Genomic DNA, 57671 nt, shown 5'->3' on the forward strand with positions numbered 1-57671 from the left:
AGATCATGCTCTAACGCTTGAGGTTTTGCCAAAGTCAATCATCATCGTGGGTGGGGGAGTCATTGGGATTGAATGGGCCTCGATGCTGAATGATTTTGGTGTTGAAGTCACGATTATTGAGTATAGTGAGCAGATTCTCCCGACGGAAGATACAGCAATTGCAAAAGAAGCGTCAAGAATTTTAATGAACAAGGGCATCAAGATTGTAACAGGTGCTAAAGTGCTACCTGAAACTTTGGAAAAAGGGCAAGGGGTAACCATTCAAGCCGAAATGAAGGGACAACTAGAAATGTATCACGCAGATCAATTGCTTCTTTCTGTAGGCCGAAGTGCGAATGTAGCTGATATAGGCCTAGAAAACACTGATATTCAGGTGGAAGACGGTTTGATTGTTGTGAATGAATTTAATCAAACGAAAGAATCGCACATGTATGCAATCGGAGATGTGATTGGTGGTTTGCAGCTAGCGCATGTTGCCTCACATGAAGGGATTGTTGCTGTCGATCATATTGCAGGTAAGAAGCCCAATCCGATCAACTATGACACGGTTGCAAAATGCATTTACAGCAATCCTGAAATGGCAAGTGTTGGATTAACAGAAAAGCAAGCAATAGACCAAGGCTTTCGAGTAAAAGTGGGCACATTTCCGTTTAAAGCGATAGGGAAAGCACTAGTATATGGTGAAACAGACGGTTTTGTTAAAGTGATAGCAAATGAAGACAATCAGGATGTACTAGGAGTTCACATGATCGGTCCGCATGTAACAGACTTGATTTCTGAAGCTGCTTTGGCCAAAGTTCTAGATGCTGCTCACTTTGAAGTCGCAGAGATGATTCACCCACATCCAACATTATCTGAAGTTATAGGTGAGGCAGCTCTTGCTGTAGATGGTCTAGCTATTCATTCATAATACTGAGGGAGGAAGAAAGATGACTGGAAATCGACATCATGCATTAGGTCTATCCGACGAAACGGTGCTTGAAATGTATAAAACGATGCTACTCGCTCGAAAGATTGATGAGCGTATGTGGCTCTTAAATCGTGCAGGGAAAATTCCTTTTGTTGTTTCGTGTCAAGGGCAAGAGGCGGCTCAAGTAGGGGCAGCATTTGCACTAGATACTAGTAAGGATTATATCTTGCCTTATTATCGGGACATGGGAGTGGTCTTAACATTTGGGATGACCGCACGTGATCTTATGTTATCTGGATTTGCAAAAGCAGAGGATCCAAACTCTGGAGGAAGGCAAATGCCAGGGCATTTCGGACAAAAGAAAAACCGAATTGTGACAGGATCATCACCTGTAACGACGCAAGTTCCGCATGCAGTCGGAATCGCATTGGGCGGCAGGATGGAAGGGAAGGACTTTGTTGCTTTCACAACTTTTGGAGAAGGTTCCTCAAACCAAGGGGATTTTCATGAAGGGGCGAATTTCGCTGGAGTTCATAAACTCCCGGTTATCTTCATGTGTGAAAATAATAAATATGCGATCTCTGTCCCTATTGAAAAGCAATTAGCGTGTAAAAATGTATCTGATCGAGCTATTGGATATGGGATGCCTGGAGTAACGGTTGATGGCAACGATCCTCTAGCAGTATATGAAGCAGTAAAAGCAGCGGCAGACCGTGCTAGAAAAGGTGAAGGACCATCTCTTATTGAAACGGTATCGTACCGTTTAACTCCTCATTCAAGTGATGACGATGATCGGGCTTATCGCTCGCGTGAGGAAGTAGAAGAGGCAAAGAAATTAGATGCAATTTTTACATTTGCAGACTATTTAAAAGGTTTAGGAATTTTAACAGATGACATTTCGTCAAGAATTGAAAAAGAGATGGCTAATATTATCGATGAAGCTACTGAATATGCAGAGCAAGCACCATATGCAGATCCAGAAAGTGCAATGTTATATACGTACGCAGAAGAATAGAAAGGGGGAAGTAAGATGGCTGTTATTTCATATATAGAAGCTGTAACACAGGCAATGAGAGAAGAGATGGAACGGGACGAAAAAGTATTTGTACTTGGTGAAGACGTTGGGGCAAGAGGCGGTGTTTTCCGAGCTACGAATGGTTTATATGAACAATTTGGTGAGCAGCGAGTTATTGATACGCCTCTAGCTGAATCGGCTATCGCTGGTGTCGGAATTGGGGCAGCAATGTATGGGATGAAGCCAATTGCGGAAATGCAATTTGCAGATTTTATCATGCCAGCGGTGAACCAAATTATTTCGGAAGCAGCAAAAATTCGTTACCGCTCTAACAATGATTGGAGCTGCCCAATTACGATACGAGCTCCATATGGCGGCGGAGTTCATGGGGCTCTCTATCATTCGCAATCAGTTGAAGCAATCTTTGCAAGTGTACCAGGATTAAAGATTGTGATGCCTTCCACGCCTTATGATGTAAAAGGCCTCCTCAAAGCAGCTATTCGCGATCCTGATCCGGTTCTATTCTTTGAGCATAAACGGGCATACCGATTGATAAAAGGTGAGGTACCTGACGAGGATTACACCTTGCCTATTGGTAAAGCTGATGTGAAACGTGAAGGTGATGATATTACTGTCATTACGTATGGTTTATCCGTTCATTTTGCTTTGCAAGCAGCTGATCGCCTGGAAAAAGAAGGGATCGGGGCACATATTCTCGATTTACGTACAGTGTATCCGTTAGATAAGGAAGCTATTATTGAGGCAGCGAGTAAAACTGGCAAAGTGCTACTCGTAACCGAGGATAACAAAGAAGGCAGCATTATGGGAGAAGTGGCAGCAATCATTGCTGAGCATTGTTTATTTGATCTAGATGCACCGATTAAACGATTGGCTGGACCAGATGTACCAGCGATGCCTTATGCACCGACAATGGAAAAGTACTTTATGATTAACCCAGAGAAGGTTGAAAAAGCGATGCGCGAGCTAGCTGAATTTTAATCGCTAGGAGGGAATCGAATGGCGACAGAAATGACGATGCCCCAATTAGGGGAGAGTGTCACAGAAGGTACAATTAGCAAATGGCTTGTAGAACCAGGTCAATATGTTAATAAATACGAACCAATTGCAGAAGTAATGACAGATAAAGTAAATGCTGAAGTGCCATCTTCCTATTCAGGTACAATTAAAGAGCTGTGCGTACAAGAAGATGAGACAGTCGAAGTAGGGGTCGTTATATGTACGATTGAAGCTGAAGGAGAAAGTAATGGTGAGGCTGAATCGGCTAAGAAAGAAGATAGAGCTCCGAGCCCACCTATTGAAGTGCAATCCGATCAGTCGCAAAAACGTCGTTACTCCCCAGCTGTACTGCGTATGTCTCAAGAACATAATATTGACCTTGAACAAGTCACTGGTTCAGGTAAGGGTGGTCGAATAACACGCAAGGATATTCAACTTATTATTGATGGTGGTATAGAGCAAAAAGCGAAAACTATTGCTGAACCTGTTACCTCAGTTGCTAATAAGCCAAAAAATAAACCTGCAACGCCACAAGAGTCTACCGCTGTCATTACATCATATGGAGACCTAGAAATTCCTGTGTCAGGTGTGCGAAAAGCAATTGCTGCAAATATGGTGAAAAGTAAGCATGAAGCACCGCATGCATGGATGACGGTTGAAGTTGATGTGACCAAACTTGTGCAATATCGAAATCAAGTCAAAGAAGGCTTTAAAGAAAAAGAAGGCTTTAACTTAACCTTCCTGCCATTCTTTATTAAAGCGACTGTTGAAGCGTTAAAGGAATTTCCACAGTTAAATTCAATGTGGGCAGAGGAAAAGATTATCCAGAAGAAAGATATCAATATCTCGCTTGCGGTTGCAACAGACGATGCTTTATTTGTCCCTGTTATTAAACATGCAGATGAGAAAACGATCAAAGGACTTGGCCGAGAAGTTCATGAGTTAGCTGGGAAAGTACGTTCAGGAAAACTTAGTGGGGCGGATATGCAAGGTGGTACTTTCACAGTAAACAACACTGGTTCTTTTGGTTCGATCCTCTCGACACCGATCATTAATCATCCGCAAGCCGCAATCCTTTCGATCGAATCAATTGTGAAGCGACCAGTTGTCATTGAAAGCGATGCAGGGGATATGATTGCCATCCGTAGTATGGTTAATCTCTGTCTTTCTCTTGACCATCGTGTGTTAGATGGACTTGTTTGTGGACGTTTCTTAGCAAGAGTAAAAGAAATACTTGAAAATATGACTGCTGAGACAACATCTATTTATTAAAGAGCAAGCTCAAAAAGACGCTTTTCCTTTTTGAGCTTGCTCGAAGCGATGAGCGGAGCCGCCGTAATGTTTTAAGGGATTGTCTCAAAGGTCTGTTTTTGACCTTTGAGACAACCCCGAAGCAATGAGTGGAGTCGCTACATCTTTTAAAAGCCTTGAGAGGAGTGGGTTTCTCCTCTCAAGACGCGTAGCGAACGGAGCCATTGCCTCCTCTGTTCCGGACTTTTGGGACAGCCCCACACGGCAAGATAAGCCATCGCCACATGCTACATCAAAGCTGTTAAGAGAAGTTTTTCTTAACAGCTTTTTATTGTTTACATGAAATAGGGGAACCTGGTTATTCTAAAAGTAACAGAAAGGAAAGGGTGACCAATTCATGAAACGTTTTCACCAGTTGTTTATTCTTGCGCAAATTGTCTTGCTAGCATCTATTGCTGTTACATCATTGGCACCTGTTAAAGCAGAAGTACCAAATGAAGAGCCAGAGCAGGAATGCTGCGGGCATGAACAACAAGAAATTAATAAGGAGTTAAAAGTTCATCTCGATTTTTACTATGAGTTGCTAGCTGAAAAATACGCTCCAGACGAAATAGAAAAGTGGAAAGAAATCCGCTCAGAACGAGATTTACTTCAGAAAAAATTAAAAGAAGCTAAGCAAAAAGGTGAATTGGAGAATGGCGGGGCCATTGATAATGAATGGATTGAACAGCATAAAGAAATTACAACTGCTTTTAATGCAGCAATCGAGAAGCGAGATGAAGAACAACTTCGTAAGTTACTTCCACAACTTTTTGACCATTATAAAAAATTAAATGATGTATATAAGAAACGTTTAGATGTAGTTAACAGAACATAACGTTTAAAGGCTTATCTTCAACATAGATTTGGTTGAAAATAAGCCTTTTTGTTTAGGAATTTATATTTACAAATCGTAAAGCTTACGATATAATCTGTAACTGTGATTAAACGTAATCGTTACGAAAGGGGATTGTTATGAAGAAACTATCAAGCTTGTTTGCATCTGTCCTTATTGCTTCTTCATTTCTAGCGGCATGTGGCGGCGGAAACGAACAAGCAGAAGAGCAAGAGCAACCAACAACTGAAGAACCAATTGAAGAAGTAGAGGCATTGGAATTATTTACTACTATTTTTCCACTCGAAGATTTTGCTACTAAAATCGGAGGAGAATTTGTAAATGTGACAAATGTCGTTCCTGTCGGTGCAGATGCACACACATTTGAGCCAACAGCTCGTGAGATGATCAGTGTAGCTGAGGGAGATGCATTCATTTACAATGGTGCAGGTTTAGAAGGATTTGTTGATGCTTTGATTGAAACTCTCGAAGGTGAAGAGGTTGCGATCGTAAAAGCTTCGGAAGGAATAGACTTCATCGACTATGATCACGATCATGACCACGGTCATGAAGATGACCACGATCACGCACATGATGATCACGGCCATGAAGATGACCATGACCACGATCACGCACACGATGATCATGCACATGAAGAGGAAGATGATCACGGCCATGAACATGATGACCATGCACATGAAGAGGATGACCACGATCATGCACATGATGATCACGCACACGATCATGACGAGGATCCGCATGTATGGTTAGATCCAATTTTATCTATTACGCTTGCGGAAAACATTAAAAATGCACTTGTTGAATTAATGCCTGAACAAGAAGAAGTATTTAATGCAAACTTTGAAGAAGTAAAGGCTGAGCTAGAAGCAATTGATGCAGAGTTCCAAGCTATGGTTGAAGCTGCAGATAAAGATACGTTCCTAGTTTCACATGCTGGATATGGATATTGGGAAGAACGTTATGGCGTTAAACAAATTGGGATTTCTGGTATTTCACCAACAAATGAACCATCACAACGTCAATTACAAGATATTATCGAATTGGCAAATGAGTACGGGTTACAGTATGTATTATTTGAGCAAAATATTCCAACAAAAGTAGCCGAAGTTGTGAAAGATGAAGTAGGAGCAGAGGCTCTATACCTTCATAACTTAGAAGCGCTTATTGAAGAAGACGTTGAAAATGATGAAGACTATTTCAGTCTTATGAGAAGAAATATTGAAGTTTTAGAAACAGCGCTTCAATAAAAGCAACGAGGAAGATCAGGTAATATGCTGATCTTTCTCTTTTTTACGTGCAAAAGAATTGGTTTTATTAATCGAAAGGGTTACAATAAAAGTAACATATGTTTAAGAGGTGAAGAGTACAATGCAATTTAATTTCTATATGAATGATGTCGTGAAAATTGCTCGCCAAGAAATGGTTGAAGCAGGTTATGAGCAATTACAAACACCGGAAGAAGTCGATGAAGTATTAAAGAAAGAAGGAACAACTCTCGTAATGATTAATTCTGTTTGCGGATGTGCTGGTGGAATCGCTCGTCCAGCTGCAGCTTACATGAAAAATTACGAAACAAAGCCAGACCGCTTCGTTACAGTATTTGCTGGACAAGACAAAGAAGCGACAGCAAAAGCAAGAGAATATTTCACTGGCTACGCTCCATCATCCCCTTCATTTGCATTATTAAAAGACGGGGAAATCAAAACAATGGTAGAGCGCTTTGAAATTGAGGGACACGAACCAATTCAAGTCGTTCAAAAGCTTGAAAAAGCATTCGACGACTATTGTAAGGAATAAAAATCACTTACCTTGGAAAGAGCTTACAGGTAGAGTCCTTTAAGCTCTTTTCTTTATGGATGATGATTTATAAGAAACGAAAAATAATTTATGCTATAATGACTTATAAGTTAAATAAGGAGAGTGCAATAAATGCAAGCTTTGTATGATCAAATTCAAGTGTACTTAAATATGGACGAAGAAATCTCTTTTAAAGAGTTCAGCGGATTTTACCGTAAAGTTCTAGCAGAATTAGGTGAAGTTCATGAAACTTTAGATGAAGAAATGGTTTGGAAAAGCTTATTCATCGTTGAGAACGTCATGTCTAACGCAGAAGGCCGTGCTAAGCAAGGGAAAGGCTCTGAATCAAAAAAATATGCGAAAATGGCTCAACGTCTAGAATTATGGGCAAAAAACCTTGCTGCACGTTTAGGCGAGGCTGGCTATACAGAAGAAGACATTAGCGAACGTTTCAACAAAATGCTTGAAGAAGGTACACCTACGGAAGCAAAATAAGCAATAACTCAAGAGAGAGTTTATCTTGACAATAAGTCTCTCTTGGGTTATATTAGAATATGTCGCTTGTGATATGTGCGCCTATGGTGAAAGGGATATCATTCAAGATTCCGGTTCTTGCGTTGTAGGTTCGAGTCCTACTAGGCGCGCCAAAATAGTATTGACAACTTCCTAGTAATTAAGTATATTAATAGATGTCGATATAATTTACTTGATCCGTTAGCTCAGCTGGGAGAGCGCCACCTTGACAGGGTGGAGGTCACTGGTTCGAACCCAGTACGGGTCATTTACTTAAAAGTCAGCAATGACGCGTGTTCTCAGAATCTGAGGGGCGCGTTTTTTTGTGTTTGAAGAAGAGAGAAGTGGCTTTTGATAACATCTACGGAGAGGCTGTATTTAAAATCAGCTTAAAAACATTCAGAACTTCAAACTAGAAACTCCATAAGATATTTAAGCTTCAAATTATTAAATACTGATCTATTTATTAGGTGAGGTAGGAAGAATTTAATAAACAACTACATCATAATTACGAACACCAATTATCAATTGCATAGTTCGCCATTCAATATAGGATTATATATTATTGAAAGTTTTTTTGTTAAGCCTCTTTTTAAGACCTGAGTTGTTAGCATATTAGCATAAACGAAAGTCCCTCAAAAGACAAAAGTAGTTGCCCTTCAGCGAATAAAAATAATAAAGATTGCCATGTATATTAAGCTGGCAATCTTTTTTGTGTTTACCCAACCATTAAAATTTATACATTACCTTGTCTGGTTATTATCTTGTTTTAATAATAACTTGGCTGATACGTTTTTTGGATTGTGTTAAAGAAGGATAAACTAAAAAATGTATTGACTCAATTATGAGATGAGTCTATACTAAACACAAGGACAAATGATCACCACTTGCTCAAATGAGCAAATGCTTAAAAGATATTAATCGTTAGAATGGGGGATGAAGTTGTCTAACTGGGAAGAAAAACGTTTACTTGTCAAAGTTGCACAAATGTATTATGAAGCAGATATGACTCAAAATGAAATAGCAAAAGACCTTGGGATATATCGTACGACAATTGGAAGAATGTTAAAAAAAGCAAGAAAAGAAGGTATAGTACAAATTCATATAGATAGCACTTCTTATGAAACATTCGAGTTAGAGACTAAACTACAACAAGCTTTTCAACTAAAAGATGTTATAGTTGTTCCATCTAATAATGAGGACACAGAGGAAAAAAGGCTTGCGAACTTGGGGCTTGCTACATTGGATTTGTTAAATCGAATAATTAAGGACGACGATACAATTGGTTTTGCGTGGGGAAGAACCATGGGAAGTATGATTGATCAACCAGTGGAATACAAGGCGAGAAGGGCTGATTTTGTACCTTTAGTTGGAGGGCCAGGAACATTAGATAGTAAATATCATGTTAACACAATTGTTTATAACGTCGCTAAAACGTTCGGTGGCTCATCTCATTTTATCGATGCTGCTGCTGTTGTAGAAAAGAAAGAAACAAAAAAAGATATTGTTAATTCCAATTATTTTAGGAAGATTTTAGACATGTGGAATAATATTTCTATTGCAGTCGTTGGTATTGGTGCTCCGTTAGCGTCATCGAACATGATTTGGACTGGATTTTATGGAGATACAGAAATAGAGGAGCTTAATAATCTGAATGTAGTAGGAGATATTTGTTCTAGATTTTATGATATTAATGGTCAAGTTATTGAGTCCGAGGTTGCTGAAAGAACTGTAGCGATTGAGTTAGATAGATTGGCAGAACTTGAATACTCAATTGGAGTTGCTGAATCAGAAAATAAAATCCCATCCATTTTAGGAGCTTTAAGAGGAAAATACATTAATGTCCTTATTACAAATGAAAGTACAGCAGAACAGCTTTTAAAGCAAGATTAGTTTTTTTAGGAACTTAATGAAAACGCAACCATTAAAGGGGATATTTACCATTATATGTAGCTTGTTGAAGGAGGCTAAATTAATATGTTTATTTATTTAATTATATTAGTGGCTGCAGCTTGGCTTGTTCAGAGCTTTTTAGGCTTTTTTCAAATTAAAAATTTCAATAAACATTACGCTTTGTTAAGACAAAAAGGGAGAGTAGCAATTGGAAGAAGAAGAGGGTTCTTCAAAGCAGGTACAGTATTACTGATTGCTATTAATAAGGGAAATAAGATTTTAGAAGTAAGAAAAATGCAAGGGGTTACAGTATTTTCGCGGGTGAAACCGATGAAAGGTTTAGATGGCAAAGACTTGCTGAAACTTACAAAGCAAGACTTGCACATATATGACAAACTAACAGTTGCTGCAATTCAGGATGCTGTTGCTAATGTCAAGATTATTTCTAAAGGAGGTGAGATTCCAATTCAAAAAAGCTTGTTTGAACGTCTAGTACAAAAACTAACATTAAAAAAAGAGGTGAATTAATATGGAATACATCACTATGATAGCTGATGGATTTATGAATTTGTTTGAAAGAGGTGGCGAGGTATTTGTCGATCTTGTCACAGGCATTGTTCCTTTATTAATTTGTTTACTAGTTGCGATGAATGCAGTTGTTCGCTTAGTAGGAACTGATAGAGTAGAACGATTAGCTTCAAAGTCGGGAAAAAATGTATTTGCTAGATATCTCATTTTACCAGTATTCGGTACATTTTTCTTTGCGAATCCTATGACACTTTCATTAGGACGATTTTTACCAGAGAAACACAAACCAGGTTATTACTCAGCTGCATCGTTTTCTTGTCACACACACAATGGATTATTTCCACATGTAAACCCAGGAGAGCTATTTGTCTTTTTAGGAATTGCGGCAGGGATTACTACGTTAGGACTTCCAATTGGTGAGTTAGCTGTGATGTACTTTTTAGTAGGTGTAGTTACCAACTTTATGCGTGGTGTAGTAACAGACTGGACAGTGGCGTACGTATCAAAACAACAAAAAGTTCAACTGAAGAGCACAGTTGATTTATAGGGGTGAGCAGAATGTCAAATTACAATTCAGCAATTGTTCATGCAGGTCCTGGTGGTTTCGGTGGACCATTAAATATTATTGTAAATGAAAAGAAAAACAAAGTTGTCTATATTACTGGTGGAAATCAACCAGATATTGCGAAAAAGCTTGCAGATTTAACAGGAGCAGAACTAGTTGATGGCTTTAAAACGAAGGTGCCAGATGAAGAAATGGCTTGTGTGATTATTGATTGTGGTGGGACATTACGTTGTGGCATTTATCCACAAAAAAGAATTCCAACCATCAATATTATGCCAACTGGTCAAAGTGGACCGTTAGCTAAATTTATAACAGAAGATATCTATGTTTCAGGAGTTAAGGTTAACAATATTGAAGCAGCAAATGAAGAAGTAGCAGCTAGTGCAGAAAAAAAGAGCGCTTCTGTCGGCGAAACAGAAACGCAAGAAAATAAAAATAAACAATTCAAGTATAGCACAGACAAAAAAATTAGTGAACAGCAGAAGCCGAAAGGCCTTATGGTTAAGGTAGGAATGGGAATAGGTAACTTTACTAGTACACTATTCCAAGCGGGGCGTGACACGATTGATACCGTATTAAAAACGATCCTCCCATTTATGGCGTTTGTGGCCATGCTTATCGGGGTAATCTTAGAATCTGGTATTGGGGATGTATTTGCAAATTTCCTATCACCATATGCGGGTTCGTTACCGGGGTTACTACTAATTTCATTAGTTTGTTCATTTCCCCTTTTATCACCGTTTTTAGGGCCAGGAGCAGTTATTGCGCAGGTGGTCGGTGTGTTAATTGGTACGGAAATTGGACAAGGGAATATCCCGCCACAACTTGCTTTACCAGCGTTATTTGCGATCAACTCACAAGCAGCAGCTGATTTTATTCCTGTAGGTTTAGGGTTAGCGGAAGCGGAACCAGAGACGGTTGAAGTAGGGGTGCCAGCTGTATTATATTCGAGGTTTTTGACCGGAGCACCAACTGTTTTTGTAGCATGGCTGGCTAGTTTTGCAATCTATACGGATTTTTAAAAACAATAAGTGCATATTACTAAAAGAGAAATATATCTAATAAGCAGGTGGATGAAATGAGTAAAGTTTATTTTACAAATGTAACAAGCATTGGGCCTATGGCAGCAACTTTTTATGAAGATAAGATGATCATTTTATTTAAAAATGATGCACCAGATGAACTAAAAGAGTTTTGTATTGTCCATGAGAAAAATGAATTAAATGGAGAAATAATGGTTGGAGATATCTTTAAAATCGGTGAAACAGAATACGAAGTGACTGCTGTTGGTAGTGCAGTTAATCAAAATCTAGCTAATCTTGGACATATTACTATTAGGTTTAACGGAAGTTCAGAAGCGGATTTACCAGGGACCCTTTGCCTAGAAGATAAAGAGATTAAAGAAATTACTGAGGGAGAAACATTAGAGATCATTCGATAAAAGATATAGGAGTGGAGAAACCATGAGCGGATTACAAAAAGTAGCAATCGTAGCAGGCGGTGGACAAAACTTAGGGGAAGCACTGTCACATCGATTGGCTGAGGACGGTTATAATGTTGTGGTAGCTGACCTAAATGAAGAGAACGCCAAAAGTGTAGCGTCGAAAATAGCATTAGAGTATCATATTAAGGCGATTGGTATTAAAACCGATTTAACAAATGAAGCAGAAGTAGCAGCTATGGTCGAAGAAACTGTTTCTAACTTCGGACAAGTTGATTTACTAGTTTACAATGCAGGTTATGCGAAAAGTTCAAAGATAACTGAATTTGACTTAAGTGCATGGGAAACATCTATGGCTGTCAACTTAACAGGGTATTTCTTATGTGCTCGTGAAGCATCAAAGGTGATGATCGATCAAGGATACGGAAACATCATTCAAATCAACTCAAAGTCAGGTAAAGTAGGCAGTAAGCATAATTCGGGGTATTCTGCCTCTAAATTTGGAGGAGTAGGTTTAACTCAAAGTCTAGCATTAGATCTTGCAGAACATAACATTCGTGTGAATTCTATTATGCCAGGGAATCTATTAAACTCACCTATGTTCCAAAGTTTAATTCCTCAATACGCGAAAAAGCTTGGAGTTTCAGAGAGTGAAGTCAAACAAATCTATATTGATAAAGTACCGCTAAAACGCGGTTGTGAGTATGATGACATTGCCAATGCTGTCCTGTTCTATGCTTCAGATAAAGCAGCTTATTGTACTGGGCAATCAATTAACGTTACTGGTGGGCAAGTAATGTTTTAATAATTTGAAAGTCATTATGTGTAAAACATAATGACTTTCTTCCATATCTATTAATTCAAAGAGAGGTGTTTAGAATGAGAGTACTAATTGATTCGGCAAATATTAATGATATCAAGAAATTAATAGACTGCTACCAAATTGAGGGGGTTACTACTAATCCGACAATTTTAGCAGTGGAGGATGCAGATTATTGGGACCAACTAAAAAAAATACGTAATTTACTTGGTCGTGAAAAAATGTTTTTTATTCAAACACTTGCAGAAGACGCAGAAGGAATAGTAGAGGAAGCATTAAAAATCACTTCGGAAATTGATGAAGATGTTTATATTAAAGTACCTGTCATAGACGAAGGCTATAAAGCATTAAAGGAGTTAAATCGTTTAGGAGTAAAAACATTAGCTACAGCTATTTTTACATCACAACAAGCTTTAATGGCTGCAAAATGTGGTGCAGATTTTGTTGCTCCCTATGTGAACCGTATTGATAATATTTCAGGCGACGGGATCAATGTTGTTTCTGAGATTTTAAGATTATTTACTGTCTATCAATTACAAACTGAGGTGATTGCAGCAAGCTTTAAAAATGTTAATCAAGTACACAAGTGCAGTTTGGAAGGAGCTCATGCAATTACGGCTAGTCCAGATATAATTATTAATTTACATTCTCACCCATCTACCCAAATTAGTGTAAAGAAATTTACCAATGATTGGTATGGAAAGTTTGCGACAAGTAATATATAAGTAATATCAAGAAGATGAGTAGGTATAAGAATTATCTCTTTTCTTGGTGGACAAAATTTAATATTTAGACCTGCTGATAAAAGGACCGTATATTTTTTCAGCGTACACGTCTTTATTTTGTAAGGCGTGTTTTTTCTATTTGGAAATAAAGTAGCTGTGGTCTTAGTTACACTATCCTATATTTATTCTGTTTTTAAGAAGTTGAAATGAATCTTCATTTAGGAATTCGGAATGATGTAACGACTTGTTTCCACATGTTTTCGAAAGTCTTCTCTTAAATTAGATAGTGTTTCTTAGGAAGGTTACTAAGAATAATCTCAATTTTTTTAAGTGCAAATGCAAATTGGGTCCTTGTATGATTCTTTAGGTAGGCTTTCTGAAATTTACTCAGGTAGAAAAGAATTTTATTTTTTTTTTGTTTGATAATAAGGGTAACTTATTTATTAAAGGGTGTACTAGAATGTTTCATAAATTGAGAAAACAAAAAAAACTCTTTAAATTAATTAGCGAGAAAAGTAAAGCTAACGATGAAAGTTACTCGGAACCAATTCAGGTTAATTTAGAATCTAATTTAAATTATCTTAATCAAGTGTTAGGAGACAGTGAGGATTTTGTAACTAGGGAGTTTGAGACATATATAAATAAACCAATAAAAGTATTTATATGTTTTATAAGTGACCTTATAGATACTAATCAAGTTAATCAATATATTACTAAACCATTAATGGAACCAAATTTCTTAAACAATTATGAAGACTGTTCAATTCAAAGTGCTCCTGAAATAATTAAAAGTAAAATTTTAACTGTCAATAGTTTGCATGAGTTAAGCTCGATGGATGCAGTACTGGAGGCTATTCTATCAGGTCAAACAGCTTTGTTTATTGATGGATATGACACCGTTTTCTCTATCGATACACAAGGTTTTGCATCAAGGGCTGTAGACGAACCTCAAACGGAAACAGTTGTAAGAGGCCCTAGAGAGGGGTTTACTGAAGATATAGAAGTAAATACAGCATTAATAAGAAAAAAAATTATTAACCCTAAGCTTACCTTTGAAAAAATAAAGCTAGGTCAAAAAACAAATACAGCTGTTAAAATTGCTTATATAAAAGGAATTGTTAATCAAGAAATAATTAAAGAAGTGAAGCAAAGACTTAATGAAATAAAAATAGATGCAATCTTGGAGTCGGGATATATAGAGCAATTAATTGAAGATAGGCCTTTTTCAATTTTTCCTTTAGTTGGAAATACTGAAAAACCAGATATTGTTGCAGCTAAACTATTTGAAGGTAGAGTTGCTATATTATGTAATGGTACGCCCTTTGTTTTAACTGTACCATTATTATTTTTAGAAAGCCTTCAAGCTAGTGAGGATTACTATTCTAGACCTTATTTGTCATCATTCATAAGAGTTTATAGATTATTATCTTTATTACTAACTGTTGCTTTACCAGGAGTATATGTAGCACTTTCAAGCTATCATCAGGAAATGGTTCCAACGGTATTGCTGACGTCTATTGCGGCCTCAGAAGAACAAGTTCCATTTTCTACATTCGTTGAGGCACTACTAATGATAATCATTTTTACAGTGCTAAGGGAAACAGGAACAAGGATGCCAAAGGCTGTAGGTGGAGCAGTAACGATTGTAGGGGGATTAATATTGGGAGAAGCTGCTGTACAAGCTGGACTTGTGAGCTATCCTATGATTATTGTTGTAGCAGTTACAGGAATTACAGGTTTTTTAGTGTCAGCTTTAACAGATCCAATTCATATTGCCCGTTTAGGGCTGCTTGTTATGGCAGGTGTAATGGGACTATATGGGGTTGTACTTGGAGGTCTTCTCTTGCTTATTCATATGTGCTCACTGCGTTCTTTTGGCACGCCTTATTTAGAACCTTTTGCACCAACAATAATGAATGAACTAAAAGACTCTCTCATTCGCGTACCATTCTCGTTTATGAAAAGAAGGCCAGCTCCCATCAGCAAGCGTAAGTCAATTAGACAACAATTACCAGCACCTATTTTAAATCCTAGCAAAGATGGTGATGAAAGTTGAAGAATTATTTTTATGTGTTTCTACTTTCTATTTTGTCATTATCAGGGTGCTGGGATAGCAAAGAGTTAAATGAGATAGGAATTGTTACAGGAATTGCGATTGATAGAGACCAAAAGACTGAGGAAATTATTTTAACACAGCAAACTTTAAATCCTGCTACATTAAATATTGCAATAGGAGCTCCAGGACCTAATGTGAAAAATCATGAGTCGAGAGGAAATACAATTTTTGAAGCCGTTAGAGATGGGACACAAGATTTTGATCGGAAGAAGTTTTTTAATCATAATAAAATAATCATCATAAATGAAAAAGTAGCAAGAGAAGGGGTTTTATCAATATTAGATGTTTTTATTAGAGATCATGAAGGACGCGGCCTTACGTTACTTAGTATAGCAAGAGGAGTAGAGGCGAGAGAACTTTTAGCTGAAGAGCCTCAAGGAATTGGAAGATATCAAGCAATTCATCTAGAAGAAATGATGGAGAATTATCGATATAATCAAAAGTCAAGCAAAGTAAATATAATCAATTTTTTTGAAAAAGAGTTAGAAGAAGGAATTAATCCTGTAATGGGTGTTTTAGAAAAGGAAGAAACGAACGCAAAACTAACAGGAATCGCAATCTTTAAAAAAGATAAATTGATTGGGTATTTAGATGAAATAGAAACAAGAGGATATAATTGGGTAATTGGGGAAATTCACAATGCCGCGATAACAATGCCATCGTTAAAAAATGAAAACGAATTAGTACTTTTAGAAACACTTGGGGGTGACTCAAGAATAATCCCCAATATAGCAGGGAACGAAATATCATTTACAATTGAAAGTCGTATAGAAGTATCATTAGCTGAACAGCAAAGTAAGGAAGAATATGACCCTTATGAAAATCTAGAATATTTAAAGCAGGTAGAAAACAAAACGAAAAAGGTAATCGAAAAAGAGATGAAAATGGCAATTGAAAAAGTACAAAAGGAATATCAAGCTGATATTTTTGGTTTTGGCAGACAATTATTCAAAGAAAATCCAAGCAAATGGAAAGAAGTAAAAGAGAATTGGGATGAAATCTTTTCGAATGCAGCATATACAATAAAAATTGATGTAGATATCAAGCATACTGGTTTAATTCAAGGATCATTTAGTTCAGAGGAATGATGAATAAGGCTTTAACCTAGCAGGATTTCGTTTATGTAAAGGGATAGGTCTTATGATCGATTATAATTATAAAAATAGTACGCCTTAAATAAGGACACTTTTTCTTGTGTCCCTTTCTTTAAATTAACTCTAAATTTTTTAATGGGTGGTCTTACTGATTTTTATAACGCAGCCAGGTAATGGCCGACAATAATAAGCTTAAAAGTAAAAAAAGTGTTGGCAAAGCATAAGGATATTCAATATTAGTTTGTGATTCCCAAGAAAATAATAAATTCTTCACTTTCTAAAACTCCTCCTTTTTGAAAGTGTCTTTTGATAATAGTTTCCTTATTATTGAGGCTATTAATATAATACTCGGAAAGACCAATAGTAAAGGTATCCATAAATTATAAGGGAAAATATTTGTTCCTACATATATATGTTCTGATGCATTAGTAGCCATATTTAACCCTAAATATACTCCAATTAATGCCACTGCCATAATAACAAAATGGTTATTACGTAAAAATAATAATTTTTGAATAGCATAAACAGCAACAAATGAATGGATGTATAGCTTTAAAATGGATGTAGTTGTAAACTGAAGAACACTTATTGCGTGTAGATTTTCAATGAATTGGCCGATGTTGATCTGCTGAATTAATACATACATTGGATACATGCTTTGTTGATACACGCCTTCTCCGAGCGTACTAATGGCTAATATGTTAAATGACATAATTAAGAACCCTGTTAAGAATGTAGCAATTAGGGTTGGCTTTATAATCATTCTTTCATTTCTAGTAAGTGTCCAAATCATTGCTAACTCCAGCGATTGGGCAAAAGATTGAGTAATGCCAAGTGGCCATACTTCTCCCCAAACCCTTCCCCAGCCGTTAGATAAAATAGGTCTTAAATTATCTATAGATAAAACGCCTGAACTAATGAGTAATATAACTTCTATTACAAAAAGGAACAAAATAACAGGTAATAACAATTCTGCGATTCGTCCTAAGATCTCAATTCCATAAAATAAACCTATAATAATAACAAACATCGTAAATCCAAGAAAAAATAAAGGAGGAGTATTTGGCAAGATTGTTGACGAGATAGCAAACTTTAAATCAGACAAAATTCGTCCGACATCGTAAATAGCTAAAAGAGGATAGAGCCATGCTATTGGAATCCCAATCCACGGACCTAAATGTGCTGGGAACCACTCAACAAGAGTTAATCCAGGATTCAGACGCATTATGACTGTATATAGGGCAATGATAATGGCCCCTAAAAATGTTGAAAGTAAAGTAACAAGCCAAGCATCTCTCCCGGCTCCAGCTACAAAACCAAAAACAATAGTTGTTCCAATTTGGTAAAAAGCCGTAATACAGAATAATTGATATAGAGAAATTTTCCCCATTTGAAATCTCCTAACATGAACTTTGAATAATTAGCTAGCAACGTTTTATGTGTTAAATCCGTTCATTACTTAGTATTCACCAAAAAAGTAATTTAAATGTTAGTTTATTTAGATTTTCGAGTATAGCAGGTAAATAATGAAGTCTAGATATTAAATAGAAATAATATAAAAACGAGCGATATCCCATTTTTAAAAAAATTTGCTGATTTTGTTTTTGAATTAATATAATCAACTAATTTAAGGAATTCTTATAAAAAGGGTTAAAATGTGTTGACTCAATTATCAGATGAGTCTATACTAAACTAAAGCTCATATGATAACGGTTTGCTCATTTGAGCAGATGGATTCAAGTCTCATAATAGTAAAAGGTTAAACTGGAGGTTTCATGATGCCTAACTGGGAGGAAAGAAGGTTACTTGTCAAAGTTGCACAAATGTATTACGAAGATGACATGACTCAAAATGAAATTGCTAAGGAAGTAGGGATTTATCGAACAACAATTGGAAGAATGCTTAAAAAAGCAAGAAAAGAAGGTATTGTTCAAATTCATATAGATAGCACATCTTATGAAACGTTTGAGTTAGAGACAACACTCCAAAAAACTTTTCTGCTTAAGGATGTAATTGTTGTTCCTGACATGGATAATGAATCAGATGAAAAAAGAAGATCAGATTTAGGTCTTGCTACATTAGAACTATTAAATCGAATTATTAAAGAAGACGACACGATTGGTTTTACGTGGGGTCGAACTATGGGAAGTATGATTGATAGACCTGTGGATTATAAGCCTAGAAAGGCAGATTTTGTACCGCTAGTTGGGGGACCAGGTACTTTAGACAGTAAATATCATGTAAATACGATTATATATAACGTTGCAAAAGCTTTTGGTGCTACATCTCATTTTATTGATGCTGCTGCTGTGGTAGAAAAGAAAGAAACCAAAAAAGATATCATTAACTCTAATTATTTTAAAAAAATATTGGATATGTGGAACAACATTAATATCGCAGTATTAGGGATTGGTGCGCCACTTGCTTCATCAAATATGATTTGGACAGGGTTTTACGGAGATAAAGAAATCGATGAACTCAATAATTTAAATGCTGTTGGAGATATATGTTCAAGATTTTATGATATTAATGGAGTTCTTGTAGAGTCTGATGTGACTGAAAGAACTGTAGCTATTGAATTAGAACGATTAAAGGAGATTGAATATTCAATTGGAGTTGCTGAATCCGAAAATAAGGTGCCGTCTATTCTAGGAGCTTTAAGAGGTAAATATATCAATGTTCTTATTACAAATGAAAGTACTGCAAAGAGACTAATTGAGCAAATCTGATTCTTTTTTGCAAGATTAGAGAACGAATTGAATATTGAAAGCGACTTTTATTAAACAATTGATACAATCTGGAGTCTGTAGCGTGCTACTGTAAAGTTTATTCCAAGAGGAGGTGATGAACTAGTCGGAAAAATATTATGAACATTTAGTTCAATAAATATGATTTTAGAAAGGGGTGAATTAGCTAGTATGGAGTTTATCACTATGATAGCTGATGGATTTATGAATTTGTTTGAAAGAGGTGGCGAGGTATTTGTCGATCTTGTCACAGGCATTGTTCCTTTATTAATTTGTTTACTAGTTGCGATGAATGCAGTTGTTCGATTAGTAGGAACTGATAGAGTAGAACGATTAGCTTCAAAGTCGGGAAAAAATGTATTTGCTAGATATCTCATTTTACCAGTATTCGGTACATTTTTCTTTGCAAATCCTATGACACTTTCATTAGGACGATTTTTACCAGAGAAACACAAACCAGGTTATTATTCAGCTGCATCGTTTTCTACACATACACACAATGGCTTATTTCCACACGTGAACCCAGGAGAGTTATTTGTCTTTTTAGGAATTGCTCAAGGAATTACAACATTAGGTCTTCCAATTGGGGAGTTAGCTGTGATGTACTTTTTAGTAGGTATCGTTACTAACTTTATGCGTGGTGTAGTAACTGACTGGACAGTGGCGTATGTATCAAAACAACAAAAAGTTAAACTGAAGAGTACAGTTGATCTGTAAGGGGGGTGAGAATAATGTCAAACTACAAATCAGCAGTTGTTCATGCAGGTCCTGGTGGTTTCGGTGGGCCATTAAACATTATTGTAAATGAAAAGAAAAACAAAGTTGTCTATATTACTGGTGGAAATCAACCAGATATTGCGAAAAAGCTTGCAGAATTAACCGGAGCACAACTAATTGATGGATTTAAAACGAAGGTACCTGATGAAGAAATGGCCTGCGTGATTATAGATTGTGGTGGAACGTTACGTTGTGGCATTTATCCACAAAAAAGAATTCCAACGATTAATATCATGCCAACTGGTCAAAGTGGACCGTTAGCAAAATTCATAACAGAAGATATCTATGTTTCAGGGGTTAAAATTAATAACATTGAAACAGCTAATGCAGAAATAAATAGTGTCGAAGAAAAAGAGAACGCTTCTGTCGGCGAAACAGAAGCGCAAGAAAATAAAAATAAACAATTCAAGTATAGCACAGACAAAAAAATTAGTGAACAACAGAAGCCAAAAGGCCTAATGGTTAAAGTAGGGATGGGAATAGGTAACTTTACAAGTACGCTGTTCCAAGCGGGGCGTGACACAATTGATACCGTTTTAAAAACAATCCTTCCTTTTATGGCATTTGTGGCTATGCTTATCGGGGTAATCTTAGAATCTGGTATTGGGGATGTATTTGCAAATTTCCTTTCACCATATGCAGGTTCGTTACCAGGGTTACTACTAATTTCACTAGTTTGTTCATTCCCACTTTTATCACCATTTTTGGGACCAGGAGCGGTCATTGCACAGGTAGTCGGAGTGTTAATCGGTACGGAGATTGGACAAGGAAATATCCCTCCACAACTTGCTTTACCGGCATTGTTTGCGATCAATTCACAAGCTGCAACTGATTTTATTCCTGTGGGATTAGGGTTAGCAGAAGCGGAACCAGAGACAGTTGAAGTAGGGGTACCCGCTGTATTATACTCGAGATTTTTGACTGGGGCACCAACCGTATTTGTAGCGTGGCTGGCGAGTTTCGCAATTTACACAGATTTTTAATAAAAAAATTATATTACAAGTAGAAATAAAAAAAATAGCAGGTGGAATTTATGAGTGGAATCTATTATACAAATGTAACAAGTATTGGACCTATGGCAGCTACTTTCTATGCAGATAAGATGATCATTCTTTTTAAAAGTGACGCACCAGAAGAATTAAAAGAGTTCTGTATTATTCATGAGAAGAATGAGTTAAATGGAGAAATAGTAGTTGGAGATACTTTTAAAATCGGTGAAACAGAATACAGAGTGACTGCTGTTGGTAGTGCAGTTAATCAAAATCTAGGTAATCTTGGACATATTACTATTAGGTTTAACGGAAGTTCAGAAGCAGATTTACCGGGAACCCTTTGTTTAGAAGATAAAGTGATTAAAGAAATTACCGAGGGCGAAACATTAGAAATAGTTCGAAAATAAAGATAAATAGGAGTGGAGAAAACATGACTGTACAAAAAGTAGCAATTGTAGCCGGTGGAGGTCAAAATCTAGGAGAGGCACTTTCTTATCGTTTGGCAGAGGACGGATATAATGTTGTGGTTGCAGATCTTAATGGAGAAAATGCCAATACTGTTGCAGCTGAGATTGAATCAAAATTTAATAAAGAAGCAATTGGTATTAAAGCCGATTTAACAAATGAAGCCGAAGTGGCAGCTATGGTGGAAAAAACCGTTTCTAAATTCGGACAAATTGATTTACTCGTTTATAATGCGGGTTATGCAAAGAGTTCAAAGATAACTAATTTTGATTTAACTGCATGGGAAACGTCTATGGCTGTCAACTTAACAGGTTATTTCTTATGTGCTCGTGAAGTATCAAAGGTGATGATCGAACAAGGGTACGGAAACATCATTCAAATCAACTCAAAGTCGGGTAAAGTAGGAAGTAAGCATAATTCTGGTTATTCTGCCTCTAAATTCGGAGGAGTAGGTTTAACTCAAAGTCTAGCGTTAGATCTGGCAGAGCATAACATTCGTGTAAATTCAATTATGCCAGGAAATCTATTAAGCTCTCCTATGTTCCAGAGTTTACTCCCGCAATATGCAAAAAAACTCGGAATTCCTGAGAGTGAAGTAGAACAAGTTTATATTGATAAGGTACCATTAAAACGTGGATGTGAGTATGATGATATTGCCAATGCTGTCCTTTTCTATGCTTCAGATAAAGCAGCTTATTGTACTGGACAGTCGATAAACGTTACTGGTGGGCAAGTAATGTTTTAATAACTAAAAGCAATTTAAAGAGTCTCCCACTTAACTAGTATAAGAAGAGACTCTTTAGATTGAGTTATAAGAGAACGTTTCGTCTGAATAAATAAAATTGTTATCAGAATCTCAGGTGAAAAATTTAAAGTTCAGTATTTTGAAAATCGTGGGGGAAATAAATAAGTGTTTAAGGGGAAAAGACATTATAAATTTCAACTGCTTTTCGCTGTCACTCTTCTAAGTTTATTAATATATAGTGTAAGTTCCTTAAATAATGACAAACCAAGGGTGGTTGTTGTTTTAAAAGCTTTAGAAACAGAATCAGAATATTGGAAGATATTAAGTCAAGGAGCTAAAAAAGCCTTTAAAGATTTTAACGTTGAAGGTCAAATATTAGGTACTGCCAATTTACAAGTCACAGAACAAATAGAAATCTTAGCAGATGTTTTGGAACAGAAACCTGACGCATTAATTGTTGCTCCTATACAACCTACTCCGACTATATCCGTTTTAAAAAAATATCAAAATAAAAATATTCCTGTACTACTTGTTGATACTGAACTAGATTGGTATGGTCAGACAATGTATATAGGTACAGATAACCATAGTTTAGGTGTAAGATCGGGTCAATTATTAGGATCTATGCTACAACCTGGCAATCAAGTAGCGCTTATACATTCAACTAACGTTAATCCGGATATGGTGAAAAGGTTGAAAGGCAGTAGAGAATCATTAGAAGCGATTGGAATTAAGGTTGTAATGGAAAGCGCTGCCGATAGTGAATCGGGAGAAGTAGAGAGAGCAATTGATGAAATTATTAGGTTGTATCCTAACATTGATGGTGTATTTGCTGCTAATGATACAATTGCAATTAATTCCTTGAATCTGTTGGAGGAAAAAGGATATAACATTCCAGTTGTTGGTACAGACGGTACAATGAAAATGCTAGAGATAGTTGAAGAGGGAAGGATTAATGCTAGTATCGCTCAAAATCCATATGATATGGGATATTTAAGTGTCGTGTATGCAATTAGATCCATTGAAGGAGAGCTCGGTACTAAAAGAGTTAATACTGGGATAGATATTATTACAAAAGAGAATTCGGTAACTAAAATAAATTTCTTCTCTAAAGATGTCTTGAAATGACTGAATAATTAAAATGATTATTATGAAAATATGTGGGGAAGTACACGTTTTTTACTGATGTATTTCTATTAGTAGCACTTTGAGATATTTACATTATTGGGGTATCTTTAAAATTTTTTAAAGGGTGGAAGAGAAAATGGTAGAAAAAACATTTACAGTTATTGATAAAACAGGTATCCATGCTCGACCTGCAACAATGTTGGTTAAAGCAGCAGGTCAATTTGGTAGTGAAGTCAACCTTGAATATAAAGGAAAAAGTGTAAACTTAAAATCAATTATGGGTATTATGGCTCTAGGGATCCCTTCAGGAGCTGAAATAAAGGTAGTAACAAAAGGTACAGATGAAAATGAAGCACTAGAATCTATCACTGAGACATTAGTAAAACAAGGGTTAGCCAGATGAGGATCGAGAATATTAATGGTATTGGGGCGTCAGCAGGGATAGCAATCGCAAAAGCTTATTGCTTAGAAGAACCAGAGTTTAAAATAGAAAAAAAATTAATAGAAGATGCTGAAAGTGAACTTAAACGCTTCGAGGGTGCGGTAAACCAATCCAAAACAGAACTTCAAAAAATAAAGGAACATGCAAATCGAGAGTTAGGTACTGATAAAGCTGATATATTTGAAGCGCACTTACTAGTGCTAAGTGATCCAGAATTATTAAACTCAGTAAAAGAAAAAATTGAAAACGAAGGGCTTAATGCTGAAGTAGCAATGAAAGAAGTCGCTGATATGTTTGTTTCTATGTTCGAATCAATGGAAAATGAGTATATGAAAGAACGTGCAGCAGATATTCGAGATGTAACAAAACGAGTTATCGCTCACTTGTTATGTGTTCAAGTCCCAAATTTAAGTTTGGTTTCTGAAGAAGTCGTAATCGTTGCGGAGGATCTTACGCCTTCGGACACGGCTCAATTAAATCGTAAATATGTCAAAGGTTTTACGACCAATATTGGTGGGAGGACTTCTCACTCAGCGATTATGGCACGGTCCATGGAAATTCCTGCTGTTGTAGGAGCAAAAGTAGTAACAACAGAAATTGAAAATGGTGCATTAGTAATTGTTGATGGTATAGACGGAACCGTGATTGCGAATCCTTCCTCAGAAGTATTAAAGAAATATGAAGAGAAAAAGACTCTGTTCGAAGCGCGAAAAGCAGAGTGGGCGAAGCTTAAAAATGAGAGAACGGTTTCATCAGATGGCTACCATGTAGAGCTAGCTGCTAATATTGGTACTCCTGAGGATGTTAAAGCAGTCCTTGGAAACGGTGGGGAAGGTGTTGGACTATACCGTACAGAGTTCCTTTATATGGGTCGAGATCAACTACCAACAGAAGAAGAACAATTTGAAGCGTATAGAACGGTACTAGAATCTATGGAGGGAAAACCTGTTGTTGTACGCACACTTGATATTGGTGGAGATAAAGAGCTTCCTTATTTAGATCTTCCGAAAGAAATGAATCCTTTTTTAGGGTTTCGTGCCCTACGTCTTTGTCTAGAAATGCCAGACTTATTCCGTACTCAGCTTCGGGCTTTACTAAGAGCGAGCGTTTATGGAAACTTGAAAATTATGTTTCCTATGGTTGCAACATTAGATGAGTTTCGTGAAGCCAAAAATATCTTGTTAGAAGTGAAAGAGCAAATCAAGGGTACTGGTAGTGCTGTATCCGATGATATTGAAATAGGTATAATGGTCGAAATTCCTTCTACCGCTGTAGCTGCAGATTTATTTGCGAAGGAAGTTGACTTCTTTAGTATCGGAACCAATGATTTAATTCAATACACAATGGCTGCAGACCGTATGAATGAACGAGTTTCATATCTTTACCAGCCATATAATCCAGCTATTCTTCGATTAGTAAAAATGGTTATTGATGCTGCGCACAAAGAAGGAAAATGGGTAGGAATGTGTGGAGAAATGGCAGGAGATGAAGTGGCTATCCCGATTTTACTTGGACTTGGGTTGGATGAGTTTAGCATGAGCGCGACTACTATATTACAGGCAAGAAGTCAAATTAGTAAACTATCAAGAGTCGAAATGAGCAATGTATTAGAACAAATTCTAAATATGAAATCAGCTCAAGAAGTGGAAGAGTTGATTAAAAGAAAGTTTTTTGACTTGATAAGCTATTGATAATGGAAGCAAACGAATCATCTTAAGCTTATAAGAGATTAGATCATGAAAATGAAAATCTCAAAAATATAAATCGGAGCAAAGGAGACTGAAAAACAATGCCTGTTTCTTTTAACTATTCAAACGCATTACCATTTATGAAAAAATCTGAGGTGGAGAACCTACGAGATTATGTTTCAGTAGCCCATTCTCATTTACATGAAAAAAAAGGTGCAGGTTCTGATTATCTTGGATGGATTGACCTTCCTAATAACTACGATAAAGACGAATTTTCAAGGATCAAACTAGCTGCTGAAAGAATCCGTGCTAATTCTGAAGCGCTTATTGTGATAGGAATTGGAGGATCTTATTTAGGTTCACGTGCCGCTATTGAGTCATTATCGCATACGTTCCACAATCAATTGAACGGTACAACACAAGTGTATTTTGCTGGGCAAAATATTAGCTCTACTTATGTATCTCATTTGTTAGAGTTGTTGGAAGGTAAAGATATTTCAATTAACGTCATATCTAAATCTGGCACAACTACTGAACCTGCTATTGCTTTCCGTATTTTCCGTGACTATCTTGAACAAAAATACGGCAAAGAAGAAGCGAAAAACCGTATTTATGTTACGACAGACCAAGAAAAAGGAGCGTTGAAGCAACTAGCGACCGAAGAAGGTTATGAGACTTTTGTTATTCCAGATGACGTAGGTGGAAGATTTTCCGTTCTGACTGCAGTTGGCCTTTTACCAATTGCTGCTGCTGGCCTCAATATTGATCAAATGATGGATGGAGCCGCGGCTGCTGCTCGTAAATATAATAATCCTGATTTATTAACAAATGAATGTTACCAGTATGCGGCTGTAAGAAATGCGCTTTACTCAAAAGGAAAGTCCATTGAGCTATTGGTAAACTATGAGCCATCTCTTCATTATGTATCAGAGTGGTGGAAACAACTCTTTGGGGAGAGTGAAGGAAAAGATCATAAAGGCTTGTTTCCTGCTTCTGTTGATTTCTCAACAGATTTACACTCCTTGGGACAATATGTTCAAGAGGGTCAACGTAATATGATTGAAACAGTAATACAGGTTAAGAAACCAAAGGCTGAAATAACCATTCAAGAAGACCCAGCTAATACCGATGGTTTGAACTTTTTAGTTGGAAAAACTATGGATGAAGTAAATAAAAAAGCGTTTCAAGGTACAGTGTTGGCCCATGTGGATGGCGGAGTACCAAATATGGTTATAGAGTTGGATGAAGTAAACGAATTCACATTTGGTGAAATGGTTTACTTCTTTGAAAAAGCTTGTGGAATTAGTGGATATTTGTTAGGTGTAAATCCCTTTGATCAACCAGGAGTTGAAGCGTATAAAAAGAATATGTTTGCTTTACTGGGTAAACCAGGGTTTGAGGTTGAGAAAGAAAATTTAATGAAGCGTTTATCTGAGGGGCGGCATGATGTAATAAGCGCCCGAATCCCTTGAGCCACAAGGATTTTCATAAACAAAAAGCAAAATGCTAACTTTTTTGCTAACATAAATAGCCTTAGCGTAGGCTTCCTATGAGTTGACCAAACTTTTGGGAAGCCTTTTTCTTCAATTAATCATATCAACAAGATAGAAGATATAAATCGGGAAATTGATACGTTTGAAGTTTATCAGACCGAGGGTAATATGAATCCCGAATCCGTATCAGCAGAGCTTGAAAAATTTAGAGTGATAGGATATAACTTAAATGTGCAAACACTATATATGGCTGGAATTTTGATTGTTCTTAGTATATTTATTGCACTAATACTGTCTCAAATCATTGTTGTTCCTATTAAAAAATTACTTGGTTCTATTGAGAAAGTAGCATCCGGTGACCTTACAGAAGAGACTGTTTATGAAGTGGCCAAAGATGAAGTCGGAAAGCTTACTCTCGTATTTTTTGAGATAAGAAAAAACTTGCGAGCTTTCTTCGAACGGACAACAGCGACGACAAACGAAGTTACTAAAATTTCCAAACAGTTATCGAATACTTCAGAGAATAAAATTGGGCTACAACATCCGGTATTGCATCAACGATTCGAAATGTATGTAATACATCAGAAGGCACGTTCAATCGTATGGAAGAAAGTATAGATGCAGCAAAACATGTGTATAGTAGTGTAGAAAATATCACCTTCGCAACGGCCTACGCTAGCGAAAGAGCGGAAGAAGCCGCTAAAAAAGCTGAAAATGGTGAAAAGTATATAAAACGAGCGATTGCACAAATTGAAACAATAGATGAAACGGTAAAACAGTCAGCAAATATTATTCAACAATTAGGCGAACGTTCACAAGAAATTAGTCACATTCTCAACATAATTACTTCAATTTCTGAACAAACAACTTTGCTTGCGTTAAACGCAGCGATCGAAGCTGCACGAGCCGGTGAACACGAAAAGGATTTGCAGTTGTTGCAGGTAAAGTTCGTAAATTAGCAGAAGAATCAAGAGCATCAGCGGGTGAAATTTCGGATATGGTTGATGCTATTCAAATGGATACGAAAAGAGCCATTGACGAAATGAATCGCGGTGCGGAGGAAGTAGAAGTTGGTACAAAAGTCGTTCAAGAAATGAGAGATTCTTTTAATAGCATCCCAAAATCAATTGAACAAGTAACGACAGAGATGCTTAATGTCTCAAAATCTACTCAAATAATTGCTATGAATACAGTTCAGTTAAGCGAAGTACTAACAGAAATGGAAAAATCCACACTTGAAAATGCTGAATATTCGCAAAGTATAACGGTTGATACTGATAGACTAATCACAGAAAGCAATGAAATAAAAACATTTGCCCAGAAGATGAATTATCTTGTAAGTGAGCTAAAGCAGGGGATGAGTAAATATACAATAAAGCATTAGTAACACTATCTCAAGAATATGTGAAGGGGCACAAATTTCTAATGGTTCACTTTATAAGTATTTTAAAAACAAGGAAGATTTATTCTTAGTAGTATTAGAGCGTTGTTTAGCTAACCTCTGAACAGTTTGAAGGTATTTCAAAGGCTTTAAAAGAGATGAAAAATTATTATGAAAGTGAAATGAAAAGAAGAGAAAACGGGTCGCCATGGAGAAAGTTACCGACTTTCTAACGCCCTGTAAAAAAGAAGGTAACTTTCTAAGGTGGCAAACCTCTGCATATTTGTTGCAATTCTCTGCACTTATCTTTTGCAAAATACACTAATTATCTGCTTCTAATATGTTATCAATCTTCAATTTTAAAGCATTTAACCCTTCTTCTGAACTTTGATATTCGCCTAACACTATTTTTTGCAAAGTCAGGGACCACTCGTTACTCATTTCAAAAAAATTTGGATGAGGAGTAAAAAGTTCATTTGCATTCTCTAGTGTTTCATTTAAAGTCTTAGTATAACCTTCCGATTCTTGAAGTAAGTTTACAAACTTGGGGTCTTTCAGAACAGAGTTTCTAGCAGGATTAACTAAATTTAATTCAAGAGCACCTTTTTTGATAAATTCCTTTGATGTAAAATATTGAACAAATAGCCAGGATGCTTTTTTCTGTGTAGAATATTCATTAATACCCAATCCCCATGTCCAGATGTTTGACTGAAAGTTATTACCTTCATTTGCTAAGGGGGCTAATGTCCATGCAATATTTCCAGCTTCCGTTGAGTTACCTTTTTGATTTTGATAGTAAGCATTATTATCTGCGTCAAATAACATACCAGTTCTTCCGGCGCCTAAGTCTCCTCCAGCTTCGTACCAAGGATAACTTGCCCATTCAGGTGGTACACACTTTTTTATAAGTTCAGCCCATTGGTCAGTAAATTCAATCGCTTCTTGTGAATTAACTGTAGAAATCAATTTTCCATTCACAATTTTAAAACCTTTGGCTCCATTATTAACAAATGATGTAATATAGCCAGTGGTAAGGCCTGTCCATTTATTTGTTCCTCTTAAACCAAGTGCATATGTGTCGTCATCTTTGTAATCATTTAACATACTACACTGTTGTTTTAACTCAGAAAGAGTTTTTGGTGGACTTATATTCAATTCTGAAAACCATTGTTTATTATAAGCCAAGGAAATAATTTCAAAGCCAATAGGCAACGCCCATGTTTTACCTGTACCTACAGGGTTTCCAGGGACTAAATCCCACTTTAAAGTATTTAATACCGTAGGGTGAAAGTCTTCGGTTGCTAAATCTGGGTTTGTTATTAAATGATTACTCATTAATTCATCAAGGTCTTGCATTAGCCCATTGGAGGCATGACTCCATATATAATATGAACCTGTCATAAAAACATCGGGATTACCTGTTTTTGTATGTAACATGTATGTTATTCTATCAGCATAGTATTCTTCTGGGGAAATAGTGTAGCTTACTTCTATACCTGTTTTTTCTTGAAATCGAGGAAGTTCTTTAAGAATTGCATAGGCATAAGGATGTTGATTAAGTGCTATTTTTATTGTTTCACCTTCCGCAACTTTCCAATTAAAATCAGGAACCTTACTAGGGGCTACTTTACATCCAGTACAAACAATTATTAAGATAACTATCGTACGTAGAGTTTTAATAAATAAATAATGATTTCTCATTTCTCCCTCCCCCTTCTTTTTAGATGGATACATTATCGCAGTTGCTATAAATAGTAGTTGTAGAACAGGTATTAGTACTTATGATATATTCAATTATACAAGAGATAGCTTATATTTGAAAGGGTATTCAAGTTATGGAGATAGATTTGAAGTTGACTTATAACAAAGGGGTTTGCGAATGAAAAGGGTATTAATTGTTGATGATGAGCTTCTTGTTCGAGTCGGATTAAAAACTACAATTCCATGGGAGGATCACGGATATAAATTAGTAGGTGATGCCAAAAATGGAAAAGAAGCTATTGATTTGATTAATGAAAAAAAACCAGACATTATTTTAACCGATATTTCTATGCCGTTTATGGATGGTTTAGAGCTAATAAGGCTAATTAGAAAAAATTATGCTCAAATGAAATTTATTATTTTATCCCATCATGATGATTTCAAATTTGCCCAACAAGCAATAAGTTTAGGAGTTATACAATATATTTTAAAACACGAACTGACAGCGGAGAACTTATTAACAGCCCTTAACAACGCATCTAATGATATGCCCGTTGAACAGTCCTTACTAGCAGATAATAACAAATTATTAGAAGTTTCAGTTGAAAATGAGACTAATAGCAATGCAGAAATGGAAAAGGTTTTACTGAATAATCAATTTTATTTAAACAATGATTTTTATATTATTGTATCTGTTCATATAAATGAAGAGTTTGTAGAAAATAAAAAGATAACATTACAATTTATTAACAATTTGGCATTAGAGTTTTTATCAGATTTGCCCTTCAAATCGTTTATTAATTTTAACGAAAAAGAGATTATTTTTTTACTAAACTTAAAGAAACAAACTACTATCCAGACTATTAAGAAAATAATGCAATCTGTAAATGAAAATGTTAAGAAAATACTAGATATGAACTTGTTAATTGGTATTAGTGAGGTAGGTAATAAAAAAGAGGAGTTCAAGGAGTTATACATTCAGTCTCAACGTGCAAAAGAGCAAAGTTATTTCTCTCGAACAAATGTAATGGTTTACCAAAAAGAATCAGACTATGGCTACGATGAAAAAATCCTGTTTGATAACGATTTATTAGAAAGTTTAGTCGTGAGTGGATGTATAAGGAAAGTTGAAAAATTACTAACTGAACTTTTTCAACATATTGAATTAAGTAAAAATTTCAATAAGTTAGAGTATGTTTATAGTGAACTTCTAAGGTTATTCAATAAGCTATCATCAAAAAAAATTGAACAAGAAATTGGAAATTTCAGTGCTTTTGTAGAGGTTCAACGATTTATTTTAGAACAATATATTAGTTTGTCTAACAAATATATTGGTGGAACAGAAAAATATTCTATTCATATTCAAAAGAGTCTTTCTTATATTAATAAATACTACTCAACAGATTTATCTTTAGCTATGCTTGCTAACTTCTTAGAGATAAATAAAAGTTATCTAAGTTCGCTGTTTAAACAAGAATTAGGAATTAACTTTACTAGTTATTTAACTAAAGTCCGTATAGAAAAGGCAAAAGAACTACTTACACAAACTGATTTTAAAATGTATGAAATAGCAGACCAAATTGGTTTTGATAATCCTTATTATTTCAGTAAAGTTTTTAGAGATTTAACAGGTGTAAATTGTAAGGAATACCGAAAAAGTCATTATAAAAAGGAGTAAGAAAAAGGGGTTAAATGAGAAACTTAAGCATACAAAAACGACTTTTTTTATTAATTACATCATTTATTGTTCTCACATTAGCGATACTAAGTATTGTGGTCTATATCTATTTCTTTCAGAATATGAAAGAAAGGGAACTTGAGTTTGCTACTCGTCTATCAAATGAGACAAAACAAAGTATAGAAATTATCCTTCAAATTGTTACCAATGCATCGATTTCTTTATCTAGGGATGAAAATATCCTCAATGCATTGGAAAAAAGTGTTGATGATACTATACAAGAAGGGAAAGAGGATAAACACCAAATTAACATGATGCTTCAAAACATGGTTCATACTAATGAGTATTTGAGTGGAATGTATATTATTGGAAATAATAATATGTTTTTTTCTAGTGATTGGGGGGTAAACCAACAAAAACTTAGAGAAGTCTATAATATCGACCTACAGGGTGAATTAGTGAAAAATAGCTATTTTACTAGTACACGTAATGAAAATTATCATTTCTTTTCTGATATGGAAGTCATTTCTCTAATGATTCCTGTATTCTCAGATAAAGGAGAAAAAATAGGGTTAATAATAAATGATTTAAATTCAATGTATATTGAAGAAATTCTTGCGACCTCTTCAGCTTCACGTAATGAAAGAGTTCTCGTTGTAAATTCAGAAAATGACCTATTATATACAGTCCCAAATAATGTGAATTTAAGTTATATTGTTTCAGAAATTCCTAATATTTCAACTTTAGAAAAAACTACAATCAATAAAAAAGTGTTTGGTGAAAATAGTATTATTGTTTTAGATTCAATTGACTATACAGATTGGACCATCATTCATATTATTAGTACTGAAGGTATCTATGAAGCTATAAATAAACTAGGATTTATATTTCTAGCTATTTTATTAACATTGATTTTACTTTCTTTTATTACTACATATAGGTTATCAGTCTCATTTACAAAACCTATTGTTCTCTTAAATGAAAAGATTAAACAAGTTGAGAAAGGGAATATGGATGCTTTTATAAATGTGACAAGAACAGATGAATTAGGTCAACTAAGTAGAGCTTTTAATAATATGGTAAAAAAGTTAGAACTTTTAATTAAAAATACTGTTGTAGAAGAAAAGAAAAAAATGGAAATAGAGTTTCAACTCCTTCAATCTCAAATTAATCCCCACTTTTTATATAATACGTTGGACTCTATTAAATGGTTAGCTGTTATGCAAAATGTAACCAATATAAGTGAAATGATAACTTCACTTATTCATCTATTAAGATATAATGTTTCAAGCTCGAAATTTATTGTTACACTAGAAGATGAAATTAAGACTGTAAAAAATTATGTGAATATACAAAAATATCGATATGGTGATACATTCTCTGTGTCTTATAATATAAGTAATGAAGCATATTCATGTTGTGTGTTAAAATTTCTACTGCAACCACTAATAGAAAATGCAATTTATCATGGCATGGAGGCAAATGAAGAAAATGGGGAAATTATTATCCGTGCAAAGGTAGAAGAAGAGTACCTTATAATAGAAGTAGAAGATAATGGTCCAGGAATGGAAGAACAAGTAGAAGACCGTGTTGTATCATACGATAAAAAAAAGATGCACAGTGGTATAGGTCTTCAAAACATCAGGGAGAGAATTCATTTATATTTTGGTTCAACATATGGACTAGTCATAGATAGTGAAAAAGGGAAGGGTACTACTATAATCTTATATCTACCATATAAAATTCAAGATAAGATTTAAATTTTTAGTGAACCTTTTAAATAATCTCTCTGATTATTTAAAAGGTTCTTTTATTTGGTCTTTGTGAAAATTTATAGGTGTTAATGCTACCTATTTAATAAATATTTATAAGAAAGTTAAAAATATTATAAAAAAAGAAAAAATATTGTATTTTTTTATGTGATCACTTCAATTTTATAAAAAGAAACTGTATTAAAACAAAAACGAGTTCATTTTTAAAAACAGATAAGCCACCTATAATTAAATTAATAACTGAGGTAAAATTTCTTTTGAAAGCGCTTCAGTTTCAAGGCGGAGAATAAGGAGGAAAGATGAAGTATTTGGTTGGAATTGATTTAGGGACATCTAGTGTAAAAACAATATTAATGAATACAGAGGGGGAAATAATAGGAAAAGAACAAGAAGGTTTTGAAATTAACATTCCTAAAAAAGGTTATGCAGAACAATCACCAGAAAATTGGTGGAATGCAACAGCAAAGGCACTCCGGAAGATGGTAAAAAAAGCGAATTTAAATCCGTCATTGATATCCGGAATCGGGCTGTCAGGACAAATGCATGGGCTTGTAATGCTTGACAAGAAAGGGGATTTAGTACGTCCGGCAATTATTTGGTCAGATCAACGTTCGAAAGAACAAGCGTCAAGGATTAATGATTTGATACAAAAAGAAAAAGTCACAGATAGTATGTTTAATTCTGTATCGACTGGATTCGCCATCTCGTCCTTATTATGGGTAAAAGAGAATGAACCAGCAAACTATAACTTAACTGATAAAGTTCTTCTTCCAAAAGATTATATTCGCTTCAAATTAACTGGAAAAATAGCAGTTGAAGCCACAGATGCATCTAGTACCCTTGCATTTAATATAAGAGAAAGAAAGTGGGCTTTTTTTCTAACAAAGAAGTTGGACATAAGAGATGAATTATTCCCGAAATGCTATGAGCCATGTGAAATCGCTGGCGAAGTAACAAGAGAAGCTGCAAATCAAACTTACTTAACAGAACAAACTCCCGTTGTATTTGGTGGTGGAGACCAATTTATGCAAGCTATAGGTAATGGAGTAGTTACTCCAGGAGTTATATCGTCAAATATAGGTACAGGTGGACAGATAGCCGTGATGGTTAATAAGCCTCTTTATGATGTTGAATTAAGGACGAATACCTTTTGCCATATTGCACCAAACTCATGGAATATACAAGGGTCGAGTTTAAACAGTGGACTTTCTCTTAGGTGGTTAAAAGAGAAGATTTTGCAAAAAGAAGATAGCTTTAAAACACTTACTACACGAACTGAAAAAATCAAACCAGGAAGTGATGGACTGATTTTTTTACCTTATTTAACAGGAGAGCGCACACCTCATCTAGATCCGAACGCCAAAGGTATATTTTTTGGATTAACTCTTGAACATAGCACAGATCATTTTGTCCGCGCAGTAATGGAAGGGGTAATCTATTCGCTCAGGGATTCTCTTGAAATCATAAAATCTCTAGGAATTCAAAGCGATAAAATTATTGCTTCGGGTGGTGGAGCTAAAAGTAAAGTGTGGCTTCAAATACAGGCTGATATTTTCAATAAACCAGTTTATACAACTAATTCAATTGAAGAAGCAAGTATAGGGGCTGCCATTATTGCTGGAGTTGGTATAGGGATTTATTCTTCTTTAGAGCAAGCTTGTAATAAAATCATTTCTTACGATTCAGAAGTAATGTATCCGAATGAAGAAAATGTATTAATTTATGACAACTATTATAACTTGTTTAAGGAGCTATATAAAAGAAATAAAGAACTTTTTCTAGTATGAAACTTTCGCCTTAAAAATTTAAATCTAAAGGAGAAAACTTATGAAAAAAACTAGTTTGTTAAATTCACTACTACTTTTACTATTTTGTATTATGCTTGTAGCTTGTAGCTCTAATGAAACACAAGAGGAAGTCACTGGGGAAACAGAAGTAAATTCTAATTCTGAAGACGTTACTTTGACAATTGCAGTAGGAAATAACCCTCAAATGCCTGCACTTGAAAAGCTTAGTAAAGAATATACGGAAGAAACAGGTGTAAAAGTGGATTTTGCATTAATTCCTGAGAATGATTTGAGACAAACACTGACAAATCATGCAACTATTGGTGGTGGACAATATGATATTGTTCAAATTGGTTCATATGAAATGGCTTTCTGGGCTGATAATGGATGGTTAGAGGATCTTGAACCTTATTTTGAAAAGATGTCTGATGAAGAGTTAGCTGAATATGACAGAGAGGATTTGTTGCCACCGGTTAAGCAGTCTTTAACAGTTGGTGAAAAGCAATATGGTTTGCCTTTTTACGCGGAGGCTTCAATGATGTATTACAATACTGAAATCTTTGAAAAAGCTGGGATTGAAATACCAACAAATCCTACATGGGATGAAATCTATGAAATTGCTACGCAACTACATGATCCTGCTAATAACCAATATGGTATTACAATGAGAGGTCAGCCTGGATGGGGAATGAATGGAGCAGTATTTGGTTCGATGATTCATGCCTTTGGTTCACGCTGGGTTGATGAAAACTGGGACGCCCAATTTACGAAAGATCCTAATATGGCTAGAGCGTTCGAAATGTATAAAAAATTATTAGTTGATGCAGGTCAACCAAATATTGTGTCAACTGGTTATGCTGAAGCTTCTCAGTTATTTATGGAAGGTAATGCAGCAATGTTTTATGATGCCACTTCTCTTGCGGAAGGGTTCAATAATTCAGAATCGAAAGTTTATGGGAAGTTTGAAATGGGTCTAGCCCCGACAGATGTTAAAAAAGATAATACTGGTTGGATATGGGTATGGGCACTTGGTATTGACCCAAATTCTAAACATAAGCAAGAAGCATTTGATTTCATAACTTGGGCTACAAGTAAAGAATATATTGAAAGAGTTGCTGAAGATTCAGGATGGGGGACAGTTCCTCCAGGAACGCGTCAGTCAACATACGAAAATAAAGATTATATGGCAGAAACTCCATATGCAAGTGATGTCCTTAATTCACTCAATACAATTAAATATGATGAACCATCTGTTGACCCCGTTCCTTATGTAGGTATTCAGTATGTTGGTATTCCAGAGTTTGCTGAATTTGGAACGCAAGTAAGTGAGTATCTTGCCGAATATGTTTCAGGAGCAACTACTCTGGAAGAAGCATTAGAAAAATCTCAAAATGCTGTGGAGACAGCGATTGCCAACGGCGGATATAAATAATTAACTTAATTTTAATAAGATGGGTTAGGAGAAAGTCTAACTCATCTTAATTAATAACTCTTAAAAGGGGGGAACATCTATGGTGAATAAAGGAGTTGTATCCAAAGATAAAACAAAGCTACTTCTGTTGCCAGGAATTATCGTGGTTGTTGTGACGACTCAAATACCGTTCTTGATGACTATTATCTACTCATTTCTTAACTATAATCTTATACGCCCTGATTTAGGGGTTTCGTTTGCTGGATTAAAGAACTATTCCAGAATTTTAACTGATAGTGAATTTTATTCAGTTATAGTAAATACTTTTTATCTTACTGGAGTCTCTCTATTGTTATGTACGATAGTCGGAATAGCAGTTGCCTTGTTACTAGATGGTGAAATTCCAGGAATCAATTTTGTAAGAACACTTATTTTGGCTCCTTTTTTTGTTATGACAACAGTTACTGGTATGATGTGGAAAACATTAATTTTAGACGGTACTTTTGGTTGGTCTGGTCATATTTCAAATGTTTTAGGAGTTAATCTACCTGATTTTTTTTCTCAGTATCCATTAACTTCAATTATGTTATTAATAGTTTGGCAATGGGCGCCATTCTTTGTTCTTGTCATTTTGGCAGGGTTGCAAAACATTCCTGAAGAAATTATAGAAAGCTCAAAAATAGATGGTGCAAGTTGGTTCTCAACAGTAGTGAAAATAAAAATACCTATGCTAACAATGCATATTCAAGTAGCAGTTATGCTAGGTTTGATTTTTATTATCAAGGAGTTCGGACTAATCCATACGACCACTGCTGGTGGACCAGGTGTTCTGTCAAACAACTTAACATACTACGTATTTAAAGTTGTTTCCTTAGGATCTGATGTTGGGCGAGGCGCTGCAATTGCGGTCGTCACAGTTATTTTATCAGTGACAGTTATTACATTACTGTTTAATGCAATTCAGAAACAAAAGGATGGTCAAAAATTATGAATAATACATCTCTTTCTAAGCAGCTATTACCCAAAATAGTTAAACCTATTAATAAGAAAAATATTTCTTATAAAAGCTTAAAAATGTTGTTTGTTTATGCTTTTGCATTACTCTACTCTTTTCCAATCATTTATATGATTCTAACAGCCTTTAAGTCGGAATATGAAGTATCACCACCTTCTTTAATATTTAAACCGACTTTAGAAACCTTCCGAGAAATTTTTCTGAATGCAAGTATTTGGTCAGCACTTAGTAATTCAATGATTATTGTTTCTGCATCAGCAGGTTTAGCACTTTTGTTAGGAGTTCCAGCAGCCTATGCTCTTGTCTTTGCTAAGTTTAAAAAAGCAACTACGTCAAACAGTCTCTATTTATGGTTTATCACGACCATAATATTACCGCCAGTAGCTGTTATTATTCCTATTACTAGTGCCTTTAAAGCTGTTGGGTTATTAGGCTCTCATTCGGGATTAATTCTTATGTATACAGGGTTCCATATACCGCTTGTAATTTGGATGGTCTATTCCTACTTTGCTGAATTACCAAAAGAGTTAATTGAAGCAGCAGAGTTGGATGGGGCTTCAAAAATATCTGTATTTATTAAAATTATGTTACCACTTTGTAAGACAGGTATCATATCAGCTGGTTTACTAGTTACAATCTTTATATGGAATGAATTCTTCATTGCATTGAATTTAGCGGGGAATTCAGCTATTACACTCCCTGTATATATGTCACGTTTCGGCTCTCAGATGGGTTTATTCTATGCAAAACTAGCAGCTTCATCAACACTAGTTATTGTACCAGTTCTCGTTTTAGGATTCCTTTCACAAAAATCACTAGTTAAAGGATTATCAATGGGGGCTGTAAAAGGATAAAAGGTTTCCAGAGTAAAAGATAAAATAAATAATTGTGGGAAATTTAGTTAAAAAAGATGAGTAATGGTAGTTTAAATGTGAGATTTGTTAGAACTTAATTTTAGTAAAGCAAATAATCTAACAAGAACAAGGAGCGTGTTTATTTAATGAAACAATCAATTGAGATTCCAGAAAAAATGAAAGCAGCGTTTATGACCAATCCTATGGAAATCGAGTTAAAGGAAATTGATGTACCGCAGGTCTATGGTGATGAAGTTTTAGTGAAGGTAATGGCTGTAGGGATTTGTGGGTCTGATGTCCACTATTATGAAAATGGTAGGATCGGTACTCATGTGGTAGAAAAACCAATGATATTAGGGCACGAATGTGCAGGTATAGTCGTATCTGTGGGTGAAAGTGTAACAACAGTAAATGTTGGCGATCGGGTTGCAATTGAACCGGGTATTACATGTGGACGCTGTGAAAACTGCAAATCCGGAAAGTATAACTTATGTCCAAAAGTAGAATTTATGGCTACTCCACCATTTAATGGTTCCTTTGTTCAATACGTTAAGCATAGAGAAGATTTTTTATTCCCAATACCTGATCACTTACCATTTGAAGCAGCTGCTCTTATTGAACCATTCTCAGTAGGTATTCACGGTGCAAAACGAGTCAATCTTCAACCGGGTTCAACGGTTGCAATTATGGGAATGGGTCCAGTCGGTTTATTAGCAGTAGTAGCAGTAAAAATCTTTGGTGCTTCTAATATTATAGTGACAGATTTAGAGGAAAAGAGATTAGAAGTCGCCATGGAGTTAGGTGCTACTCACGCCATAAATATTAGGAAAGAAAATGCTAATGAAGTAATTACTACGTTAACAAACCAAAGAGGGGTGGATGTTGCATTTGAAACTGCGGGGAATCCTCTTGCTTTAAAATCAGCATTAAAATCCCTAAAAAAAGGAGGTAAACTCGCTATTATTGGGCTTCCGGCAAAAGATGAAGTAGAGTTAAATATACCTTTCATTTCAGATAATGAAGTAGATATATATGGAGTTTTTCGATATGCCAACACTTATCCCTCAGGTATAGAATTCATGGCATCAAATCCATCGATTGTAAATAAATTAATAACGAATCAATACCCATTAGAAAATACAAAAGAGGCAATGGATCAAGCTCTATATAATAAAAAAGAATCTATAAAAGTTTTTGTTTATCCTAATGGATAACCTCCAACGAATATGTAAAGGAAAATTATAGTTATACTTTAATGCAATAGATGAAAGAATGTGCTATCAAAAAGAGGATTTTCCTCTTTTTGATAGAATGCCTGTGAATCAATTTAATTACAATTTTAAATAATTAAAGTTTCCACGTTGTTAATTTTCACCTCAAAAGGACGAATTGTTAAGAAAGGCATTATAAATTGCCCACTCTCTGATCTTATATCCTATATGTAGGAGTATTTTTAAATTTATTTCACAAGTGTATTTCTTGAATACACTTGTGAAATAACTATGGTCACTAGAAAAGTATTGAGTTTATACGTTTTTAGAGTATAATATTGTTCGAAATATTTTCTTTTGAACTGAAACATGTATGGAGGAGAGATCGGAAAACTATTTTATTTAATAGTATATAAAAGAAAAAAGTAAATATATACACTGTATTGTATTAAAGATAAGAGTAGACTTTGAAGCTAACCTTCATAAGATAACATGTTATTTTATAAATAAAAAGAAAGTCTGTGATACTAATTTGATCCCAGACTTAAATAAATTATGTTTTTAAAAGTGAACTTGAGTTTTTTCACATTTTTAAAAACCGCACTACAATAGGCTTTACGCACACCATTCACCTTACGGAAACAAGTGCCTCGACATTGACAGGGTGGAGGTCACTGGTTCGAACCCAGTACGGGTCATTTCTTTATTTACCAACGTTTGATACTTCAACGTTTAAAACAAAAAGTGAGAAGTTCTTCACTCAAGTTTTGAGCGAAACACTCCGTATTCTGATTACAGAATAGGGGGTTTTTTTATGTCCATTAATTACTTTAATGAGAAAGAGAAAGTCAAGAAACGTCAGCCACACAAACGTAAAGCGGAGAAGGTAATCAAAAAGGAAACTGTGCAGATTATCTTTGAGAAATACCTTGAATTTAAACACAAACAAAATTTACGTCCAGCCACATTAAACAAATTGATAACCAATTTCAAAGGCGTTGAAAAATTTCATTCCTCAAGAACCGAACAACCATTTTATATCACTGACATTACAACCGATTTTATTACTGATTGGGTATATTGGATGAAAAATGAAGCCGTTCGATTTTAAAAACCTCTCCATTTCCTTACCCTTTTCAAAAGCTACTTTCTCAGCCTCAAATGCTTTCATTACATCGTTATCGAATTCTGGAGCTAAAAAAACATTTGAAAAAGATGTGTACCTACTACCCACTTTTCATTAGCTGGCAAAGCAAAAACAGCATCAAGCCCAAGGGCATTTTTTTGTTCATCTAATACCTTTACAGTATTCTCCAAATCGTCTTGAGTTTTAATATCTTCTGCATTAATACCAGCTGCTTCAAAAATTGCTTTATTGTAAATTAAACCATATCCTTCTTGGTTAAACGGTAGTCCTAGAACACTTCCTTCTTTTGTAACACCATCAAATGTACCTTCGACAGCTGCCTCGGCTGCAGCTGTATCAGATACATCCGCTAAATATTGTCTATATTCCTGAATGTCTGTTACTCCACCAAAATTAAAGATATCGGGAGCATTTCCTGATCCAAAGCTTGCCTTTAAAGAGCTCATATAGTCCGTTCCACTACCAACTGTGGTTACATTGATATTGACATTTGGATTCAGTTCCTCATATTCATTGAGTATTCAATATTATCTGATATTCCCTTCTATTGATTTCTTCTGAAGTTAGAAGGGGAAAGGTTTGTATTTTGCTTAAATACTTTTGAAAATTGTTGAGGGTCTTCATACCCAACAGACTGAGCGATCGTATTTATAGGAAAGTCAGTATTTGTTAGTAGTTCTTTAGCTTTGTTAATCCTCACATCTATTAAATACTCTTTAGGACTCATATTTAACTCCTTTTTAAAAAGTCGGTGGAGATAAGTACGGTCAATAGCTAAAGTATCTGCAAGTTCGGATATTTTTATATCTGATTCATAATTATTTCGAATAAATTGCCAAGCTTTTACGAATATTATATTTTTCTTACTTAGTTTATTATCTTTTTCTTCAGTAGGAAAAAGAACGCTTAAATGATATAGAATTTCCAATAATTTCGCATTTAATAATAAATCATTGTCTTCTTTTATAAATGAAAGCTCGACAATTTCACTCATTCTATCTTTAATTGGAGCTCCCTTATCAATATTAAAGATGGGATTAAGTCTAGAAACGCAAGTTCTTTTTAGATATTCTGTAGCGAGTTGCCCACGAAAACCAATCCAATAAAATGCCCATGGATTTACTGAATCTGCTTCATATTTAATAATTCTATCTGGTTCTAAAAAGAAAAAATCGCCTTCTTGAAGTTGGAACTCTGTTCCTTCGCAAGTGAAAATTCCCTTTCCAGAATGAATATAATGCAACATATATCCACTTCTTACTGTCGGGCCATAAGTATGCCCTTTAACTGTTGGATCATACCCTCCAGAATAAAGATATATCTGGTTGTTCTCGTAATGATTATTAAAAAAGTAATGCATAATTCGCTCCCTGTATGGCTACATTTAAATGGGTTTTGTCTACATTTCTCCATTTAATGATAACCCAAAACAAAGTAATATGAAACTACACATGAAAGAGTTTACACAAAAAGGAGGAGTTATCTTATGGGAAAGAATTATGAGGATATTTCAAAAGATATAGAAAAATACGTTGGCGGAAAAGGAAATATTCATAGTGTAACACATTGTGCTACGAGGTTGCGTTTAGTATTAAAAGATAAAGGCAAGGCGGATATAAGCAAAATTGAAAATATTCGACTAGCGAAAGGTGCTTTTATTGCCGGGGACCAACTTCAAATAATCTTCGGAGCAGGTTTAGTAAATGGTGTATGTAAAGAGCTTATGGATTATTTAGGTTTTAATCAAAATCAAGAGGTAACAAAAAATGATCCTGTTCAGAAAATGAATCCGCTTCAACGATTTGTAAAGTCCATATCAGATGTTTTTATTGAAATCATGCCATGTATTTTAGCAGCTGCGTTACTAATGGGTTTAACTTCATTGCTATCAACAGAAGGGATATTTGGTGCTCAATCTATTGTTGAACGCTTTCCGGCTATAGAAGGCATAAATAGAATTATTTCTATAGCTTCATCTGGTATTTTTGCTCTCTTACCAATGATTGTTGCTTATTCAGCTACAAAACGATATGGTGGCAGACCTGCCCTAGGTCTAGCGATTGGTGCGATTATGGTTCATCCTAGTTTAGCAGACGCTTTTGCTGCTGCACAAGGAGTTGAGGCTGCTGAAATTGTAAACCTTTTCGGATTAAATATCGAATTGATAGGGTTTCAGGGTGGAATCATTATTGCTTTAATGATTGGTTATGTTGTTGCATGGTTAGATCAGTTTTTTAATAGAACTTTACCAGACATTATTAAATTTGTTTTTACTCCAATGCTTACAATCCTAGTTTCATCTCTTTTACTCTTTACCGTTATTGGGCCATTAGGAGGGATGTTAGGCGATGGTTTAACAAATGGTTTACTTTGGATGGCAGAAAACTTTGGGGTATTCGGATACATGATCTTTGCTGGTGTCCAACAGCTTATTGTCATTACTGGCTTGCATCATACTTTTGGTGCTATTGAAGGACAGTTGTTAGCAAATACAGGAAGAGACTTTTTAAATTCATTAATGTCCGTTGCTGTGGTTGCACAAGGTGGAGCTGTTTTAGGTTATATGTTCTTACACATGAAAAATAAGAAAAATAGAGAAATTTGTATTTCGGCCTTTACTTCTACTTTGTTTGGTATTTCAGAACCTGCTTTATTTGGGGTGAACATAAAGTACAAATTCCCTCTTATCGCAGGGTGTATTGCGGGAGCAGTAGCTGGTGTTTATGTTTACTTTTCAAAATTGACAGCCGTTGGGTATGGAACAACAGGACTACCTGGCTTTACGATTGTTGACCCAGCAAATAATGGTTATATTCACTTCGCTGTTGCTCACTTAATAGCGCTTGGTTTGGGAATTATTCTTACATATGCAATTGGTATTGCATATGAAAAAAAACAGAAACAGACTAATGAAAATATATTCAATAAAGAAAAAGATCAAGAAAAAATACAGAAAGTATCGGTGGGGTAATTCATGATAGAAGTAGTCGAGAGATATAAGAGATACTTAGATATTCCGAAAGATTTAATAGAATCTGCTGAAAAAAAGACAATTAAGAGTTTCTATAAACAAAGTTTTCATGTTGAACCTGAAAGTGGTTACTTGAATGATCCTAATGGATTTAGCTTTTTTAATGGAAAATACCATTTATTTTATCAATGGTCTCCACTTAGATATATAAAAGAACCAGTGGTGTGGTTTCAGGGATGGTTTCATTTAGTATCTGAGGATTTAGTTCATTGGCACCCAGTTGGTCCAGGGATAGAACCAGACTCTATTTATGATAGTCATGGACCTTATTCAGGTAGCGCAATGGTGGATAATGAACAATTACTTATTTTCTATACAGGAAATACGAGAGATGAGAATTGGATACGAACACCTTACCAAATGATTGCTACGATGGATAAAAGCGGAGCTATTAGTAAATCTAAGTCACCTGGATTTACTGGAATAATTCCGGGTTATACTGATCATTTTCGTGATCCGAAGATTTGGAAAGAGCAAGATACGTATTATGCTATTGCTGGAATTCAAAGAGAAAATCAAACCGGTACAAGCATGATACTTAGATCAGATGATGCTAACAAGTGGGATGTATTAGGAGAAATAAGAACAAACTATCCAAACTTTGGCTATATGTGGGAGTGCCCAGATTACTTTGAAATAGACAATCAAGGTGTTTTGATTTTTTCACCTCAAGGGATTAAAAATGAAAATGATAAATATCAAAATATATATCAAACGGGATACTTAGTAGGAGACCCGCTTAACTTAGAAACACTACAATTTAATCATGGAGAGTTCCAAGAATTGGATTATGGGTTTGATTTCTACGCAACACAAACAATGCATTCTCCGGATGGAAGAAGAATATTAACTGCATGGATGGGATTGCCGGAGATCAACTATCCAACGGAAGAGTTTGGATATTGTGGTTGTTTAACTATTCCAAGGGAATTGACTATAAAAGAAGGTAATTTAATTCAACAGCCTATCAGAGAATTAAAACAATTGAGATATGATCATAAAAATTTCCAAAAGGAGCTTACTTCTGAAGAGATTTTTATGTTTGAAACAGGAGCTGTGTTTGAATTAGAAGCGAGAGTAGAGTTAAAGGATTTAACCGAGTTAAGATTTGGCATTCGGGCAGATGAAAATAATGAAGCAAAAACATTAATTTGCATTGATAAAAATAAGCGTGAAGTTGTTATCGATAGAAGCCACTCGGGAGCTACTTTTGCTACCGAATATGGAAATACACGTAAAATTGCAAAAGACATTAAGGATGAAATAAAACTGCAAATGTTAGTAGATCAAAGTTCAATTGAAATTTTCATTAATGATGGGGAGAACGTAGCTTCTAGTCGTATCTTTCCAAATGAAGACCAGAACTATTTATTTATCGAAACAATTAATGGGTCAAGCGTTATTCAATTGGACTATTGGAAATTAAAAGATTCAAAGGAGAAGCAGTAATGACGAATAGTAATGACTGGTGGAAAAAAGCTGTTATCTACCAGGTATATCCAAAAAGCTTTAAAGATACAAATGGGGATGGTATTGGAGATATTCCTGGAATCACCAGTGAGTTGGATTATATTAAAGGGCTAGGAATTGATGGTCTATGGATAAGCCCGGTTTACAAATCACCAATGAAAGATAATGGCTATGATATTGCAGATTATCGTCAGATTGATGATATCTTTGGAACAAATGAAGACATTGAAATATTGATCGAAGAAGCTCATAAAAGAAATATTAAAGTTATTATGGATTTAGTTGCAAATCATACTTCCGATCAACATCAGTGGTTTTTAGAAAGCAAGAAATCTAAGGTTAATCCTTATAGCGACTATTATGTTTGGAAAGACCCGAAACCAGACGGTAGCCCACCGAATAATTGGGGTTCTCATTTCGGAGGTAGTGCATGGGAATACTGTGATGAACGTGGGCAATATTTTCTTCACTACTATACTAAGGAACAGCCGGATTTAAATTGGGAGAATCCTAAAGTGCGCCAAGAGGTATATAATGTTATGAAATATTGGTCCGAAAAAGGGGTTGATGGTTGGAGAATGGATGTAATCACTGAAATCTCAAAATACACCGATTTCCCTGACTATCAAAGTGATCATGATCAACCTGTTATAGGTTGGATGCACAGTAATGGTCCACGTTTGCATGAGTTCATTCATGAGATGTATAAAGAAGCTTTAGAACCATACGGGATGATGACAGTAGGGGAAGCACCTGGTTCCACTGCAAAGATTGCTCGTGATTTTGTTGATCCGGCACGTAAAGAGCTGGATATGGTATTTACTTTTGAACATATGGATGTAGATGTAAAGCCTAATACACCTAACCGTAAATGGCAGTTACAACCGTTTAAGTTATCGAATTTAAAATCTGTTTTTAGTGAATGGCAGAAGGATCTGCGTAATCATGGATGGAATGCTTTATACTTTGAAAATCATGATCGACCTCGAGTGATTTCACGTTGGGGAAATGATACAGATTACCGTGTAGAGTGTGCAAAAGCGTATGCAACTATTCTTCACGGGATGCAAGGAACTCCTTATGTTTTTCAAGGAGAAGAAATTGGTATGACAAACATTCATTTAGAATTAGAGCAATATGATGATATAGAGCTACAAAACAATTATAGAGAACTAGTTTTGAAGAACAAGACGATTTCTCATGATGATTTCATGGCTGCGGTATCTCAAATTGGAAGAGATAATGCACGGACACCAATGCAATGGGATGATAGCCCAAATGCAGGGTTTACGACTGGAACACCTTGGTTTCATGTGAATCCACGTTATAAAGAGATTAATGTTAAAGAAGCTCTTGCAGATAAGAACTCTGTTTACTACTACTATAAAGATTTAATTCACCTTCGTCATGAAGAAGATATTTTGACAGACGGTCTTTTTGAAATGCTTTTACCAGAAGATGAGAATATCTTTGCCTACTATCGAGTTTTAGGAGATAAAAAGTGGTTAGTAGTTGCAAATCTTTCTGAAGAAGAACAGGAATTATTTATTCTAAATCTTGAATTAAACGGTAGCGAGGAGATTGTTATATCTAACTATTACGATAAAGCCATTACAAACATATTGAGACCTTATGAGGCATTTATATTAGAAATATAAGATGATGGTTAAAGGTCACAACTCGTCATTGTGACCTAGCCGAATTACTAGAAAGTGAAGAGGAAAATAAAGATAAGAGTCTAAGAAGTGGCATCCAATTACACAAATTTGGACACCATTTTTGATTAGTGTATTACTTAACATGGCTAAAGTAAATTTTGTAACTAGGCTAATCTTAAAGTTACTCCCTTTATGCGCAATCATGAGCGATTGATGTGTGTTCATTGTGTTTTGATCAATTATGTTCTCTTGGTCTACCGGTACTTTGCCCTATTATTAACTCAGCATGTTTGGTTATAGCTTTGGTTTCCTTATTATTGATTCGATTAACAAGCATATCAACTAGGGTTTTGCCTTGCCATTCGAAATCTTCATGAACGGTTGTTAATTTTGGACGTACATTTTTAAATATATCAATATGACCGAAAGATACGAGTGACAAATCATTTGGAATTGCATATCCTTCGTCTAACAGACAATTAACTGCAGTGATTGCAGTTACTTCGTTAGAAATCAATAGAGAGGTAGGGTGTTTTTCTTTATAAAGATTCTTTATAAAATGATAGCTTTCCTCCATGAACCCTGGAGCTTTAAGTACATTGTTTTCATCAAAAGGAAGATTATAATCCTTAAAAGCTTTCTCAAATCCTTTTATTCTTTCTATGTTATGTGAGAGCATTTTACCTTTAATATCGCCTACAATGATTTTTATATTGTTATGACCCAAATCTAGTAAATATTTTGTAGCTATATATCCACTATTTACATGATCAAAGCTCACATAGTTAAGATCATGTTCTTTAGAATATTTCATGTTAAAAACGTACGGGATATTATCGTTGTCTAATTTATTACTCAACGTATCGTTGGGCATAGAACCTAATAGGATAAAGCCATCGGCTGTATTTCTTTTAATTATATCAATGTAGGAATCATAATGGATACCGGCCGGATTAATTAATAAAATGTGATAACCGTAACTTTGTGCTCTTTCTGTTATCGCTTTCAACAGTAGAGGGTAAAATGGGTTTAAGATTACTTCACTAAATCCTTGTTGAGTAACGACTAGACCAATAATATTGTTCTTGCCTGATTTGAGCGTTCTTGCTGCTTTGTTAGGAACAAAACCTAAAGTGTCCATCGATTTTAAGATTTTGTTTTTCGTTTTTTCACTCACTTCTGACGATCCATTTAATACTCTAGATACGGTTGATTTAGTGACATTTGCATGCTTTGCAACATCGTAAATAGTTACTTTTTTGATTATAATCACCTGCCTTCTTATCGTTTTAGTGTGTAATTTAAATATATTAATAATATTGTACCGGAAATCAAATCAATTTACTATCGGTATCGATCCCATTATATATTATATCTATTGGTAATGACAAATTCTAAAAATAAAAAATATTTTAAAAGGTTATTGACATAAGTATTTCGATCAATTAGTATTTAATTACAGTTACTTTTGGTACCGATCCCGAAAATTTTTTTATTGTAATTAAAAGGGGAGTTTCTTATTTTTAGTTATTTTCCGGTACCGATCCCGATATTTGTTAAAAAAATTTTAATGAAACATTATTTACTAGTTTATTTTTTTGAAACATTTCGGAAGCGTTTTCATTTTCAGGGATTTATAAGGGGGTAAAAATGATTTTATCAATTGGTAGTGATCATGCGGGGTATCCGTTAAAGGCAAAAGTAGTTGAGATTTTAGAATCAAATGGAATTGACATTATTGATCATGGAAGTTATTCACCGGAACCTGTCGATTTCCCTGATATTGCTCGATTGGTATGTGATTCTATTAGAAATGGTCAAGCAAATCGAGGCATTATGGTTTGTGGAACTGGTGTAGGTGCAAGCATTGCAGCAAATAAAATTCCACGAATCAGAGCAGCTGTCTGTCATGACATTCATTCTGCTTATCAATGTGTGGAGCATGATGATGTAAACGTCATGTGTATCGGGGCAAAAATTGTTGGGGAGTGGTTAGCTAAAGATTTAATTGAAGTATTTATAAAGGCAGAATTTAGTACAGAAGAACATTTTAGACGGAGAGTAAGGAAGTTGGAATTACTAGAATTAGATTCAGCTAAAGAATTACGACATAAATTAACTGATTATTAACAATTTTCTTTTTTTGGAGGTGGTGATTGAAACTATAAATCAAAACTGGAACTATGTTTAGGACTAATCATTATTTCTAAAAGCTATTAATTGGAGGGGATGAAATGTTTAGTTTTCAGAAAAAGAAGGTTTTAAGTATTCTGTTTGTGATTCTAATCTTGGTTAGTTCAGCTGCTTGTTCGAATCAATCATCATCAAATACAGAAGGCTCTTCAAATGATGATGAAAAAACAAAAATTGTTTTTTGGCATAATTGGGAAACGGGTCCTGCTGGGGAATCATTAAAAAAGTCAGTAGAATTGTTTAATGAAACACATCCACATATCGAAGTGGAAGCGGTTTATGTAGCCCCTGATGGTGGTGATGCAATTGGCTCAAAATTATTAACTGCTGTTGCTGGAGGAAATCCTCCTGATGTTTATTTTTCAAGTCGATATGGAATTGCAGAATTTACAGATGCAATTACACCGTTAAATGAGTTTGCTGAAAGAGATGGAATTACTGAAGACCTTTTTTATGATTGGGCATGGGGGGAAGCAACATATGAAGATATCTTAATGGGTCTACCATATGACGGCACTGCACGAGCCTTATTTTACAATAAAGATCATTTTAGAGAAGCAGGTTTAGATCCTGAAGACCCTCCAACAACCATAGAAGAATTAGAAGAAGCTGCAAGAAAGCTAACGATTAAAGAAGGAAACAGGTTTGAACAAATTGGGTTTATCCCATGGTTTGGACAAGGATGGTTATATACCTGGGGGTGGTCTTTTGGTGGTGAATTTATTGATGAAAATGGAACCATAACGGCTAACGCCCCCAAAATAGTAGAGGCGCTAGAGTGGAAAACAGATTTTGCAGAAGAATATGGCATTGAAACACTTAACAGTTTCGTAAGTTCAGCTGGATCTGATGCAACGAATCCATTTATAACTGGTCAATTATCAATGATGGTTGATGGGAACTGGATGTTAGGACAATTTGAACAATACGCGCCAGACTTAGATTATGGTATTAGTTATATCCCAACACCTACAGGTGAAGATTTTACAACTTTTATGGGGGGGAGAGCTCTAATCATGCCCAAAGGTGTAGAAAACCAAGACGAAGCTTGGGAATTCATAAAATTTATGACTACGACAGAGGAGGCACAAAGTTTGAAAGCGATGACGGGAGAATTTGCTGCCATCCCTGAGGTCAATGAAAAAATTTATGGTGGAGATCCTAAACAAGAGAAGTTCCTTGACGTTTTGCCGAACGGATATCATCGGCCTGTTGTTCTTGCTGGAAATATGATGTGGGATGAATTGGCAAAAGCACCTGAATTGGTTATGGCTAACCGGGGTACTCCACAAGAAATATTAGATGATATAAATGAAAAAATAAATAAAGAAATAGAATCAAAAAAATCAAAATAAAATCAGAAAAAAATCAAATTAAAATCATTACCTTTTTAACAGAGAAGGGTTGAACGACTCTTCTCTGTTAAATAAAAGGGGGACACTATGTCAAAACCAGAACCAATTCATAATGATATTGTTATACATCGTAAAAAAAATGAAGAGCCTAAATTTAAACGGAAACCAAAGAAAGAGCGCCATTATAGTATGGAACATAAACGTGCGAGAGCGGGAATCTTATTTGCTACACCATGGATTTTAGGTTTGTTATTGTTTTATGCTTATCCTTTGTTTAGTTCGTTGTATTTCAGTTTCACAAATTACAATGTTATCAGTGAAACGACATTTATTGGACTGGATAACTATATAACATTATTTCAAGACAGGCTATTTTGGAAAAGTATATCAAATACACTTATTTACGCAGCGATGTTTGTTCCTTTGAGCATTCTTGTAGGTGTCAGTTTAGCTATTCTTTTAAATCTTCCCATTATTGGGCAGGGGTTTTTTAGAACCTTATTCTTTTTACCAACTTTATTACCAGTGATCGCTTTATCGATATTATGGCAATGGCTATTAAATTCTCAAATTGGACTTGTTAATTATTTGTTGGATTTGATTGGGATAGCTGGTCCCGGCTGGTTAAGTGATCCCACTTGGGCGAAGCCATCGCTTGTCGTGATGATGCTATGGGTAATTGGAAATGCCATGTTAATTTATTTAGCTGGGTTACAGGATATCTCGCAAGATTATTATGAAGCAGCAGAAATTGATGGTGCAAACTGGTTTTGGAAAGCGATTCATATCACTTTACCACTGTTAACGCCTGTTATTTTCTTTAACTTAATCATGGGAGTTATTCAAGCATTACAAGAATTTACTCTGCCTTACGCCTTAACATATGGTACAGGTAGTCCGGCTGAATCCTTACTCTTTTACAGCATGCATCTATACAATAACGCATTTTTATATATGAAAATGGGATATGCTTCATCGATGGCATGGATTTTATTTATTGTCATTATGGCCATTACATTAATTCTATTCAAAACGTCAAAAAAATGGGTGTTTTATCAAGGAGATTAAGGAGCTGGAGGTGTAATTGTGAAAACTCAATTAAGAGTAAAAAAGATATGGATTTATTTATTTTTAATAATAGCAGGAGTAGCATTTGCAGCGCCCTTTATTTGGATGATCTCTACATCATTAAAGCCTAACTCACAAATGTTCTCCTATCCGCCTGAATGGATACCTGATTACTTATTTTTTGAACATTATGTGAGGGCAGTAACAGACATTCAATTTTTCACATTTTTTAAAAACTCACTAATAGTATCAGTTTTTTCAACCATTGGGGTAATGATTTCCTGTCCTTTAGCGGGATATGCATTTGCTCGATTGAAATGGAAAGGGCGAGATACATTGTTCATCGTCACTTTAGCAGTAATGATGATTCCATTCCCTGTAACGATGGTTCCTTTGTTTGTAATGTTTTCAAACTTAAATCTAATAAATACGTTCTTACCATTGATCATTCCAACATTTTTTGGAGTTCCGTTTTTCATCTTCCTTATGCGTCAGTTTCTTAAGCAGTTGCCAAAAAGCTTGGAAGATGCAGCAAGAATAGATGGCTGTTCTGAATTTATGATCTATTTCAAGATTATGCTTCCATTGTGTCAACCAGCCATTTTAACGATAGGTTTATTTCAATTTATGTTTTCCTGGAATGACTTTTTACTCCCATTAATTTATCTCAGTGATCAATCCATGTATACATTGCAGTTAGGTCTTCAACAGTTCAGGTCAGCAGAAGATACAGCATGGGGACCAATGATGGCAGCGTCCGTATTAATTTCGTTACCAATTATAGCCCTCTATTTCTTTGTACAAAAAGCTTTTATTAAAGGTATTTCTTTTGGTGGAGTTAAAGGGTAGTTCCTTTTACTTATATAAAATATAAAATAGGATGGTGTTTATTATTATGAGTAACAATGTTAGTTTAAGAGACAAGTTTTTCGGATGTATATCAGGAGTTCATATTGGTTCTTCCATGGGAGCAGCTGTAGAAGGATGGAGCTATCAAAAGATAGAAGAACGCTACGGTACGTTACAGAGTTTACAATCTTATGAGCATTATAATAATGGTTGGGTAAGAGAACCAGGAACAACTGAAGATGGTGTTGAAAGACAAAAACTTATGATTACAGCAATGATCGAAAAAGAGGATCGAGTAAATGCTGAAGATGTTAAAAAGATTTGGATAAGAGATATTAAACCAGAATCAATAGGTATGATCTCAGAGCCATTCGAAGCAACATTGTTAGCGATGGCTAAGAGTGATATACCTGCTGTAGATTTAGGGAAATACTGTGATTATTCAGGGTTAAATAGTTTTGCACGTGCTTGCCATCCTATTGGATTAATAAATGCTGGAGATCCAAGAGGAGCAATGGATGATGTATTTGAAGTTGGGCAACTCTATCAATCTAGTAATAGTAGAGGTTTAAAGTGGGCATCTGTTACAGCAGTTGCAATAGCCTCAGCAACTAAACCTGGGGCAACAGTTGATAGTGTAATTGGAGATATCTACGATTTATGTGACCAAGACCGTGTCGTAAAAGAAATTGACAGAGAGTTAAAGCACACAGCCCATTGTAAAGACTTTAGAGAGTTAAGAGAAGCTTTTGATAGTGTTTATGCTGGTGAGGGAATGGATTATGCGTATGCATGGGCAAATGAAGTTGTTACAAAAGGTATTTGTATCTTTAAAATGGTTGATGGTAACCTAAAGGATGCCATGGTATCTGCTGTGAACATGGGAAGAGATGTGGATTGTATTACCGCTGTAGCATCAGGTATTTCAGGATCACTAACGGGAGCTTCATCTATTCCTGAAGAATGGATTAAACAAACTGACTACGCCACAAACCTCAATAAAGTAACAAATTCTCAAAGAACTATCCAGGAACATTCAGATGGTTTATATCGTGCCTATCAATCTCGACTTAATAAGATGAAAAACTTCGCAGATAAGATGTTAGTTGAGGAAAATGTTATTTAAATCATGAAAGGCGATGTAATACGTATTCTTTCTTTTTGTTCTACTAACTTAACGAATGGTGAAAAAGGGACAGTGAAGCGATGGGTAAACGATCATCCGCTATTAACATATAAAGAAAGCATGTGTTTAGCAGAATGCAGCACTTGTTCCTACCATAAAATTTTTAAGGTGAATGACCAAGTATACCGTGCTAAAAATGTCCGTCAGTTGTTAGATTTAATTAACTAACCGTAACGAAGGTTACACATCCATTTTAGTATCCAATCAAAATAATGTTGTTTAAGGAATCTGGTGTAGACACCAGGTTCCTTTTTAAAGAAATATTACTAATAGAAGGAAAGAGAGTGGAAACAGTATGGGGAAAATATTCGTTGTTGGAAGTATCAATATGGATATTGTTCAGAAAGTAGGAAGATATCCACGCCGAGGAGAAACAATAAAGTCATTAGGTTTGACTTATTGTCCTGGTGGGAAGGGTGCTAATCAGGCAATGGCTATTCATTTAAGTGGGCAGGAAGTATGTATGATCGGTGCGGTAGGCAAAGATCCGATGGGGAAGGAGCTACTTGCTCATTTTAAACATTCAGGAATGGATAGCCACTTTATAGATGAAGTAGAAGGCCCATCAGGAACGGCTTTTATAACGGTTAATGAAGAAGGAGAAAATCATATTGTGTTAGCTGAAGGGGCTAATTCCAGTCTATCAAAGGAATATGTTGAACAGGTTATACAAAATAGTTCATGGGGCGAAGGAGATACAGTATTAATCCAAAATGAAATTCCTTGGTCTATAACCAGGTTTGTGATGGAAGAAGCATATCGAAATAGGGTTCAAGTTGTCTTTAATCCTGCACCTGCTCTTGAAATTCCAGATAAGGTTTTTGGCTGGATCGATACTCTCATCTTAAATGAAACCGAAGCGGAATCGATCACAGGAATAAAAGTGTGGAATCATGCTGAAGCATTAAGAGCGGCCAAGTGCTTGATTAAGTATGGTGTAAAAGAGGTCATTCTCACTTTAGGGGGAAACGGTTGTTATTATTACAATCAAGGTCAAATTGAATTATTACATCCGGCCTATTCGGTGAAAGCTGTAGATACAACTGCAGCTGGAGATACGTTTATTGGAGCATTTATTGCTGCGAGATCTAATAGGTCTTTTTCATTAACTGATTGTTTACGCTTTGCAAGTGGGGCAGCTGCAATTGCTGTTACGCGTCATGGAGCACAGGAGTCAATTCCCACCTTAGAAGAAATAGATTCATTCGTAAATGAACAAGAAGAAATAACCTCTATCTAGGAATTGAATTTGAAGGAGACGGTAATAGGTTCCATTGCTATATTGAGGAGTGTGGGGTAGTCCCAAAAGGTCTGTTTGGGACTACCCCGAAGCAATGAGCAAAGTCGCTACATCTTTTAAAAGCCTTGAGAGGAGTGGGTTCTCCTCTCAAAGCGAGTAGCGAACGGAATCATTGCCGCCTCCTTTTCAGCTTATGAAACAATCGGTTTAAAACAGTTTGAGCTGATTCAGGTCTGGTTTGATCACAACTATTGAATGCACTTCCTCAAAGTTCTATCTCACTTTTCTAGTCTGATTCATTTGTTCCATTTGAATGTGGTTTAAACTGAGTCACTGTGAAACCGGAAACCACATTCGCTTTCGTCCTAGTACTTTGGCGGCTTGTTTTTAAATGTCGTTCTCTTATTTTTAAATGTTTATTTTCGATTTTTTAATTTAATAAGCTACTTAAAAAGATCCATTTTCCGATGTAGGTGTGCTCGGCATGTCTAACAGCTAGGTGGTGAAAGTCCTTCTAGAAGATCAATGGAAACTTACTACTGATTAATTACTATCCCTTCAGATAAATGTGTCAACTTCTCAAGATTCTGATAAACCCCCATATTTAAGGTCAATAAAGTATATTTTTGCGGTATCCATAGAATTTGTAGCATATCACCACACTGTGGCGTGGAGATAATGTGCCAACAGCTTCAAAAAAGATAGGTAACTTTTTACAGAAAAACAAAGAGCCTTCATAACTTAGGAAAGGCTCTTTACTGACTGCTATATCTTTTATTTTCTTTCACAAGTAAGTAGTGAACAGCACTAAACGTGCATGTAGTGTGTAAAATATTCTATATATTAGTCATTTTAACCCTGTGCACCCTAAACCCAATCCTAAGCAGATCTAAATAAAAAAACTATAGGTATTGTTTTAATACCATAGTAAACCTATCTTATATTAGTTCAAATTTACTACTTACTTATCTTTGGTAATATGATTTTTACAATGGTACCTTCTCCAAAATTACTGTCAATTTTTAACCCATAAGAATGAACAACGGTGAAGATGTAGGGCTGGGTGATATCCTTAGCGTGAGCTCGGTTTTGACAGGGTGGAGGTCACTGGTTCGAACCCAGTACGGGTCATTTACTAAAAAGTCAGCAATACGCGTGTTCTCAGGATCTGAGGAGCGCGTTTTTTTGTGGTTGAAGAAGAGAGATGTGGCTTTTGATCACATTATTTTGTATTTCTTTTTTTGAGTTTTTCTTTCTGATAAAAAGCAGAGCCGAAGTCGGCTGCAAGCTCTTCTTGGATGTTTGGCATAATGTGAGCGTATGTTTCCATTAATGTTCGAACGTCATGTCCAAGTCGTTCGGCAACAGCCTTTGGATTTGCTCCATTTTGAAGTAACATAGATGCGTGCGTATGTCGTTAATGGTGAGCTCACCATTAACCAGATTATGTTGTGGAGTCACGGATTATGGAGAGTATAACGAAGCTTAACAGGGTTACGAGTTTCCATTCAGAAATCGCTCCCCATAATCCATCATACCAATCTACTACTCAAATAGTGAATTCAACCAGTTACTATTAAAAATGATACAGGATATATTAAGAGACTGCTAAAAAGGTTAAAACTGGAAGCTGCTGAAAAAGGTTAAAACCATACCTTATTCAGTGGCCTAAAACTGACTTTTTTTCAGCTGCCCCAGTAATAACGCGTCTTTTGTGCGAATGATCGTATGAGTTGCTATGTTATTTAATCTCCTTATTAACGTTCAGGCCCAAAACTGAACCGATTACTATAAAGGGTTCCTTTCTTGTGCAATCGGTTGCACAAAGGAGTCTTTTCCGGTACTATTAATAAATAGTGGTGGAGTTATAGTAAACGTGTAAGCTCTATTTAATAAGTATAGAAGCTTGCGTGCAGGAAAACGTGATCGGTATAGGAGATGATCTGATGGACATGTGGGTAGGAAAAATTAAAGGATATAATTGTGATGGGGAATTTATAGGAACGTATCGGGCTGTTATTAGGAAAGAGGGGGATATTCTCTTTAAGATGACATTGCATTTTGACGGTATGAAGAATAGATGCAAAAGTCCATTTATAAAGGAAGAATATTTCAGTTCAAATTTAGAAGTGTTAAAGAGGAAGTTTAGAACTTCTTTACCGCAAAAAGAAAAAGCAAAAATAGTTTGGAAAAAGAAGGATTCATAATTATTGGAATTTTCGGTAAGATGAAGACTGTGATCATATTTTGATCCACTAGTTAGAGTCTAAGACGGGTAAGATTTATCACCAAACATTGTGAAGTGCGAGATTTAGATAGATTCAAGAAGAAGCGCTTCTTGAATGTGTTCTAGAACGTTTGACTCTCTGATTTTGTGATTATATGGAAGTCTGTATGATGAGGAAATTTATTATCCGAAAAATGAAAAGGGGAATGGACAAATGGTTAATTTGGCATTAATTGGTGCATGGCATGTTCATACAGAAGGTTTTGTAAAGGAAGCATTAAAAACCGGAAATGCAGAATTAAAAGTTGTCTGGGATGATGATGAAGTAAGAGGAATAGCCTTTGCTAAAGAATTTGGAGTTCCTTTTGAAAAGGATCTGA

General features: G+C 35.4%; 55 protein-coding genes, 2 tRNA genes and 1 pseudogene (2 of these 58 cut by a window edge). 52 read left to right on the top strand and 6 right to left on the bottom strand.

The window, feature by feature from the left end; genetic code table 11:
- The 19 genes from lpdA to AC1FXP_RS17365 form a co-directional block, all read left to right on the top strand.
- Nucleotides 1-910, top strand: the 3' portion of a protein-coding gene (gene lpdA / locus AC1FXP_RS17275) for a dihydrolipoyl dehydrogenase (protein ID WP_480063238.1). Its footprint begins 512 nt before the window's first position; 910 of the gene's 1422 nt are visible here — the last part of the coding sequence; its start codon lies beyond the left edge, outside the window; the stop codon is at nucleotides 908-910.
- A gap of 19 nt (nucleotides 911-929) precedes the next feature.
- Nucleotides 930-1925, top strand: coding sequence for a thiamine pyrophosphate-dependent dehydrogenase E1 component subunit alpha (locus tag AC1FXP_RS17280; protein WP_480063239.1), 996 nt, complete (start codon nucleotides 930-932; stop codon nucleotides 1923-1925).
- A gap of 15 nt (nucleotides 1926-1940) precedes the next feature.
- Entirely contained in the window at nucleotides 1941-2924 is a 984-nt protein-coding gene (locus tag AC1FXP_RS17285) for an alpha-ketoacid dehydrogenase subunit beta (protein ID WP_480063240.1), read from the top strand.
- Nucleotides 2925-2942: 18 nt separating this feature from the next.
- A complete protein-coding gene (locus AC1FXP_RS17290) occupies nucleotides 2943-4214 on the top strand; it encodes a dihydrolipoamide acetyltransferase family protein (RefSeq protein ID WP_480063241.1) in 1272 nt (423 codons plus the stop codon).
- A gap of 376 nt (nucleotides 4215-4590) precedes the next feature.
- Nucleotides 4591-5070: a hypothetical protein gene (locus AC1FXP_RS17295; RefSeq protein ID WP_480063242.1), complete on the top strand. Its 480-nt coding sequence runs from the start codon at nucleotides 4591-4593 to the stop codon at nucleotides 5068-5070.
- Nucleotides 5071-5207: 137 nt separating this feature from the next.
- Nucleotides 5208-6335, top strand: coding sequence for a metal ABC transporter solute-binding protein, Zn/Mn family (locus AC1FXP_RS17300; protein ID WP_480063243.1), 1128 nt, complete (start codon nucleotides 5208-5210; stop codon nucleotides 6333-6335).
- A 121-nt stretch (nucleotides 6336-6456) separates the two neighbouring features.
- On the top strand, nucleotides 6457-6885 hold the full coding sequence (locus AC1FXP_RS17305) for a BrxA/BrxB family bacilliredoxin (protein WP_332632296.1): 429 nt from the start codon (nucleotides 6457-6459) through the stop codon (nucleotides 6883-6885).
- A gap of 132 nt (nucleotides 6886-7017) precedes the next feature.
- Nucleotides 7018-7380 carry a hypothetical protein gene (locus AC1FXP_RS17310; protein WP_034630371.1) on the top strand — a complete coding sequence of 121 codons (363 nt, stop codon included), beginning with the start codon at nucleotides 7018-7020 and terminating at the stop codon, nucleotides 7378-7380.
- Nucleotides 7381-7457: 77 nt separating this feature from the next.
- Nucleotides 7458-7532, top strand: a tRNA-Arg gene (locus tag AC1FXP_RS17315).
- Nucleotides 7533-7593: 61 nt separating this feature from the next.
- Nucleotides 7594-7666, top strand: a tRNA-Val gene (locus AC1FXP_RS17320).
- Nucleotides 7667-8340: 674 nt separating this feature from the next.
- Nucleotides 8341-9291 carry a sugar-binding transcriptional regulator gene (locus AC1FXP_RS17325; RefSeq protein ID WP_480063244.1) on the top strand — a complete coding sequence of 317 codons (951 nt, stop codon included), beginning with the start codon at nucleotides 8341-8343 and terminating at the stop codon, nucleotides 9289-9291.
- Nucleotides 9292-9375: 84 nt separating this feature from the next.
- Nucleotides 9376-9819: a transcriptional regulator GutM gene (locus AC1FXP_RS17330; protein WP_480063245.1), complete on the top strand. Its 444-nt coding sequence runs from the start codon at nucleotides 9376-9378 to the stop codon at nucleotides 9817-9819.
- A gap of 1 nt (nucleotide 9820) precedes the next feature.
- Entirely contained in the window at nucleotides 9821-10366 is a 546-nt protein-coding gene (gene srlA / locus AC1FXP_RS17335; protein WP_480063246.1) for a PTS glucitol/sorbitol transporter subunit IIC, read from the top strand.
- Nucleotides 10367-10377: 11 nt separating this feature from the next.
- Complete coding sequence (gene srlE, locus AC1FXP_RS17340; protein WP_480063247.1) at nucleotides 10378-11406, top strand: PTS glucitol/sorbitol transporter subunit IIB; 1029 nt, start codon at nucleotides 10378-10380, stop codon at nucleotides 11404-11406.
- A 56-nt stretch (nucleotides 11407-11462) separates the two neighbouring features.
- Nucleotides 11463-11825: a PTS glucitol/sorbitol transporter subunit IIA gene (locus AC1FXP_RS17345; RefSeq protein ID WP_480063248.1), complete on the top strand. Its 363-nt coding sequence runs from the start codon at nucleotides 11463-11465 to the stop codon at nucleotides 11823-11825.
- A 22-nt stretch (nucleotides 11826-11847) separates the two neighbouring features.
- Complete coding sequence (gene srlD / locus AC1FXP_RS17350; RefSeq protein ID WP_480063249.1) at nucleotides 11848-12630, top strand: sorbitol-6-phosphate dehydrogenase; 783 nt, start codon at nucleotides 11848-11850, stop codon at nucleotides 12628-12630.
- A gap of 74 nt (nucleotides 12631-12704) precedes the next feature.
- Nucleotides 12705-13370: a transaldolase family protein gene (locus AC1FXP_RS17355; RefSeq protein ID WP_480063250.1), complete on the top strand. Its 666-nt coding sequence runs from the start codon at nucleotides 12705-12707 to the stop codon at nucleotides 13368-13370.
- Nucleotides 13371-13830: 460 nt separating this feature from the next.
- Entirely contained in the window at nucleotides 13831-15426 is a 1596-nt protein-coding gene (locus AC1FXP_RS17360) for a spore germination protein (protein ID WP_480063251.1), read from the top strand.
- Complete coding sequence (locus AC1FXP_RS17365) at nucleotides 15423-16574, top strand: Ger(x)C family spore germination protein (RefSeq protein WP_332634232.1); 1152 nt, start codon at nucleotides 15423-15425, stop codon at nucleotides 16572-16574. Before AC1FXP_RS17360 ends, AC1FXP_RS17365 begins: the two co-directional genes overlap by 4 nt.
- 283 nt (nucleotides 16575-16857) lie before the next feature.
- Here the strand turns inward: AC1FXP_RS17365 and AC1FXP_RS17370 are convergent, their stop codons facing one another.
- Nucleotides 16858-17970 carry a GerAB/ArcD/ProY family transporter gene (locus tag AC1FXP_RS17370; protein ID WP_480063252.1) on the bottom strand — a complete coding sequence of 371 codons (1113 nt, stop codon included), beginning with the start codon at nucleotides 17968-17970 and terminating at the stop codon, nucleotides 16858-16860.
- A gap of 385 nt (nucleotides 17971-18355) precedes the next feature.
- Here AC1FXP_RS17370 and AC1FXP_RS17375 point away from each other — a divergent pair, with 385 nt between their 5' ends.
- The 13 genes and pseudogenes from AC1FXP_RS17375 to AC1FXP_RS17435 all read left to right on the top strand — a co-directional run bounded on the left by AC1FXP_RS17375 (nucleotide 18356) and on the right by AC1FXP_RS17435 (nucleotide 28562).
- Nucleotides 18356-19309: a sugar-binding transcriptional regulator gene (locus AC1FXP_RS17375; RefSeq protein WP_480063253.1), complete on the top strand. Its 954-nt coding sequence runs from the start codon at nucleotides 18356-18358 to the stop codon at nucleotides 19307-19309.
- Between the two features lie 189 nt (nucleotides 19310-19498).
- On the top strand, nucleotides 19499-20044 hold the full coding sequence (gene srlA / locus AC1FXP_RS17380; protein WP_480063254.1) for a PTS glucitol/sorbitol transporter subunit IIC: 546 nt from the start codon (nucleotides 19499-19501) through the stop codon (nucleotides 20042-20044).
- A gap of 14 nt (nucleotides 20045-20058) precedes the next feature.
- The gene (srlE, locus tag AC1FXP_RS17385; protein WP_480063255.1) at nucleotides 20059-21087 is read left to right on the top strand and encodes a PTS glucitol/sorbitol transporter subunit IIB; all 1029 of its coding nucleotides are present in this window, start codon (nucleotides 20059-20061) and stop codon (nucleotides 21085-21087) included.
- Between the two features lie 50 nt (nucleotides 21088-21137).
- A complete protein-coding gene (locus AC1FXP_RS17390; RefSeq protein ID WP_480063256.1) occupies nucleotides 21138-21503 on the top strand; it encodes a PTS glucitol/sorbitol transporter subunit IIA in 366 nt (121 codons plus the stop codon).
- A 23-nt stretch (nucleotides 21504-21526) separates the two neighbouring features.
- On the top strand, nucleotides 21527-22306 hold the full coding sequence (gene srlD / locus AC1FXP_RS17395) for a sorbitol-6-phosphate dehydrogenase (RefSeq protein WP_480063257.1): 780 nt from the start codon (nucleotides 21527-21529) through the stop codon (nucleotides 22304-22306).
- 165 nt (nucleotides 22307-22471) lie between these two features.
- On the top strand, nucleotides 22472-23434 hold the full coding sequence (locus AC1FXP_RS17400; protein ID WP_480063258.1) for a sugar ABC transporter substrate-binding protein: 963 nt from the start codon (nucleotides 22472-22474) through the stop codon (nucleotides 23432-23434).
- A gap of 136 nt (nucleotides 23435-23570) precedes the next feature.
- Entirely contained in the window at nucleotides 23571-23837 is a 267-nt protein-coding gene (locus AC1FXP_RS17405; RefSeq protein WP_332634221.1) for a phosphocarrier protein HPr, read from the top strand.
- A 2-nt stretch (nucleotides 23838-23839) separates the two neighbouring features.
- Nucleotides 23840-25567, top strand: coding sequence for a phosphoenolpyruvate--protein phosphotransferase (gene ptsP / locus AC1FXP_RS17410; protein WP_480063342.1), 1728 nt, complete (start codon nucleotides 23840-23842; stop codon nucleotides 25565-25567).
- Between the two features lie 98 nt (nucleotides 25568-25665).
- Nucleotides 25666-27036 (top strand): glucose-6-phosphate isomerase, encoded by a 1371-nt coding sequence (locus AC1FXP_RS17415; RefSeq protein ID WP_480063259.1) that lies wholly within the window; start codon nucleotides 25666-25668, stop codon nucleotides 27034-27036.
- A 189-nt stretch (nucleotides 27037-27225) separates the two neighbouring features.
- The gene (locus tag AC1FXP_RS17420; protein ID WP_480063260.1) at nucleotides 27226-27675 is read left to right on the top strand and encodes a hypothetical protein; all 450 of its coding nucleotides are present in this window, start codon (nucleotides 27226-27228) and stop codon (nucleotides 27673-27675) included.
- A complete protein-coding gene (locus AC1FXP_RS17425) occupies nucleotides 27660-28016 on the top strand; it encodes a methyl-accepting chemotaxis protein (protein WP_480063261.1) in 357 nt (118 codons plus the stop codon). The genes AC1FXP_RS17420 and AC1FXP_RS17425 overlap by 16 nt, the downstream gene beginning before the upstream one ends.
- 20 nt (nucleotides 28017-28036) lie before the next feature.
- Nucleotides 28037-28441 (top strand): annotated as a pseudogene (locus tag AC1FXP_RS17430) (hypothetical protein); the annotation flags it as partial.
- Nucleotides 28442-28457: 16 nt separating this feature from the next.
- Complete coding sequence (locus AC1FXP_RS17435) at nucleotides 28458-28562, top strand: TetR/AcrR family transcriptional regulator (RefSeq protein ID WP_480063343.1); 105 nt, start codon at nucleotides 28458-28460, stop codon at nucleotides 28560-28562.
- Between the two features lie 197 nt (nucleotides 28563-28759).
- On the opposite strand, the gene AC1FXP_RS17440 is transcribed toward AC1FXP_RS17435, so the two are convergent.
- Complete coding sequence (locus AC1FXP_RS17440; RefSeq protein WP_480063262.1) at nucleotides 28760-30139, bottom strand: ABC transporter substrate-binding protein; 1380 nt, start codon at nucleotides 30137-30139, stop codon at nucleotides 28760-28762.
- A 178-nt stretch (nucleotides 30140-30317) separates the two neighbouring features.
- Between AC1FXP_RS17440 and AC1FXP_RS17445 the strand changes: the two genes are divergently transcribed.
- The 8 genes from AC1FXP_RS17445 (at nucleotide 30318) to AC1FXP_RS17480 (ending at nucleotide 40978) form a co-directional block, all read left to right on the top strand.
- A complete protein-coding gene (locus tag AC1FXP_RS17445; RefSeq protein WP_480063263.1) occupies nucleotides 30318-31817 on the top strand; it encodes a response regulator in 1500 nt (499 codons plus the stop codon).
- 14 nt (nucleotides 31818-31831) lie between these two features.
- Nucleotides 31832-33577 carry a sensor histidine kinase gene (locus tag AC1FXP_RS17450; protein WP_480063264.1) on the top strand — a complete coding sequence of 582 codons (1746 nt, stop codon included), beginning with the start codon at nucleotides 31832-31834 and terminating at the stop codon, nucleotides 33575-33577.
- 311 nt (nucleotides 33578-33888) lie between these two features.
- Nucleotides 33889-35376 (top strand): xylulokinase, encoded by a 1488-nt coding sequence (gene xylB / locus AC1FXP_RS17455; RefSeq protein WP_480063265.1) that lies wholly within the window; start codon nucleotides 33889-33891, stop codon nucleotides 35374-35376.
- Nucleotides 35377-35416: 40 nt separating this feature from the next.
- Entirely contained in the window at nucleotides 35417-36808 is a 1392-nt protein-coding gene (locus AC1FXP_RS17460; protein WP_480063266.1) for an ABC transporter substrate-binding protein, read from the top strand.
- 79 nt (nucleotides 36809-36887) lie between these two features.
- The gene (locus AC1FXP_RS17465; protein WP_480063267.1) at nucleotides 36888-37778 is read left to right on the top strand and encodes a carbohydrate ABC transporter permease; all 891 of its coding nucleotides are present in this window, start codon (nucleotides 36888-36890) and stop codon (nucleotides 37776-37778) included.
- Nucleotides 37775-38656: a carbohydrate ABC transporter permease gene (locus tag AC1FXP_RS17470; RefSeq protein ID WP_480063268.1), complete on the top strand. Its 882-nt coding sequence runs from the start codon at nucleotides 37775-37777 to the stop codon at nucleotides 38654-38656. The genes AC1FXP_RS17465 and AC1FXP_RS17470 overlap by 4 nt, the downstream gene beginning before the upstream one ends.
- A 146-nt stretch (nucleotides 38657-38802) precedes the next feature.
- Nucleotides 38803-39870 carry an NAD(P)-dependent alcohol dehydrogenase gene (locus AC1FXP_RS17475; RefSeq protein ID WP_480063269.1) on the top strand — a complete coding sequence of 356 codons (1068 nt, stop codon included), beginning with the start codon at nucleotides 38803-38805 and terminating at the stop codon, nucleotides 39868-39870.
- Between the two features lie 811 nt (nucleotides 39871-40681).
- Entirely contained in the window at nucleotides 40682-40978 is a 297-nt protein-coding gene (locus AC1FXP_RS17480; RefSeq protein WP_480063270.1) for a hypothetical protein, read from the top strand.
- 83 nt (nucleotides 40979-41061) lie between these two features.
- Here the strand turns inward: AC1FXP_RS17480 and AC1FXP_RS17485 are convergent, their stop codons facing one another.
- Nucleotides 41062-41535: an ABC transporter substrate-binding protein gene (locus AC1FXP_RS17485; protein WP_480063344.1), complete on the bottom strand. Its 474-nt coding sequence runs from the start codon at nucleotides 41533-41535 to the stop codon at nucleotides 41062-41064.
- Nucleotides 41536-41558: 23 nt separating this feature from the next.
- Nucleotides 41559-42374, bottom strand: a complete 816-nt coding sequence (locus AC1FXP_RS17490) for an AraC family transcriptional regulator (protein WP_480063271.1) — start codon at nucleotides 42372-42374, stop codon at nucleotides 41559-41561.
- Nucleotides 42375-42500: 126 nt separating this feature from the next.
- Here AC1FXP_RS17490 and AC1FXP_RS17495 point away from each other — a divergent pair, with 126 nt between their 5' ends.
- The 3 genes from AC1FXP_RS17495 to AC1FXP_RS17505 are packed head-to-tail and all read left to right on the top strand — an operon-like array spanning nucleotide 42501 to nucleotide 47173.
- On the top strand, nucleotides 42501-43985 hold the full coding sequence (locus tag AC1FXP_RS17495) for a PTS transporter subunit EIIC (protein ID WP_480063272.1): 1485 nt from the start codon (nucleotides 42501-42503) through the stop codon (nucleotides 43983-43985).
- 3 nt (nucleotides 43986-43988) lie between these two features.
- Nucleotides 43989-45494, top strand: a complete 1506-nt coding sequence (locus tag AC1FXP_RS17500; protein ID WP_480063273.1) for a sucrose-6-phosphate hydrolase — start codon at nucleotides 43989-43991, stop codon at nucleotides 45492-45494.
- Nucleotides 45494-47173, top strand: coding sequence for a glycoside hydrolase family 13 protein (locus tag AC1FXP_RS17505; RefSeq protein WP_480063274.1), 1680 nt, complete (start codon nucleotides 45494-45496; stop codon nucleotides 47171-47173). The genes AC1FXP_RS17500 and AC1FXP_RS17505 overlap by 1 nt, the downstream gene beginning before the upstream one ends.
- Nucleotides 47174-47408: 235 nt before the next feature.
- Here the strand turns inward: AC1FXP_RS17505 and AC1FXP_RS17510 are convergent, their stop codons facing one another.
- A complete protein-coding gene (locus tag AC1FXP_RS17510) occupies nucleotides 47409-48446 on the bottom strand; it encodes a LacI family DNA-binding transcriptional regulator (RefSeq protein ID WP_480063275.1) in 1038 nt (345 codons plus the stop codon).
- Nucleotides 48447-48823: 377 nt separating this feature from the next.
- On the opposite strand from AC1FXP_RS17510, the gene rpiB reads away from it, so the two are divergent.
- The 7 genes from rpiB to rbsK all read left to right on the top strand — a co-directional run bounded on the left by rpiB (nucleotide 48824) and on the right by rbsK (nucleotide 55064).
- Nucleotides 48824-49303, top strand: coding sequence for a ribose 5-phosphate isomerase B (rpiB, locus tag AC1FXP_RS17515; protein WP_480063276.1), 480 nt, complete (start codon nucleotides 48824-48826; stop codon nucleotides 49301-49303).
- A gap of 104 nt (nucleotides 49304-49407) precedes the next feature.
- The gene (locus AC1FXP_RS17520; protein ID WP_480063277.1) at nucleotides 49408-50721 is read left to right on the top strand and encodes an ABC transporter substrate-binding protein; all 1314 of its coding nucleotides are present in this window, start codon (nucleotides 49408-49410) and stop codon (nucleotides 50719-50721) included.
- 87 nt (nucleotides 50722-50808) lie between these two features.
- Complete coding sequence (locus AC1FXP_RS17525) at nucleotides 50809-51789, top strand: carbohydrate ABC transporter permease (protein WP_480063278.1); 981 nt, start codon at nucleotides 50809-50811, stop codon at nucleotides 51787-51789.
- An 18-nt stretch (nucleotides 51790-51807) separates the two neighbouring features.
- Nucleotides 51808-52638 (top strand): carbohydrate ABC transporter permease, encoded by an 831-nt coding sequence (locus tag AC1FXP_RS17530; protein ID WP_480063279.1) that lies wholly within the window; start codon nucleotides 51808-51810, stop codon nucleotides 52636-52638.
- Nucleotides 52639-52684: 46 nt separating this feature from the next.
- Nucleotides 52685-53764 (top strand): ADP-ribosylglycohydrolase family protein, encoded by a 1080-nt coding sequence (locus AC1FXP_RS17535; RefSeq protein ID WP_480063280.1) that lies wholly within the window; start codon nucleotides 52685-52687, stop codon nucleotides 53762-53764.
- Nucleotides 53765-53767: 3 nt separating this feature from the next.
- Entirely contained in the window at nucleotides 53768-53992 is a 225-nt protein-coding gene (locus tag AC1FXP_RS17540; protein ID WP_480063281.1) for a YuzB family protein, read from the top strand.
- Nucleotides 53993-54119: 127 nt separating this feature from the next.
- Nucleotides 54120-55064, top strand: coding sequence for a ribokinase (rbsK, locus tag AC1FXP_RS17545; protein ID WP_480063282.1), 945 nt, complete (start codon nucleotides 54120-54122; stop codon nucleotides 55062-55064).
- A 1222-nt stretch (nucleotides 55065-56286) separates the two neighbouring features.
- Here rbsK and AC1FXP_RS17550 read toward each other — a convergent pair.
- Complete coding sequence (locus AC1FXP_RS17550; RefSeq protein WP_480063283.1) at nucleotides 56287-56463, bottom strand: integrase; 177 nt, start codon at nucleotides 56461-56463, stop codon at nucleotides 56287-56289.
- 547 nt (nucleotides 56464-57010) lie between these two features.
- Here AC1FXP_RS17550 and AC1FXP_RS17555 point away from each other — a divergent pair.
- Nucleotides 57011-57271: a hypothetical protein gene (locus AC1FXP_RS17555; RefSeq protein ID WP_480063284.1), complete on the top strand. Its 261-nt coding sequence runs from the start codon at nucleotides 57011-57013 to the stop codon at nucleotides 57269-57271.
- 234 nt (nucleotides 57272-57505) lie between these two features.
- Nucleotides 57506-57671: the start of a Gfo/Idh/MocA family protein gene (locus AC1FXP_RS17560; RefSeq protein ID WP_480063285.1), read on the top strand. 845 nt of this gene lie beyond the right edge of the window; the window shows 166 of its 1011 coding nt (coding positions 1-166); it begins with the start codon at nucleotides 57506-57508; its stop codon lies beyond the right edge, outside the window.

The sequence above is a fragment of the Halalkalibacter sp. HAAS-P013 genome, assembly GCF_056619925.1.

What these genes read in the sequence shown, in the direction of transcription:
- AC1FXP_RS17280 (WP_480063239.1), top strand. Translation starts at nt 930, where the DNA reads ATGACTGGAAATCGACATCATGCATTAGGTCTATCCGACGAAACGGTG.
- AC1FXP_RS17285 (WP_480063240.1), top strand. Translation starts at nt 1,941, where the DNA reads ATGGCTGTTATTTCATATATAGAAGCTGTAACACAGGCAATGAGAGAA.
- AC1FXP_RS17290 (WP_480063241.1), top strand. Translation starts at nt 2,943, where the DNA reads ATGGCGACAGAAATGACGATGCCCCAATTAGGGGAGAGTGTCACAGAA.
- AC1FXP_RS17295 (WP_480063242.1), top strand. Translation starts at nt 4,591, where the DNA reads ATGAAACGTTTTCACCAGTTGTTTATTCTTGCGCAAATTGTCTTGCTA.
- AC1FXP_RS17300 (WP_480063243.1), top strand. Translation starts at nt 5,208, where the DNA reads ATGAAGAAACTATCAAGCTTGTTTGCATCTGTCCTTATTGCTTCTTCA.
- AC1FXP_RS17305 (WP_332632296.1), top strand. Translation starts at nt 6,457, where the DNA reads ATGCAATTTAATTTCTATATGAATGATGTCGTGAAAATTGCTCGCCAA.
- AC1FXP_RS17310 (WP_034630371.1), top strand. Translation starts at nt 7,018, where the DNA reads ATGCAAGCTTTGTATGATCAAATTCAAGTGTACTTAAATATGGACGAA.
- AC1FXP_RS17330 (WP_480063245.1), top strand. Translation starts at nt 9,376, where the DNA reads ATGTTTATTTATTTAATTATATTAGTGGCTGCAGCTTGGCTTGTTCAG.
- srlA (WP_480063246.1), top strand. Translation starts at nt 9,821, where the DNA reads ATGGAATACATCACTATGATAGCTGATGGATTTATGAATTTGTTTGAA.
- srlE (WP_480063247.1), top strand. Translation starts at nt 10,378, where the DNA reads ATGTCAAATTACAATTCAGCAATTGTTCATGCAGGTCCTGGTGGTTTC.
- AC1FXP_RS17345 (WP_480063248.1), top strand. Translation starts at nt 11,463, where the DNA reads ATGAGTAAAGTTTATTTTACAAATGTAACAAGCATTGGGCCTATGGCA.
- srlD (WP_480063249.1), top strand. Translation starts at nt 11,848, where the DNA reads ATGAGCGGATTACAAAAAGTAGCAATCGTAGCAGGCGGTGGACAAAAC.
- AC1FXP_RS17355 (WP_480063250.1), top strand. Translation starts at nt 12,705, where the DNA reads ATGAGAGTACTAATTGATTCGGCAAATATTAATGATATCAAGAAATTA.
- AC1FXP_RS17360 (WP_480063251.1), top strand. Translation starts at nt 13,831, where the DNA reads ATGTTTCATAAATTGAGAAAACAAAAAAAACTCTTTAAATTAATTAGC.
- AC1FXP_RS17370 (WP_480063252.1), bottom strand. Translation starts at nt 17,970, where the DNA reads ATGGGGAAAATTTCTCTATATCAATTATTCTGTATTACGGCTTTTTAC.
- AC1FXP_RS17375 (WP_480063253.1), top strand. Translation starts at nt 18,356, where the DNA reads ATGATGCCTAACTGGGAGGAAAGAAGGTTACTTGTCAAAGTTGCACAA.
- srlA (WP_480063254.1), top strand. Translation starts at nt 19,499, where the DNA reads ATGGAGTTTATCACTATGATAGCTGATGGATTTATGAATTTGTTTGAA.
- srlE (WP_480063255.1), top strand. Translation starts at nt 20,059, where the DNA reads ATGTCAAACTACAAATCAGCAGTTGTTCATGCAGGTCCTGGTGGTTTC.
- AC1FXP_RS17390 (WP_480063256.1), top strand. Translation starts at nt 21,138, where the DNA reads ATGAGTGGAATCTATTATACAAATGTAACAAGTATTGGACCTATGGCA.
- srlD (WP_480063257.1), top strand. Translation starts at nt 21,527, where the DNA reads ATGACTGTACAAAAAGTAGCAATTGTAGCCGGTGGAGGTCAAAATCTA.
- AC1FXP_RS17405 (WP_332634221.1), top strand. Translation starts at nt 23,571, where the DNA reads ATGGTAGAAAAAACATTTACAGTTATTGATAAAACAGGTATCCATGCT.
- AC1FXP_RS17415 (WP_480063259.1), top strand. Translation starts at nt 25,666, where the DNA reads ATGCCTGTTTCTTTTAACTATTCAAACGCATTACCATTTATGAAAAAA.
- AC1FXP_RS17420 (WP_480063260.1), top strand. Translation starts at nt 27,226, where the DNA reads ATGAATCCCGAATCCGTATCAGCAGAGCTTGAAAAATTTAGAGTGATA.
- AC1FXP_RS17425 (WP_480063261.1), top strand. Translation starts at nt 27,660, where the DNA reads ATGGAAGAAAGTATAGATGCAGCAAAACATGTGTATAGTAGTGTAGAA.
- AC1FXP_RS17440 (WP_480063262.1), bottom strand. Translation starts at nt 30,139, where the DNA reads ATGAGAAATCATTATTTATTTATTAAAACTCTACGTACGATAGTTATC.
- AC1FXP_RS17445 (WP_480063263.1), top strand. Translation starts at nt 30,318, where the DNA reads ATGAAAAGGGTATTAATTGTTGATGATGAGCTTCTTGTTCGAGTCGGA.
- AC1FXP_RS17450 (WP_480063264.1), top strand. Translation starts at nt 31,832, where the DNA reads ATGAGAAACTTAAGCATACAAAAACGACTTTTTTTATTAATTACATCA.
- xylB (WP_480063265.1), top strand. Translation starts at nt 33,889, where the DNA reads ATGAAGTATTTGGTTGGAATTGATTTAGGGACATCTAGTGTAAAAACA.
- AC1FXP_RS17460 (WP_480063266.1), top strand. Translation starts at nt 35,417, where the DNA reads ATGAAAAAAACTAGTTTGTTAAATTCACTACTACTTTTACTATTTTGT.
- AC1FXP_RS17465 (WP_480063267.1), top strand. Translation starts at nt 36,888, where the DNA reads ATGGTGAATAAAGGAGTTGTATCCAAAGATAAAACAAAGCTACTTCTG.
- AC1FXP_RS17470 (WP_480063268.1), top strand. Translation starts at nt 37,775, where the DNA reads ATGAATAATACATCTCTTTCTAAGCAGCTATTACCCAAAATAGTTAAA.
- AC1FXP_RS17475 (WP_480063269.1), top strand. Translation starts at nt 38,803, where the DNA reads ATGAAACAATCAATTGAGATTCCAGAAAAAATGAAAGCAGCGTTTATG.
- AC1FXP_RS17480 (WP_480063270.1), top strand. Translation starts at nt 40,682, where the DNA reads ATGTCCATTAATTACTTTAATGAGAAAGAGAAAGTCAAGAAACGTCAG.
- AC1FXP_RS17490 (WP_480063271.1), bottom strand. Translation starts at nt 42,374, where the DNA reads ATGCATTACTTTTTTAATAATCATTACGAGAACAACCAGATATATCTT.
- AC1FXP_RS17495 (WP_480063272.1), top strand. Translation starts at nt 42,501, where the DNA reads ATGGGAAAGAATTATGAGGATATTTCAAAAGATATAGAAAAATACGTT.
- AC1FXP_RS17500 (WP_480063273.1), top strand. Translation starts at nt 43,989, where the DNA reads ATGATAGAAGTAGTCGAGAGATATAAGAGATACTTAGATATTCCGAAA.
- AC1FXP_RS17505 (WP_480063274.1), top strand. Translation starts at nt 45,494, where the DNA reads ATGACGAATAGTAATGACTGGTGGAAAAAAGCTGTTATCTACCAGGTA.
- rpiB (WP_480063276.1), top strand. Translation starts at nt 48,824, where the DNA reads ATGATTTTATCAATTGGTAGTGATCATGCGGGGTATCCGTTAAAGGCA.
- AC1FXP_RS17520 (WP_480063277.1), top strand. Translation starts at nt 49,408, where the DNA reads ATGTTTAGTTTTCAGAAAAAGAAGGTTTTAAGTATTCTGTTTGTGATT.
- AC1FXP_RS17525 (WP_480063278.1), top strand. Translation starts at nt 50,809, where the DNA reads ATGTCAAAACCAGAACCAATTCATAATGATATTGTTATACATCGTAAA.
- AC1FXP_RS17535 (WP_480063280.1), top strand. Translation starts at nt 52,685, where the DNA reads ATGAGTAACAATGTTAGTTTAAGAGACAAGTTTTTCGGATGTATATCA.
- AC1FXP_RS17540 (WP_480063281.1), top strand. Translation starts at nt 53,768, where the DNA reads ATGAAAGGCGATGTAATACGTATTCTTTCTTTTTGTTCTACTAACTTA.
- rbsK (WP_480063282.1), top strand. Translation starts at nt 54,120, where the DNA reads ATGGGGAAAATATTCGTTGTTGGAAGTATCAATATGGATATTGTTCAG.
- AC1FXP_RS17550 (WP_480063283.1), bottom strand. Translation starts at nt 56,463, where the DNA reads ATGTTACTTCAAAATGGAGCAAATCCAAAGGCTGTTGCCGAACGACTT.
- AC1FXP_RS17555 (WP_480063284.1), top strand. Translation starts at nt 57,011, where the DNA reads ATGGACATGTGGGTAGGAAAAATTAAAGGATATAATTGTGATGGGGAA.